At 45.3% G+C, this 57671-nt stretch carries 51 protein-coding genes (1 of these 51 running past the window's edge); 35 read left to right on the top strand and 16 right to left on the bottom strand.

The genetic code is table 11. The annotated features are described in order from the left end of the window. Nucleotides 1–1168, top strand: the 3' portion of a protein-coding gene (locus GC102_RS11975; RefSeq protein ID WP_171689738.1) for a hypothetical protein. The gene continues 62 nt to the left of window position 1, outside the view; 1168 of the gene's 1230 nt are visible here — the last part of the coding sequence; its start codon lies beyond the left edge, outside the window; it ends in the stop codon at nt 1166–1168. On the opposite strand, the gene GC102_RS11970 is transcribed toward GC102_RS11975, so the two are convergent. Continuing rightward, nucleotides 1126–1875 carry an alpha/beta fold hydrolase gene (locus GC102_RS11970; RefSeq protein ID WP_171689737.1) on the bottom strand — a complete coding sequence of 250 codons (750 nt, stop codon included), beginning with the start codon at nt 1873–1875 and terminating at the stop codon, nt 1126–1128. The two genes, GC102_RS11975 and GC102_RS11970, sit on opposite strands and share 43 nt — an antisense overlap. Nucleotides 1876–2002: 127 nt before the next feature. On the opposite strand from GC102_RS11970, the gene GC102_RS11965 reads away from it, so the two are divergent. After that, nucleotides 2003–2944, top strand: coding sequence for a helix-turn-helix transcriptional regulator (locus tag GC102_RS11965; RefSeq protein WP_171689736.1), 942 nt, complete (start codon nt 2003–2005; stop codon nt 2942–2944). An 8-nt stretch (nt 2945–2952) separates the two neighbouring features. Here GC102_RS11965 and GC102_RS40575 read toward each other — a convergent pair whose 3' ends face one another. Continuing rightward, nucleotides 2953–3285, bottom strand: a complete 333-nt coding sequence (locus GC102_RS40575) for a DUF5658 family protein (protein WP_376769364.1) — start codon at nt 3283–3285, stop codon at nt 2953–2955. A 127-nt stretch (nt 3286–3412) separates the two neighbouring features. On the opposite strand from GC102_RS40575, the gene GC102_RS11960 reads away from it, so the two are divergent. Beyond that, entirely contained in the window at nt 3413–4144 is a 732-nt protein-coding gene (locus GC102_RS11960; protein ID WP_246320874.1) for an MOSC domain-containing protein, read from the top strand. A gap of 93 nt (nt 4145–4237) precedes the next feature. Here the strand turns inward: GC102_RS11960 and modB are convergent, their stop codons facing one another. Beyond that, nucleotides 4238–4909: a molybdate ABC transporter permease subunit gene (gene modB, locus GC102_RS11955; RefSeq protein WP_171689753.1), complete on the bottom strand. Its 672-nt coding sequence runs from the start codon at nt 4907–4909 to the stop codon at nt 4238–4240. Nucleotides 4910–4911: 2 nt separating this feature from the next. Then, on the bottom strand, nt 4912–5772 hold the full coding sequence (gene modA / locus GC102_RS11950) for a molybdate ABC transporter substrate-binding protein (protein ID WP_246320873.1): 861 nt from the start codon (nt 5770–5772) through the stop codon (nt 4912–4914). Nucleotides 5773–5969: 197 nt separating this feature from the next. Between modA and GC102_RS11945 the strand changes: the two genes are divergently transcribed. Together GC102_RS11945 and GC102_RS11940 are read left to right on the top strand one after the other, a co-directional pair. Next, nucleotides 5970–6923 (top strand): substrate-binding domain-containing protein, encoded by a 954-nt coding sequence (locus GC102_RS11945; RefSeq protein WP_171689735.1) that lies wholly within the window; start codon nt 5970–5972, stop codon nt 6921–6923. A gap of 783 nt (nt 6924–7706) precedes the next feature. Further along, nucleotides 7707–8591: a prohibitin family protein gene (locus GC102_RS11940; protein WP_171689734.1), complete on the top strand. Its 885-nt coding sequence runs from the start codon at nt 7707–7709 to the stop codon at nt 8589–8591. A 377-nt stretch (nt 8592–8968) separates the two neighbouring features. Here the strand turns inward: GC102_RS11940 and GC102_RS11935 are convergent, their stop codons facing one another. Further along, nucleotides 8969–10525, bottom strand: coding sequence for an ABC-F family ATP-binding cassette domain-containing protein (locus GC102_RS11935; protein WP_029195725.1), 1557 nt, complete (start codon nt 10523–10525; stop codon nt 8969–8971). Between the two features lie 261 nt (nt 10526–10786). On the opposite strand from GC102_RS11935, the gene GC102_RS11930 reads away from it, so the two are divergent. Beyond that, nucleotides 10787–11197 carry an SRPBCC family protein gene (locus tag GC102_RS11930; RefSeq protein ID WP_171689733.1) on the top strand — a complete coding sequence of 137 codons (411 nt, stop codon included), beginning with the start codon at nt 10787–10789 and terminating at the stop codon, nt 11195–11197. Between the two features lie 137 nt (nt 11198–11334). On the opposite strand, the gene GC102_RS11925 is transcribed toward GC102_RS11930, so the two are convergent. Then, on the bottom strand, nt 11335–12084 hold the full coding sequence (locus GC102_RS11925) for a spermidine synthase (protein WP_171689732.1): 750 nt from the start codon (nt 12082–12084) through the stop codon (nt 11335–11337). Nucleotides 12085–12164: 80 nt separating this feature from the next. Here GC102_RS11925 and GC102_RS11920 point away from each other — a divergent pair, with 80 nt between their 5' ends. Both GC102_RS11920 and GC102_RS11915 read left to right on the top strand, forming a co-directional pair. Beyond that, complete coding sequence (locus tag GC102_RS11920) at nt 12165–13076, top strand: helix-turn-helix transcriptional regulator (RefSeq protein ID WP_171689731.1); 912 nt, start codon at nt 12165–12167, stop codon at nt 13074–13076. A 63-nt stretch (nt 13077–13139) separates the two neighbouring features. Continuing rightward, complete coding sequence (locus GC102_RS11915) at nt 13140–13523, top strand: GyrI-like domain-containing protein (protein WP_171689730.1); 384 nt, start codon at nt 13140–13142, stop codon at nt 13521–13523. A gap of 676 nt (nt 13524–14199) precedes the next feature. On the opposite strand, the gene GC102_RS11910 is transcribed toward GC102_RS11915, so the two are convergent. Further along, entirely contained in the window at nt 14200–15096 is an 897-nt protein-coding gene (locus tag GC102_RS11910; RefSeq protein WP_171689729.1) for an AraC family transcriptional regulator, read from the bottom strand. A 122-nt stretch (nt 15097–15218) separates the two neighbouring features. Here GC102_RS11910 and GC102_RS11905 point away from each other — a divergent pair, with 122 nt between their 5' ends. The 4 genes from GC102_RS11905 (at nt 15219) to GC102_RS11890 (ending at nt 18218) form a co-directional block, all read left to right on the top strand. Further along, entirely contained in the window at nt 15219–16295 is a 1077-nt protein-coding gene (locus GC102_RS11905) for a Gfo/Idh/MocA family protein (protein ID WP_171689728.1), read from the top strand. Between the two features lie 22 nt (nt 16296–16317). Continuing rightward, complete coding sequence (locus tag GC102_RS11900) at nt 16318–17154, top strand: sugar phosphate isomerase/epimerase family protein (RefSeq protein ID WP_171689727.1); 837 nt, start codon at nt 16318–16320, stop codon at nt 17152–17154. Between the two features lie 267 nt (nt 17155–17421). After that, on the top strand, nt 17422–17907 hold the full coding sequence (locus GC102_RS11895) for a hypothetical protein (protein WP_171689726.1): 486 nt from the start codon (nt 17422–17424) through the stop codon (nt 17905–17907). A gap of 26 nt (nt 17908–17933) precedes the next feature. Then, entirely contained in the window at nt 17934–18218 is a 285-nt protein-coding gene (locus GC102_RS11890) for a hypothetical protein (protein WP_171689725.1), read from the top strand. Between the two features lie 43 nt (nt 18219–18261). Here GC102_RS11890 and GC102_RS11885 read toward each other — a convergent pair whose 3' ends face one another. Continuing rightward, on the bottom strand, nt 18262–20583 hold the full coding sequence (locus GC102_RS11885) for an AraC family transcriptional regulator (protein ID WP_171689724.1): 2322 nt from the start codon (nt 20581–20583) through the stop codon (nt 18262–18264). Between the two features lie 154 nt (nt 20584–20737). On the opposite strand from GC102_RS11885, the gene GC102_RS11880 reads away from it, so the two are divergent. From GC102_RS11880 to GC102_RS11855, 6 genes are all read left to right on the top strand, one after another. Further along, nucleotides 20738–22261, top strand: coding sequence for an extracellular solute-binding protein (locus tag GC102_RS11880; RefSeq protein WP_171689723.1), 1524 nt, complete (start codon nt 20738–20740; stop codon nt 22259–22261). 11 nt (nt 22262–22272) lie between these two features. After that, nucleotides 22273–22539: a hypothetical protein gene (locus GC102_RS11875; protein WP_171689722.1), complete on the top strand. Its 267-nt coding sequence runs from the start codon at nt 22273–22275 to the stop codon at nt 22537–22539. 375 nt (nt 22540–22914) lie between these two features. Continuing rightward, a complete protein-coding gene (locus GC102_RS11870; protein WP_171689721.1) occupies nt 22915–24444 on the top strand; it encodes an extracellular solute-binding protein in 1530 nt (509 codons plus the stop codon). A 102-nt stretch (nt 24445–24546) separates the two neighbouring features. Further along, nucleotides 24547–25497, top strand: a complete 951-nt coding sequence (locus GC102_RS11865) for an ABC transporter permease (protein ID WP_171689720.1) — start codon at nt 24547–24549, stop codon at nt 25495–25497. A gap of 50 nt (nt 25498–25547) precedes the next feature. Further along, entirely contained in the window at nt 25548–26423 is an 876-nt protein-coding gene (locus GC102_RS11860; RefSeq protein ID WP_171689719.1) for a carbohydrate ABC transporter permease, read from the top strand. Nucleotides 26424–26477: 54 nt separating this feature from the next. After that, nucleotides 26478–27572 (top strand): glycoside hydrolase family 88/105 protein, encoded by a 1095-nt coding sequence (locus tag GC102_RS11855; protein ID WP_171689718.1) that lies wholly within the window; start codon nt 26478–26480, stop codon nt 27570–27572. 88 nt (nt 27573–27660) lie between these two features. Here GC102_RS11855 and GC102_RS11850 read toward each other — a convergent pair whose 3' ends face one another. Further along, nucleotides 27661–28785, bottom strand: a complete 1125-nt coding sequence (locus GC102_RS11850; protein WP_171689717.1) for a GerAB/ArcD/ProY family transporter — start codon at nt 28783–28785, stop codon at nt 27661–27663. 170 nt (nt 28786–28955) lie between these two features. Here GC102_RS11850 and GC102_RS11845 point away from each other — a divergent pair, with 170 nt between their 5' ends. The 11 genes from GC102_RS11845 (at nt 28956) to GC102_RS11795 (ending at nt 41047) form a co-directional block, all read left to right on the top strand. Beyond that, a complete protein-coding gene (locus GC102_RS11845; protein WP_171689716.1) occupies nt 28956–29192 on the top strand; it encodes a hypothetical protein in 237 nt (78 codons plus the stop codon). 18 nt (nt 29193–29210) lie between these two features. Continuing rightward, nucleotides 29211–30755 carry a spore germination protein gene (locus GC102_RS11840; protein WP_171689715.1) on the top strand — a complete coding sequence of 515 codons (1545 nt, stop codon included), beginning with the start codon at nt 29211–29213 and terminating at the stop codon, nt 30753–30755. A 26-nt stretch (nt 30756–30781) separates the two neighbouring features. Next, the gene (locus tag GC102_RS11835) at nt 30782–32002 is read left to right on the top strand and encodes a Ger(x)C family spore germination protein (RefSeq protein WP_171689714.1); all 1221 of its coding nucleotides are present in this window, start codon (nt 30782–30784) and stop codon (nt 32000–32002) included. Further along, nucleotides 32002–32184 carry a hypothetical protein gene (locus GC102_RS11830; protein WP_171689713.1) on the top strand — a complete coding sequence of 61 codons (183 nt, stop codon included), beginning with the start codon at nt 32002–32004 and terminating at the stop codon, nt 32182–32184. Before GC102_RS11835 ends, GC102_RS11830 begins: the two co-directional genes overlap by 1 nt. A 549-nt stretch (nt 32185–32733) precedes the next feature. After that, complete coding sequence (locus tag GC102_RS11825) at nt 32734–33438, top strand: alpha/beta fold hydrolase (protein WP_171689712.1); 705 nt, start codon at nt 32734–32736, stop codon at nt 33436–33438. A gap of 38 nt (nt 33439–33476) precedes the next feature. Continuing rightward, on the top strand, nt 33477–34187 hold the full coding sequence (locus GC102_RS11820) for a metallophosphoesterase family protein (protein ID WP_171689711.1): 711 nt from the start codon (nt 33477–33479) through the stop codon (nt 34185–34187). A 99-nt stretch (nt 34188–34286) separates the two neighbouring features. Beyond that, a complete protein-coding gene (locus tag GC102_RS11815; RefSeq protein WP_171689710.1) occupies nt 34287–35192 on the top strand; it encodes an AraC family transcriptional regulator in 906 nt (301 codons plus the stop codon). 445 nt (nt 35193–35637) lie between these two features. Then, nucleotides 35638–36615 (top strand): ABC transporter permease, encoded by a 978-nt coding sequence (locus GC102_RS11810; RefSeq protein WP_171689709.1) that lies wholly within the window; start codon nt 35638–35640, stop codon nt 36613–36615. 3 nt (nt 36616–36618) lie between these two features. Continuing rightward, nucleotides 36619–37515, top strand: a complete 897-nt coding sequence (locus GC102_RS11805) for a carbohydrate ABC transporter permease (protein ID WP_171646042.1) — start codon at nt 36619–36621, stop codon at nt 37513–37515. A 64-nt stretch (nt 37516–37579) separates the two neighbouring features. Next, nucleotides 37580–39178, top strand: a complete 1599-nt coding sequence (locus GC102_RS11800) for an extracellular solute-binding protein (protein WP_171689751.1) — start codon at nt 37580–37582, stop codon at nt 39176–39178. Nucleotides 39179–39283: 105 nt separating this feature from the next. After that, complete coding sequence (locus GC102_RS11795; protein ID WP_171689708.1) at nt 39284–41047, top strand: DUF8769 domain-containing protein; 1764 nt, start codon at nt 39284–39286, stop codon at nt 41045–41047. A gap of 25 nt (nt 41048–41072) precedes the next feature. Here GC102_RS11795 and GC102_RS11790 read toward each other — a convergent pair whose 3' ends face one another. Next, nucleotides 41073–42140, bottom strand: a complete 1068-nt coding sequence (locus tag GC102_RS11790) for a glycoside hydrolase family 88/105 protein (RefSeq protein ID WP_171689707.1) — start codon at nt 42138–42140, stop codon at nt 41073–41075. A gap of 131 nt (nt 42141–42271) precedes the next feature. Here GC102_RS11790 and GC102_RS11785 point away from each other — a divergent pair, with 131 nt between their 5' ends. From GC102_RS11785 to GC102_RS11770, 4 genes are all read left to right on the top strand, one after another. Beyond that, nucleotides 42272–43195 carry an AraC family transcriptional regulator gene (locus GC102_RS11785; protein ID WP_171689706.1) on the top strand — a complete coding sequence of 308 codons (924 nt, stop codon included), beginning with the start codon at nt 42272–42274 and terminating at the stop codon, nt 43193–43195. 329 nt (nt 43196–43524) lie between these two features. Continuing rightward, nucleotides 43525–48096 (top strand): Ig-like domain-containing protein, encoded by a 4572-nt coding sequence (locus tag GC102_RS11780; protein WP_171689705.1) that lies wholly within the window; start codon nt 43525–43527, stop codon nt 48094–48096. Beyond that, nucleotides 48093–50825 (top strand): discoidin domain-containing protein, encoded by a 2733-nt coding sequence (locus GC102_RS11775; RefSeq protein ID WP_171689704.1) that lies wholly within the window; start codon nt 48093–48095, stop codon nt 50823–50825. The genes GC102_RS11780 and GC102_RS11775 overlap by 4 nt, the downstream gene beginning before the upstream one ends. Before the next feature lie 84 nt (nt 50826–50909). Then, nucleotides 50910–53213 (top strand): helix-turn-helix domain-containing protein, encoded by a 2304-nt coding sequence (locus GC102_RS11770; RefSeq protein WP_171689703.1) that lies wholly within the window; start codon nt 50910–50912, stop codon nt 53211–53213. Between the two features lie 48 nt (nt 53214–53261). On the opposite strand, the gene GC102_RS11765 is transcribed toward GC102_RS11770, so the two are convergent. Together GC102_RS11765 and GC102_RS11760 are read right to left on the bottom strand one after the other, a co-directional pair. Further along, on the bottom strand, nt 53262–53618 hold the full coding sequence (locus GC102_RS11765) for a DoxX family protein (RefSeq protein ID WP_171689702.1): 357 nt from the start codon (nt 53616–53618) through the stop codon (nt 53262–53264). 1 nt (nt 53619) lies between these two features. Further along, nucleotides 53620–54387 carry a DODA-type extradiol aromatic ring-opening family dioxygenase gene (locus tag GC102_RS11760; RefSeq protein WP_171689701.1) on the bottom strand — a complete coding sequence of 256 codons (768 nt, stop codon included), beginning with the start codon at nt 54385–54387 and terminating at the stop codon, nt 53620–53622. Nucleotides 54388–54566: 179 nt separating this feature from the next. Here GC102_RS11760 and catR point away from each other — a divergent pair, with 179 nt between their 5' ends. Further along, nucleotides 54567–54887 (top strand): catDE operon transcriptional regulator CatR, encoded by a 321-nt coding sequence (gene catR, locus GC102_RS11755; RefSeq protein ID WP_171646033.1) that lies wholly within the window; start codon nt 54567–54569, stop codon nt 54885–54887. 102 nt (nt 54888–54989) lie between these two features. Here catR and GC102_RS11750 read toward each other — a convergent pair whose 3' ends face one another. Genes GC102_RS11750 through GC102_RS11740 form a run of 3 tightly spaced genes read right to left on the bottom strand, consistent with a single transcriptional unit; the run spans nt 54990 to nt 56207 of the window. Beyond that, the gene (locus GC102_RS11750; protein WP_171646032.1) at nt 54990–55370 is read right to left on the bottom strand and encodes an ArsR/SmtB family transcription factor; all 381 of its coding nucleotides are present in this window, start codon (nt 55368–55370) and stop codon (nt 54990–54992) included. A gap of 1 nt (nt 55371) precedes the next feature. Continuing rightward, a complete protein-coding gene (locus GC102_RS11745; protein WP_171689700.1) occupies nt 55372–55797 on the bottom strand; it encodes an SRPBCC family protein in 426 nt (141 codons plus the stop codon). 29 nt (nt 55798–55826) lie between these two features. Then, nucleotides 55827–56207 (bottom strand): hypothetical protein, encoded by a 381-nt coding sequence (locus GC102_RS11740; protein WP_171689699.1) that lies wholly within the window; start codon nt 56205–56207, stop codon nt 55827–55829. Nucleotides 56208–56443: 236 nt separating this feature from the next. On the opposite strand from GC102_RS11740, the gene GC102_RS11735 reads away from it, so the two are divergent. Further along, the gene (locus GC102_RS11735; RefSeq protein WP_171689698.1) at nt 56444–57445 is read left to right on the top strand and encodes a Gfo/Idh/MocA family protein; all 1002 of its coding nucleotides are present in this window, start codon (nt 56444–56446) and stop codon (nt 57443–57445) included. 44 nt (nt 57446–57489) lie between these two features. On the opposite strand, the gene GC102_RS39080 is transcribed toward GC102_RS11735, so the two are convergent. After that, on the bottom strand, nt 57490–57671 hold a 182-nt coding region (locus GC102_RS39080; RefSeq protein ID WP_216628032.1), incomplete at its 5' end, for a hypothetical protein.

Genomic DNA, 57671 nt, shown 5'->3' with positions numbered 1-57671 from the left:
CTCTCAGGCTGAACAGGAGCTTGCTGCACCAAGTGCTATGCCTTATGTAACCTTGTTGGACGAGTTTACTTTATATGCAAGCAAGGAAACAAGATCGGATGAGGCCATCGGCTCGCTTAGCGCCTTCCAGTCTGTCCACCTAGCTCCGATAGAGAGTAACATGCTGCTGGGCATCACTGGTATGGATAAAGTGCCGGTTATGACATGGCTTGGTGAAGCATGGATTAACTTGAAGGAAGGCGCGTACAAATACGGACAAATGGAACTTCAGGAGCAAACGCTGACTTTACTCGAACAGGAAACAGATCTGTATGACTCAGCGTCACCGATGAAGATGACCGCGTACAAACTCTCTCCGCAAACGGTTCAGGCAGTTGCCTCTATCTCTGTCTGCGACCCTTACACGCCATGCTACTCCAATGATAAGTGGTATTTAATCAAAACTTCATGGCTTGGCGACAAGTGGATTCGCCCGTATCATTATGCAGAAAAATACAAAGGTTCTCCGGTCGAAGAAATGATATCGATTGAACAGGAGACTGAGGTCTATATGCTGCCTTTCGAGAAACCGTTGTCTGACGAGCCGAAGCTGACCCCTCAGATCATAAAGCCTATTGAGAAGTATATGCAGCAAGCGCGAATGGTTCCTCCAAGCGTTTGGTATAAAGTCGATACATCGAAAGGACTAAGATGGATACACGCAAATGATTCCCATGGACTTGGGTTTGAGGGTGTTGAGAAGGTCGACCTTAAGCTGGACATTCCTGTCTCATTTCACTATTACAAATTACCATTCCCTTATAGTGGCGAGTTACCTGGGCCTCAGCTGCCACAAACCGTTCATGCGATTGGCAAAATAGAGGGTTGGTACTTTGTCGTAACAGACGGTTCTGGTAAATGGATCAACCTGGCCAAGGAAATCTCTTCCCGGTTGACCGGTGACTTCGATAACGATGCGAAGCTCGGGGTGAAGCTGAATGATGTTAGTCTTGAACTGACGGCAGCATCCATTGCACTGGACACACCGTATATGGAATCTTCATTGACTGCGCAGGAGCTCACCTTCACACCACAAACCGTCACCGCTTCACGCGAATGGAAGTCTCCAAACGGGGAGTTGTGGTATTACATCCATACTTGGCTGGGAGCCAAATGGGTGCGGCCATAGTTTTGCAGTATAAGCTTCAATCCATCCGGATCGCTAAGCATCGGTAAATGCCCGGTATCCAGACTTTGCACCGATTGTGGAGAAAGATTTGAGATCATTTTATTTTGTAAGGACAAACCGAATTCTTTATCCTTAGTTAGCTTCACATAAAGCTTCGGTACAGCCGGAACGGACACATCGATAGGGTCTGTATAAACACGAACGGACTCTGGAACGAATCCTTTTACAATATCCGATGTCTGCTCCAGTGTAAGGTCATTGCATAACCCAGCTCGGATCGCAGACTCGGGTGGTTTCGTACCCATTTTACGTAAAATGGTAGACATCAGGATCCTCTTGGGGAATGGAAGAACGGATAAAAATGACCCCCCATTCTTCGGAATTGCCGCTCCAACTGCAACTAAGCCTATCAAACGATCGGACAGTTCTGATGCAAGTCTAAGAGCGAGAACTCCCCCAAGTGAATGGGCAACAATAACAAACTTCGGAGTCTCCCATGCATCAATCTGTCTTTTCAAATGAGTCACATAATCCCCTAGAGTAAGCTCCTTCCTCGATTCAACAGAACCTTTCCGATAAGGAAAATCGATCTGTAAACAGGGATGATCAAGTCCCTCAATAACTTTGTCCCAGACGCCACTTTCCAAGCCTGCTCCATGAATAAATACGAAACCCGTCTTCTTTTGTGTAAGCTCTTGTTTATTCATCTTTCATTTCCTCCTCGGATCCTTGCTCATGATTGGATTCTAAGATGAGGATATCACATAAATAAGACAATAAATGTCTTATTTATGTGATAAAATGAATAAAAGATCTCGAGAGAGGGGGATGCGGTTGCAAAAGTCACAGCGACTAATCCAACTGATTATGATGGTTAACGCCAGAAAGTCCTTTACCGTTAAAGAGTTGGCTGATGAATTAGGGTTATCTACTCGAACGATTACGCGGGATTTACAGGAACTGAGTGAGCTCGGCGTTCCCATCTATTCCATCCAGGGGAGAGGGGGAGGCTATAAGCTGCTGCAGGAGAGATTGCTTCCCCCGATTAGCTTCTCCGAAGGCGAAGCGGTCGCTATGTTTTTCGCCTGCCAGTCTTTGAACTACTTTAGTTCTTTACCTTTTGGCGATGGGGCGGGCTCTGCGCTGCATAAGTTTTATCATTACTCCCCTGCGGACGTAAGGGAGCAGATAGATCGTTTAAAGAATAGGGTTGCGATCTACAGCCCGTATCGGCTAATGTCTCCGGAAATTCTTCAAACCCTTCTGCAGGCGATTATGATTCGCAGTGTGGTGACTATAGATTACAATTCTAGAAGCGGCGTGTTGAAACGGAACATCCAGCCCATCGGTCTGTATGCGAGTTCTGGTTATTGGTATTGTCCTGCCTATTGTTTTTTGCGTGAAGAAATTAGGCAGTTCAGGGCGGATCGGTTCCTCTCCGCTTCTCTGAACGAATCGATCCCTTGCCGAGGAGACATCGAACAAAAAACCTTGCTGGATAAGCCTGAAAAAGACCATCTCGAACAGAAAGTGCTCCTACTGGAATTGACTAAAAAAGGCGTGTGGTTGCTCGAGTCCAATACTCGGTTTACTTCTACTATACAACGCAATGAAGACGGTAGCGGGACTGCAGCTGTTCCAATTGCGGCTGAGGACGTACATTTCTATGTGGAACTTGTCTGGCAACTGGGGGAAGAAGCCAAAATACAGGGACCAATTGAAGCTATTGCGTACATTGAGCAAAAAATTGAATCCATGCGACGACTATATAGCTGATTGAATGATTAGCCTTTCGCAACATAAGTCAATCCATAAGACAACCAGATGAAATGGTATACATTCACGGCTCCGTAGATCAAGACGGTGAGGGTCAAACAGGGCTGGACCCAGACCCTTTTTCGAATATGGGGGTAGATAGCCATTAGGATCAAAGGAAGTATTAGTTTAACCAAATAATATCCACTAACATGCCACTCGTAAATACTTCGGATAAGTGGATTTAATTCCTCGATGAATGCCAGATGCAGGCCAATATCTGTGAATAAAGCGTCAGTACAACAAAAGATAAGTAACCAAATAAGTGTTTTACTGATAAAAAATTGACGAACGACATCCATAGGCGTCCTCACTTTCAAATGCAAGAATGAAGTGGAATTGATATGGTTATATACGGATGATACATAATGTAACTTTTGAAAAATAGGTCATTTGCAAATAAAAGTATAAAGACTAGGAGGATCTATTTTGACATTACATAGCGTAGGTGAAATTAGTGAAATAATGCGATTTCCTGTAAAGTCATTTGCTGGAGAGGCTTTACAGGCTAGCCATATTGTGAAAAGTGGTTTAGACGGCGATCGCTGTTTTGCCTTTATTGATGAAACAAAAGAAGGATGGGATAGTTTCATCACGGCTAGAGAGATCCCTAACATGCTTGCTTATAAGGCGAAAATCATAGGGGAGGATCATGAAGGTGAGCTGCCTGAGTTAGTAGTAACATCGCCAGATGGACGAATCTTTAACTGGAGTGAAGAATTATTAGATGAAATCCAAAGGTATTCCAAAAGAAAGATGTCTATGAAGTGCTATAAACCGCAGAACGCTGATCTGATGGCTGTCGATTCGGGGAGTATCTTAATCATTACGGACACTACTTTACGCAAGCTTGAAGAGATATGGGGAAAGAGATTGGATAGAAGACGCTTTAGAGCAAACCTAGTTGTGGCATTAGATGAAAACTCCAGTAATGAAGGTAATTGGATAGGTAAACGAATACGGATAGGCAGTTCTGAATTACAAATTGATAGTTATTGTGAGCGTTGCTCAATGACTATTATCGATCCAGATACACTCGAACGCGATGTTTCTTTATTGAAGAAAATTAATGAGGAGATGAATTTAAATTTCGGTGTTTATGCTTCTGTCATAAAGACGGGACCCATTCATGTTGGTGAGAAGGTATATTTAGTAGATTAACCTCGTGAATTAAGCAGGTCCGGAAAATATAAATGAAACTCCTATATGTTTTCCGGACATAAAAAGTAGAAGGATTTCATACATCCAACTTCTCTAATTCTTGGGCTTGTGGTTGGCGAAAAACATAAGTCCGAATGAGATAACGATAATGGCTCCTGCCCAGCACCATGCTAGGGTTTGATCACCAGATTCAACAGCAATGTATATGGCGGTAGGCAACGTTTGAGTTTTGTGAGGGATGTTGCCTGCTATCATAAGTGTTGCACCGAATTCCCCCAGCCCTCGAGCAAAGCCAAGAATGTAAGCTGTCGTAACAGAGCGCCATGCCAAAGGTAAGGTTATATAGCGTAGAACTTGCCACTCGTTTGCTCCCGTTGATCTCCCTGCATCCTCTAGATCTTTGTTGACCGAGGAAAATCCGGTCTTCATCGTTTGATAAACTAATGGAAAAGCCACCACGATCGAAGCGATAACGGCAGCTCCCCATGTAAAGATGATCGACTGATTGAAGAAGATTTCCATGAGGTACCCAATCCAACTTTTTTTACCCAGAAGGACCAGCAAGATAAAGCCAACGACTGTCGGAGGCAGTACCAGAGGCAGAAGAAACGTCGTTTCTAACAATGTCTTTCCGCGAAAGTTCCGCCGCGACATTCCCCAAGCTGCTAATCCACCAATCAACAGAACGAAAAGGCTGGATACGACGGCAACCTTTAATGAAAGGATTATCGGATAAGCAAATTCTGTCCAATTAATCTGTTTCATCATCATTTTGGAATAGAGAATCCGTATTTTACAAACACATCTTGTGCTTCTTTACTTTGAAGATAGGTGTAAAAGTCAGCGGTCTCTTTGCTATGTTTTGTTGCTTTTACAATACCGGCAGGATATTCAATTGGCGTGTACGTTTTTGGATCAACACTAAAAGCTGCTTTCACATTTTTTGAAGTCAATGCATCGGTCTTATAAACAAAACCGGCTTCGGCATTCCCGGACTCTACGTAGGTAAGTACCTGGCGTACATCCTTGCCCTGTACGATTTTGGCTTGAAGTGTGTCCCAAAGCTTAGAGTTAGTTAGTGCCTCTTTGGCATAGCTGCCAGCAGGGACGGTCTGCGGTTCTCCGACTGCTAAGTGTTTGATCGTTTCGTTTGTTAAATCATCTATTTTTTGTACATTCACTTTACCATCAGCTGGAACAACGAGAACTAATTCATTAATTAGCAAGCTTTTTTGCTGTGTTGGCTCTATCAACTGCTTGTCGACTAGTGTTTTCATATTTTTAGTGGCTGCCGAAAAGAATAAATCTACAGGAGCTCCTTGTTCGATTTGTTGTTGCAGAGCCCCGGAAGCTCCGAAGTTAAAATTAAGTTTAATTTGTTTGTTCTTGTTCTCGTAATTCGTTTGAATCTCATTGAAGGCATCGGTTAAGCTTGCGGCTGCGGAAATCGTTAATTCGACTTTCTCAGTGGGTACTGGTGTCGAATTAGGTGTTGCTGTTGCTTCAGCGGTTTGAGTTGGTGTTGTACTTGCAACGGATTGTCCCTTTTGACTCGAGCATCCTGTGATAATCATTGCCGATATGACGAAATATGATAAAACATAACTAAACATTCTTAATTTTAACATTATGTACCCTCCAAGTTTAAGTTTATATCTATTTGATTATAAATAAAATAGTATAATTATTGATCATTATATAAAACCATATTTAATTAGTAAACAACGGGATTGAAATACCCTATTTATCAGCTTATGATAGATGATAATGTATCAGCAGTTTTGATGTATGTACTTTATGAAAAACATGCTTTTGGAGGTTTACAATGACAGCTGACATTTCCTATACAACAGAAGAAATATCTAAGCTTTTGAAAATTTCCAAACTAACCGTCTATGATCTAATTAAAAAAGGTGATCTGCCCTCCTATCGTGTCGGTAAGCAAATGCGCGTTGACGCATCGGATCTCGAAGCATATAAAACACGTACGAAAGGAGGTATGGCCTCTACTCCCAAAAAGGATCTGGCCGAACCTCCTGCACAGCAGCAATTCCATGCTGCCTCATCTTCAAAACAATCTCTTGTTATAACTGGACAAGATGTTAGCTTGGACATTTTGGCCAAACATATCGAGAAACATGTATCCAATTACAGACCGCTACGTTCTTACGTGGGGAGTCTGGATAGCTTAATCTCGATGTATAAGGGTGAATCTGATATTGTCAGTACCCATTTGCTGGATGGTGACACAGGTGAATATAACATTCCCTATATCCGAAAATTGCTGACGGGTTCTTCCTATCTTGTTATGAATCTCGTTTCACGATCGGCTGGCTTATACGTTAAACTAGGAAATCCTAAACAGATCTACGGATGGGCTGATCTCAAGAAGCCTGGACTTCAATTGGTCAATCGTGAAAAAGGTTCCGGAGCACGTGTTCTTCTCGATGAGCAGCTCCGTCTTCATGGAATTCCACATCAACAGCTAAGCGGTTATGAGCAGGAGGAATCGAATCACATGGGTGTGGCTGGTAAAGTAGCCACGGGTGAAGCGGATTTCGGAGTAGGGATTGAAAAAGCAGCCTATATGGTTGGCGGCGTTGAGTTCATTCCGCTTATTCAAGAACGATATGACCTTGTCATGTTAAAGAAGCCGGAAAACTTAGAATGGATTGAGAGAGTTAAGCAAGTATTACAATCCGAATCCTTCCACAATGAGCTGCGTCCTATCCAAGGTTATGACTTATCGCAGACAGGACGCATTTTATTCGAGACTTAGCGTATCGGAACTATTGCATTTTAAAACATGCTCATTCACTTGTGGCTTAGTGAATTGGCATGTTTTTGGTTATCGCTTTGGAGTAAGAGGAGGAGGAACTCCGTCAAGACAATGACCTCATTGTATGTAGCTCCAAAGGAACGCCAACCACAGCTACAAAAGTTATTCATACTTGGAAACGAATGCAAGAAAAATACAAACCAGCAAGCGCACCAACAAGACATTCGTGAGAGTCCGAATCAAGCGGGGATCGTTGCCCTCATTTGGTTTTCTAGTTAAAAGTTACTGAGGAAAAGCAGAAAGAGTATGAAAAAAGAAAATATGAAAAATAGAAAGATTAAGCACCCACGCGGTGCTTTTTCTTTATCAAAACTTGATTAGACAAGCCTTGTCCTATGTTAGAAAATGTAGTGAGGAGAATGAAACATGTATCGTAATAGCTGTTTGGGCGACTGAGTAAGATAGCAAGGGTCGAAATAACACCCGAATTTTCAAAGAAGAAATCATGCTTTATTTTGAATAAGAGGAAATAGATCATTTCTTCAAGGTAGTAGACTTGCGGCTCAATTAACCAAAGAATTTTCGGAATTGATACGATTTTATGGAAATACTTTTTAGCACTCCACGCGGAGTGCTTATTATTGCTCAACGAATGTGTGTTCTGTTTCTGCAAGTGGCAATGTGGGTTTTGAATGATGTATTGAAGGTGAGTTAGATGAATAGATTTTGAAGTAAAGAGATTAGGTGCTAATAAACTAATTCACTATTCAGGAGAGTGTAACTATGGAAACCGGTATGAACGTAAGAAAAGGATCGACTTTAACCAAAGGGATCAAATATGGAGCTGGTGGAGTTGCAATATTACTATTTATTTTGACTTCGTTTAGTACAGTGGAAAACGGTCATGTTGGATTCAGAAAAACATTAGGTAGTGTTAGCTCAACAGTACTGGAGCCAGGTCCTCATTGGAAGTGGCCGTTCATCTCAAGCATTGTTGAAGTTAATACTCAAGTAGCTAAATCGGAAGCAGATGCAGCGGCATCTTCCAAAGACTTGCAACCTGTTCATAGTCATGTAGCTGTTAACTTTACAATTCCTAAAGGGGTAGCTTACAAGTTACTCCATGATGTTGGTTTAGATTTCGACGCCAAGGTAATCAATCCTCACGTGCAAGAGATATTTAAAGAGGTTACAGCTAAGTACAGCGCAGAGGAGCTAATCTCAAAGCGTGAACGTGTAGCTTTAGAGACAAATGAATTATTGAAGAAAGCTTTAGAGGCTTACAACATCCAAGTAGGGGATATCTCTATTGTTAACTTTACATTCTCTGATGCATTTAATCAGTCTATTGAGCAGAAACAAATTGCTGCTCAAAATGCAATGAAAGCTCAGAACGATCTAGATAAAGCTAAGATCGACGCTCAACAAAATGTAGTAAAAGCAGAAGCAGACGCTACAGCAGCGAAAGCTAAAGCGGATGCTGATCTATATGTAGCTCAACAAAAAGCAAAGGGTAACCTAGAGCTTGCTAAGTCAATTACTGCTGACTTGGTTGATTATAAATTCCTTGAGGCTTGGAAGGGCGATGTGCCTGATGCTTGGGGAAACGGTTCTTTGATTAACATGTTACCGAGCAAAACTCCAGTACCAACAGAAACTAAGAAGTAATTAAGTGCTTTATAATAATTTGGAATTGTATCTGACTTGCGATAATCCACGAATAAGTGCTCATCACCATCAGGTGATGGTCGGCGGTGGTTTCATTTATAAGTTGACCGGAAGAGAGTAACTCAATAAATTGATCTTGTTCTACCTCTAGATCGAGTGCTTTTAAAATATTAATTATCCTGCCGTCCTGATGGATGTGATCCCAAGTTCTTTCTGGAACACTTCATGACGAAAGTAGTGTATGCTTGTCCATGCGCTTAAATTTTTGGCGCAAGTTAGAATTTGTAATTGAGCTGAAATTTAATGCAACGCTATTGTACAATAATATAAAAAGCTTACCTAATCGCAAGCGATTAGGTAAGCTCCTCAGATACAATTTAAAACACTTTCGTCGTCCAAGATTCACAGTTCCATGTTTCTGTTACGACATCGCGATAAAAGTCCGGTTCATGGGAAATCAGCAGGATGCTGCCTTTGTACGCCTGGAGAGCACGCTTCAGTTCATCCTTCGCATCGACATCCAAGTGATTCGTCGGCTCATCGAGCACGAGTAAGTTCGTTTCACGGTTGATCAGCTTGCAAAGCCTAACCTTAGCTTTCTCACCACCGCTGAGTACCACAACTTTACTCTCGATATGCTTGGTTGTGAGCCCGCATTTGGCTAACGCCGCGCGTACTTCGAATTGTGAGAACGAGGGGAACTCATTCCACACTTCCTCAATACAGGTGTTGTTATTGGAATCTTTGATCTCCTGTTGGAAGTAACCAATTTGGAGGTTATCTCCCTTTTGTACAGATCCGGATAGTGACTTGATTTCACCTAAAATACTGCGCAGCAATGTCGTCTTACCGATTCCGTTCGCCCCAACAAGCGCGATCTTCTGACCTCGTTCCATGCGAAGGTTGAGGGGTCTGGATAAGGGATCCTCGTAACCGATAACGAGATCTGTCGCTTCAAAAATCAGCTTACCAGCCGTTCTCCCCTCCTTGAAATTAAACTGCGGCTTCGGTTTTTCTCTACCCAGCTCGATAACTTCCATCTTGTCCAGCTTCTTTTGCCGGGACATCGCCATATTCCGCGTCGCGACACTCGCTTTGTTACGAGCAACGAAGTCCTTCAATTCAGAAATTTCCTGCTGTTGACGCTTATAAGCGGATTCAAGCTGCGACTTTCTCATTTCGTGAACCTGCTGGAAATGCTCATAATCGCCAACATAGCGATTTAAGGCTTGATTTTCCATGTGATAAATCAGGTTAATAACGCTGTTGAGGAATGGAATGTCATGTGAGATGAGAATGAAGGCATTCTCATACTCTTGCAGGTAGCGTTTCAACCATTCGATATGCTGTTCATCCAGATAGTTCGTCGGCTCATCGAGGAGCAGAATATCCGGCTTTTCGAGCAGAAGCTTCGCAAGCAATACCTTCGTCCGCTGCCCACCGCTTAAATCATTGACGTCCTTATCTAGTCCAATATCCGTAAGGCCTAGTCCACGGGCCGTTTCTTCGATCTTGGCATCGATCATGTAGAAATCTTGATTCGTCAGTGTATCCTGAATCGTTCCAACATCTTCAAGCATTTGCTCAAGCTCTTCTGGCGTTACGTCGCCCATCTTGGCGTACATATCGTTCATTTCCTGTTCCATATCGAACAGATATTGAAAGGCTCCCTTTAAGATATCGCGGATCGAAAGGCCTTTGTTAAGTACAGCATGTTGATCCAGATAACCAACGCGCATACGCTTGGACCACTCGACCTTGCCGTCATCCGGCTGGAGCTTACCTGTAATGATGTTCATGAAGGTGGACTTCCCTTCACCGTTAGCGCCGATGAGTCCGATGTGCTCGCCCTTGAGTAGGCGGAAGGATACATCGTTGAAGATGGCGCGGTCTCCAAAGCCGTGACTTAGTCGTTCTACGTTTAATATGCTCATGAATGACACCTTTTCTTTTGAACTTTAATCTTATTTTATTATAAACGATAGGTAACGAACAACACCAAAAAAGACCATCCCAATTTCGAGCAGCTAGACGTCGCAATATTTGTTGTTATGGCTACATATTCCTTCATAGGTTACCTAGAATTGGGGAAAATAACATTGCCCTGTCTCTTCATTAGGATGAGGCATCGACATACCTTCACTTTCAAATTGCTTACATATTCTACAACTTCAAGATCAGGGAGAGAGAAGACAATGACGACAATATCTAGCAAATGTGCATCTACGATCCAACAAGAGGTGATATTCCCCGTGAGTCCGAGTCGCATCTACGAGGCATTGACCGATGCAACACTGTTTAGTGAGGTGATGGGAGGCTCTCCGACAGAAACATCGACAGAATCCAGCGGCACCTTTTCCTGCTTCGGAGGGATGGTCGTAGGGAAGAATATAGAGCTAAGGCCAAATAAGCGAATTATTCAAGCATGGCGCATCAAGGATTGGGAAGAGGGCGTATATTCCCTAGTGAAGTTCGAGCTGGAGGAACAAGGGGAGGGAACTCGCTTAACCTTGAGCCATACAGGATTTCCTGAGGACCAAAGTGAACATTTGTCTAAGGGTTGGCATATCAACTACTGGGAACCGCTAAAACAATTCTTCGCCTAACACAAAAAAAGCGTTATTCGTTCGCTTGAACGATAACGTTTTTTTTATGTCCACATAAGAAAATATAAGTTTTCGGTTCCCGAAAACCGCTTTCTTATTTGGTCGCTCAACCTTGAATTGCCTCGATAGAGGTTTTCTCACTTTGGGCTGCTATCCCTAATGACATAGCCTTGTCCTAGTTCAATCTCTGTGAAACCCGCCATGTGGCGTGCTTGAAATCCGATTGGTTTGTTTCTGCCCATGATAATGATATTTAGGATGTCGGCGGCACCCTCAGATGGCAGGGCAAACGATTTGATATAAGCATATTCCTCGCTAAGCGTCGTATGAATGGCGTTCAGGAGCTGATCATTCTCGCCTTTGCCCATCAGATTCATGATGATAGATCCTTGCGAATCGAGTTTTTCCCTCGTTATCCTGAAAAATTCCCTAGATGTTAAATGCAGAGGAGTCCCCTTCTCCGTGAAGGCATCTAAAATAATATAATCGTAAGTCAGCGGGTCTTCACACTCGAGAATCTGGCGTCCATCACCAACAATCACATTATCCTTGCTGTATCCAAAAAACCGCTTGCTTAACTCCACGACCTTATCATCGAGCTCCGCTACTTTAAATCGTTTCTCCGAATAATGCCCTGCAATCGTTCCAATTCCGTGCCCAATGATAAACACATCCTCGAATGATGGGGTGTTGTAATCCATTAAATGGATAATCGCCCTTGGATATTCGAATAGGATTCGTGCGGGATTATTCAAATCCATCGCACCTTGTATAGCCTTATTGGAAAACTCCAATACTCGGAAGTTTCCTTTTTCACCATACAATTCTGGCGTGTCATATACAGATATCTCGTGATTATTGCTGACTTCTTTAAACAGTAAATCCAAGTTATGCAGCTCCTTCTTATAAAAGAAAATGTATGAATTAATTAAGCAATATGGTAATTTGATCAAACAAGGAGGATGCCATGAAAACAGCGAGAATGTTCTCCATACTGATCTATTTATTGAAGAAAAAATTAGTTTCTGCTGACGAATTAGCCATCGAATTTGAAGTAAGTAAAAGAACGATCTATAGAGATATGGATGCTTTATCAGCAATCGGAATCCCTATTATTTCTTATCTAGGCAAGAATGGTGGTTTTACTTTAATTGATAACTATCAACTAGATAAATTTACATTTAACGAAGAAGAAAAGAAATTTTTATTAGAAGGTTTAACATTAAAAAGTGAGTTATATGATAACAATCAATTATCAGTTTTACAAAGAAAAATAGAGCTTTTGAAAGAAAATAAGGAAGAATTTCATTCTAATATTACAATAACATCATCTACATTACACCGAAAAACGATTGAAGAAGAAACCAAAGTAAAGATAAAGAAAATGCTCTCTATCATTGATGAGGGGCATAAAATGTGTATTCATTATGTGTCACAAACGGCGAATTTATCGAGTAGAATCATTCAACCTTTGAAATTAAATTTTATGAACGGGAGCTGGTATTTGGAAGCCTTCTGTGAATCCAAAAAAGCTTTAAGATTATTTAAATTGACTAGGATAAGAAATATGGAAGTCATATATGACAATACTAGAACTGCTTATACGGAGGCAAATGAGGACTTGACCGCTAAGTCAGTTAAAATAGAGAAGATTATATTACTGTTTTCAAAAAGTGAACTTGGTAAGTTATACGATTTTTTTACGGATGATGAAATATCGGTACTTGAAGATGGGAGCTTAAAGGTAGCCTTTCATTATGACACTACTAAAAATATACTGCCATTCCTCCTCATGTTTGGCAGACATGTAAAGATATTATCTCCAATATGGCTTGAAAATGAATATAGGAACGAAATTAAATTTATTTACGAAAGCTGACAGACAGTTGTCATACTATGAATGTTATATTTTCTATATTAAAACTAGTAGGAGGAAATATACATGCATGCAGCAGTTACTGAAAAGCTTATTTATGGCAAAAGAATAAGAACAAATAATCAAAATACAGACAAAATACTTAGTCTGTGGGAAGAGTTTCTTCGTTTAAATATAAAAGGTGATATATACGCTGTTTATCATAATTATTCAAGTGATTTTACAGGTGATTATGATTTGCATATTGGTTCTGAAGAGAAATTTATTGACGAAAGTAGTGTCATGATTCTAGCAGGAAACTACCATGTAGTAGAGGTAGATAATACCGATCCACAGGGAGTCTTTCATGCTTGGGTGGATATCTGGAAAAGTGATATTAGAAGAGCATATAAAACCGATTTTGAATACTATTCTAAAGATGGCAGTATAAAGATATTTCTATCCATTTAATCATGAATAGTAAAGAGATCCACAACCCATTGTTGTGGATCTCTTTCTATCTTTTTGACAACAAATTATCGATTACGTTGTAACAACAAAAATCCGCTAACACTTGACGTTTTTCTCTGGAACACGATTTTAAAACCAATGTCATGGTCTAGTAAGCAATTTAAAGCATTGATAAGCAATCCATTGGGTACTAACGTAAACCTACAAGGTTGAGCACTGCCAATAACACGAGCAGCAATAATTCTGCGTGCTGAACCAGGGACTAGAGGGTTTCTTGTCCAACTAATCAATACTAGATCAGGCTGTAAAACAGCTTTTGCACGAGCCATTCCGATCACCTCGCTTCTATATTAGATTCTCTATATAAAATGCAAAGTAGATTCATAATGTGCTAAACAAAAGGCGGAGTAATGAACACTGGCATGCATGCAAAAAAAGACCTCTCAGCTGCCGATTACGGCGTGTGAGGTCTGGGTTGAGTGCTGAGAAGGCTTTTTCCGACTTCTCAGTAGGTTTTCGCTGGCGGGTGGTTCGCCAGAGCGCCAAAAAAGACCTCTCAGCTGCCGATTACGGCGTGTGAGGTCTGGGTTGAGGGCTGAGAAGGCCGTTTCCGACTTCTCAGTAGGCTTTCGCAGGCGCGTGGTTACTTCCATATGAAAGATGCCGCTGGAGTCGTTTATCCTTGCGTCACGCGTCGACCATACTCGGCTTTGCGATAGTCCTTCGGCACGATGCCTTTGCTTTCTCGAAAAATGCGAGAAAATGTCTTGTACGAACCGTACCCGACCTCCAAGGCAATCTCCGTCACGCTCATGTCGGTGGATACAAGCAGGCTGCACGCATGGCGCAGTCGTAGATCGTGGAGGAAATGAACGAACGTTTGACCGGTCGTTTGTTTAATGACCTCGCTAATGCGGGATACACTCATCGTGAACCGTGACGCGAGCTCAGACAAGGCCAAATCCTCTTGATAGTTACGGTGGATGTAGTGAATGATAGGCCACACGGAAGGACTCGTTTTCGCTCCTGAAAGCGGCGAGATGTCCGTAGTTTCAGCCTGTCCAGCTTGTTTCCATCGATAACGATCGAACCGAACAAGAATTTCTTTCAGTCTCGCTTTAAGCAGCGTCTGCCTGTAGCGTTCGTTTGCGTTATACTCTTTGTACATATCTTCAATGAGAGCACTCATTTGCTGTTGATCTTGCCCATTCAACTGGATGTAGCCCGGCAGGGTATTCGTATCATTAAACAGGCCGGACAAGCCTTGATCGTTCCCTGGCTCCATTAGCAGGTCCATACTGAAAGAGCAGTTGAACAGGACAAGATGCTCCCCTGGATCTGTGAAAATTTCATGCACCTGATAGGGCAGTACGAACGTAAAAGTGCCTGGTGTCATCGGATGTTTCACATCATTTATGGTTTCTGCTCCCCGGCCATTGACGACATAAGAGAACTCTAGGTAATCATGGCGATGTGCCCGAAAGCCATGGTCGAGCGTATTCCTGCTGAGGTGGAAAGGGAAAGATGATTCCATATTGGGATACGTTTTTAGGTAATCGGGAAAGTACGTCATAGTGAGGCTGATCTCCTTCGAAAAAATGGGACGTTTTCCGAAATAACGGTACGACTTCTTGCTGCACTTATTTTACCATAAAAGGAGATCGAACAGGATGTGCATATGAGGAGGAACGAACAGTGGGAAGCGTTAACAAAATTAGAGTAGGTATTATTGGAGCGGGGAATATTGGCGGGGTTCACATTCGTGAATTTTCGAAGCTAGGCAATTTATGTGAAATTACGGCGATTACGGATACCTATCTGCCACTCGCGGAAGCACGCGCGCAGGAACACGGTATTGCTTACGTGCCAGCAACCCCTGAAGAACTTATACTAAGTGCGAATGTAGACGCTGTTATTATCGGCGTACCCAATATGCACCATGCTTCGCTTGCTGTACAAGCGATTGAAGCAGGCAAGCATGTGCTGATTGAGAAGCCAATGGGTATCAATGCGGAAGCGGCTAAACAAATTTACAAGGCTAGTCAAGCATCAGATAAAGTCGTCATGATCGGTCACCAAATGCGCTGGGAATCCGTACCGCTTCAGATCAAGGAGCAGGTCGATGCCGGTGAGCTCGGTAAAATTTATACAGCAAAAACAGGTTGGTTCCGCCGCAAGGGTATTCCCGGTTGGGGCACCTGGTTTACCAAAATGGAGGAGTCAGGCGGGGGCCCGCTGATTGATATTGGCGTTCATATGCTGGATCTTGCCCTCTACTTGATGGGGAATCCGAAGCCAGTATCGGTATCAGGCGCTACGTATGCCGAATTCGGGCCTCGCCGTAAAGGAATCGGAACATGGGGTACACCGAACTGGAACGGTACGTACGACGTTGAAGATTTGGCTACTGCTTTGATTCGCATGGAAGATGGCAGCACGCTGACGCTGGAAGTAAGCTGGGCCGTGCATATGGATACGGACAATACACCGTTCGTTCACCTGATGGGAACAGAAGGCGGAGCGAGCTATCGCGGAGCTAACGGTAAGCTGTTAACGGAGAAGTTTAACAAAGCGATCGAAACTGATTTGAAGAAACCGGATGACGATGAGGGTGAACGTCTGCGCCTCAGCCTTCATTTCCTAGATTGCATTCGCGAAGGCAAACAGCCGATTACATCGGCACTCTCCGGCTATACGAATAATTTAATTCTCGATGCCATTTACGAATCTTCACGAACTGGGAATGAAGTGAAGCTGAACTGGAACGAATAACATCACACTTGGAGGGATGAACATGCTTAGAGGATTAACAGGGGCTGGACTTGGCAAGCTTGAAAGCAACGAGCAATTCATAGAGTTAGCTGCAAAATATGGCTTCGAGGCCGTCGATATCGATGCGCTTGGTCTAGTAGAGAGTTACAGTGTAGCTGGGGCACGCGAGCTGCTTCATAAACATGGCCTTGTCATTGGTTCCATCGGTTTGCCGGTTGAATGGCGAGGGTCGGAAGAGACTTTCCGTGCAGACTTGCCGAAGCTGACACAAGCAGCAGCCGCTGCTGCTGCACTTGGATGTACGAGCTGCTGCACGTACGTGTTACCTTCAACAGATTTGGGCGCTGCGCATTTCATGGCGGTAGCTACACGCAGATTGCGTACTTGTGCTCAAATCCTAGGCGCCTACGGCATCCGTCTTGGACTAGAGTTTGTGGGTCCGCATCATCTGCGTACCCACTGGAAGCATCCGTTCATCTGGACACTGGATGAAACGTTGGATTGGATCGACGCCATTGGTGAGAGCAATGTAGGCTTATTGTTCGACGCGTACCACTGGTACACGAATGGGCTAACGGTGGCAGATATTGAGAAGCTTCGCGCCGAGCAGATCGTGCATGTCCACATCAACGACGCGCCAGACGTTCCCGTGGAAGAAGTGCTGGATAATGCACGTTTATACCCAGGTGAGGGTGTAATCGACTTGGCAGGCTTCCTGCAAGGGCTGCAGCGTATTGGTTATAAGGGGGCTATCTCTCAGGAAATATTGACGGCAACGCCGCCGACAGAATCCCCCGAGAGCTTAGTTCAACGTTCCAAAGCCGGCTTTGATAAAGTGTATGCGGCAGCTGGGATTTGATTTTGTAACATAGAAGGTAAAGGTTAAATAAGATGGGCTCGCCTTGAGTGAGGATGGCATAGACGTGATGAAAAAGCTTGCTAGCGCAAGTGTTCACGGCCACCTTCTAGGCGTGTCCTTTTTCGTTTTATACCTATAAAAAGCCATTCGACAAAGGTTCCTAAAATCCACCCCTATGGAATGACAACCTTTTCAGCCATTTTCTTATAGTATTTTCTTGTCCATAGACACAACACATCACGAATTTAAAGGAGATTCAAAGGGGAAATGGAACAAGAAGACTATATCGCAGAGGCAACCTTCCATGCTAACATTTCATACCTCATTCAAGCCCAAACGAAAAAGCAGGCCTTAGAACAGGTTGCATACGAATTAGACCAAACCAACATCCAGCTTAATGAAATTACGTTAGAAAATGAATTAGGGGACTCCCACGTTTTTACGGTTCAAGAAGTTGAACAAATGGATTGGTATGATGTAGATCATACAGAGTGCTGTAACCAATTTAGGGTGTTTGGTCGTATGCAGCTGCTTATTATTCTGCGGAAACAGAGTGACACTATGAAAGATGTGGAACAATCAACCTACCATTTGTCTCAGTCACTTGTATACGGTAAACCAGTTTTGGCGATATCAGAAGGCTATAAGCACATATTTTTAACTGTTTCACAACATAAAATGGCGTGGAAAACCAAGCTTCAGGAAACAGAAGCGGAAACAACAGAAACAGTGCTTTTGAGTAAACTTGCCTAACAATAAATGAAAGAGAGGATACGATCATGCAAATCAAAAAGAAAAACGACATTGGTGAGATTTTGGACAATTTTTCATCGTTTGCGAAATGGGACGCTTCAGGAGAGAAACTATACCTAGTATTTGCTGACAACAAACGCGGAGGACAATGGACTTTGATGAACTACTCGGATGATCGTTTCAGCGTTCATGGAGTTGGCCAAGACTATGTAGATGAGAAAGAATCGTTCTTTGAGGAACGTAACAGCGTGGTATCGTTTCTATGGGATAATCGTGCTGCACTCAAAGCAGCGGTCAAACCAACAACCTAGCTTTTGGTTGCTAGGATTAGAACAAGTAAAGAAGGCAAGGAACCTATGGATTAGGTGCCGAGCCTTCTTTCTTTTTGTCCCGAAACTGGCCGGGGGTTAATCCTTCTTGTTTGCGGAACGAACGGATGAAATTTTGCGAATTGTTATAGCGCAGCTTGGAAGAGATATCCTTGATCGGCATATCGGTTTCGGACAGCCATTTCTTAGCCATGTTGAACCGGTAGGTCGACAAGTAGTCACTGAACGAGCAGTTCGTTTCTTTGCGGAAAATACTGCTCAAATAATTCGCATTATAATGCAGCCGGGAGGCGCACTCCTCAAGCGTTAAGTCGGTATCGTAATAGTGCTGCACGAGATCAATTATCTTCTCGGAAATGTTGTGGTACTGGGCATCCTGCCGATCGCGATAAATGCGAATCAGCGGGTGAATGACCTCTGTCCAGAACCAGTCCTCGATTTCGGCTGTCATATGCAAATCCAGGAGCTCTTCGAAGAGGGACCCTTTGCTCGGATGAATCTGATTCAAGCTGATTCCGGATTCCTGCATCACCATGAGCAGGTTGTTGAGCAGCCGTGTCAGTGGAATTTGATATTCTTGCGGCGTTAGCGGAGCTGCGAATACCGCTTGCAGCAGCTGCTTCAGCAGCTCTTTGGACTTATCCTTTTCGGCAAGCTTGATCGCATCGATCAATTCGTTTTCGATAGGCTTCGGATAGTTCAAATTCAAGTAATGCTTGCCTGAGTTAATATTTTCATACTGAATGATGATGCCCTCACCCAGCTTGATGCGATGCTTCAAAGCCTCCAGACCTTCCCGATAGGCAATCGACATCTGCGAGAAAGCGTGAATCGGGAGACTCATCCCAATGCTGACGTGGAGATTCAGGAAGCTGTAGATATGCTGCTGCATCTGCTCGGTTAATGCATATACCGTATTGCGAAAGGCAGCTTCTTCGCTATCGACACTACCAATCAAGGTGACCACGGTTTGGTCAATAATGATGGGAGCGAGACGCTGCTGCGATGGAATCAGTTCCTCGATCATATTGTGCACAGCGAAGAGCAGCAGCTCCATATCCCGTTTTTCGTAACGCGTATTGTCGATAGAATCGATCTGCATCGTGATCACAGACATCGTTTTCCACTCTTCAATGTGCTTGTTATAGCCGAATTGCGCTAGCTTCTCCAACAGCTCGATCTGTTTGATGTGCCCTTGAAAAGCCTTGATTAAGAAAAATGTCCGTACCTGGCCGATATGCTGGTGGACCTCTCTTTCCAGTTGGGACTTCGATTGGAACAAGGTATGGACATGCTCGCTGATCATCTGGAACTCGTTGGCCTTCCGCTTCTGATTCACGGTCACAAGCCCTCCGATTTGGTTTAAAAGAAGCTGGATCGGCGAATACATTTTGCGCGAACCTAGCCAAGCTAGGACCATGGAGAGGAGCAGCATCAGGACGCATACATAGATCGTATAGGTCCCGATTTTACCGGATTCCTTCGTCAAGCTGTCGATGGAAGTCAAGGATAAATAGGTCCAGTTGTTGAGGTTTGAACGCAGGAAGCTGACGGAATAAGGCTTCTCGTTAATATCCGCTGAGAACTGGCCCATTGGCGCCTCTAATTGCTTCAAATCTGTAAGCCCAGCTTCGGTGATGGATTTGCCGATGAGGCTTGCATCCGGGTGCATGAGAATCCGATTCTGCTCATCAATAATCAGGATATCATCTAGATGCTCGGTATCATTTTGAATCAAATCCTGCAGGCTGCAGGCAGGAATGTTAGCCAGAGCCAAGCCATATTTCTCCAGACCGGTGGTGGGCAGCTTTTTAACTAGAGAAATACTGTACTCACAGGTAACGCTTCGCGCATTTTCTTCCGTAAAAAACCACTTGGAGGGATTAAGCGTCCAAACGCTGTTCTCTTGGGTGTTCATAAGGGTCATAAGCTTATCGTAGTAAGGGTAGCTGTCATAGCGGTATAAGCCCGAATTCTTAATCATCCAGTTTTCCCTGGCATTGATCAAGATGACATCTTCCAGCTTGGTATCAAAAGATTGCATATATCGAATTTCGCTGCGCAGGTCATCATACATCATGAAATCGTTTACAGTTAGCGGCATATCCATCGCCTTTTTGAGCACGGTAGAGTTGATGACCTGATTAAGTGTATGGTTGACAGTCGTTAATTTCTGCTCTACATTGGAGTTGATTTGGGTGATCAGCTGCATTTTACCTTCGTTGACATTCTTTTGAATTTCACTCGACGAGGTGACGAAGGCGAAAGCGCCAATGAAGATAACCGGCAGCGTGCTGAGCAGGAACCCGAATATGGTCATTTTGCTAAGAAAACTTAAAGAGCGCATCGCATCCAACACCTATCTATCTTGAGGATGATCATTCAGACTATCTATGTATTGTAGTCAAGACAGGCGTTAAGAGCAATAATCATCTGAGTGACGGATAATCATTTTCTCTGATTCTGACTATAAACACCGCTGTTATAAGGGAGGATCTCTCATGAGAACAAGTTTATATGGCAAGGGTTTCAAGGTTTTTGGTCTTCTTTTGATAGGGCTGCTGATGGTTGCTTTGATCAGTGCTTGTCAGAAAAGCAGCTCTCAAAAGACAGATGATGTGAACGGTGATCATCCCGTTATATCGATTATGGCACCGCTGCATTTTCCGCATCCACCCATCCCTGAATTGGTTCAGGAAATCGAAAATCGTACACAAACGAAGCTTGATCTGAACTGGGTTCCGGACGGTATATATACCGATAAAATGAACACCGCGCTCACCACAAACTCTTTGAAAAAAGCAACCTATGTGAAATATACGGACTATATGCTGATGAAAAATTCGATCCGTTCCGGCGCATTCTGGGATATCGGACCTTACTTGGAGGCGTACCCGAATCTGAAACAGTTGAACAAGGAAATTTTGGGACAGGCAGCAGTCGATGGCAAAATCTATGGCTTGTACACCGAGAGGCCCTCCTCTCGGCAGGGCATTATTATTCGTGAGGATTGGCTGAACAATCTGAAGCTTGCTAAGCCGACGAATCTGGATGAGCTGTATCAGGTATTGAAAGCTTTCACGTTCGGCGATCCCGATCTGAATGGGAAGGTAGATACCATCGGTTTGACGGACCGGAATGATTTGGTTTTCGGCGCGTTCAAAACGATCAGTTCTTATTTCGGTACTCCGAATAACTGGGGGACTGATGGCGCTGGGAAGCTAGTACCTGAGTTCGAAACCCAGGCCTACGTGGACACGATGAACTATATGAAGAAGCTGTATGACGAGAAGCTGATCAATGCCGATTTCGCAGTCACCAGTAAGGAAGTTCAGAGGGATAAACTCATTCGCGGCATTGCGGGCGTCTATATTGGCAGCATGCAGGATGTGCAGCGTCTTTCGGATGAAGCTCAGCTCATGAACCCGAAGGCGAAGCTCACGCTCGTGAACCATATCGAGGGCTCATTGGGTTTTCGGATTTGGTCGATTCCTAATTATAGTGCGCTCTACCTGTTCTCGAAAAAAGCGATTCGTACCGAAGCGGAATTGAAACAGGTGCTGCAATTTTTTGATCGTTCGATGGATAAAGATGTCGCGAACTTGATGAAGTATGGGCTGGAGGGACGTCATTACACAGCCAAAGGGGATCAAGTTCTGCTGACGGAAGAGACGTCCAAGATCCGTGTGAATGAAGTGAACGCGCTGTATGCCCTCATGATTGCCGATCTGAACAATCCGAAGGTCATGCGCGTCTTGGAGAGTGAGTCCTTGTCGCAGCTCGCGGACCGGCTGAGCTTGGACAACGAGAAAAACGTCGTCAAAGACCCGACCGTTGGTCTGGAGTCGAAGACTTACGACGAGCGAGGCGTCGAACTGTATAAAATTGTATCTGACGCAACGTACAATTACATCTTGGGGAAACTGGATAAAGCTGCCTTCCAGCAAGAGATTGAGCGCTGGAAGCGGAACGGCGGCAGCCAGATGATAAGAGAGTACAACGAGGCTTATGGTAAGCGAGGTTGAGGATGGGGAAGATGGGAAGATTGGAAAACCGCTGGCGCTGGTGCGCGGCGGTTTTTTTTGCGTTTGGTAAGCTGGTGGAGGAGATGTGCAGCCACGGTGGAGGCGCGGTCAAGGCTGAGACGATGTTTTTCATCGTTAAAGTTGCGTGTGAGCGCGCACGAGTAAGTGTAGCGATAAAAAACATCGCTACAGTAGCAGTAAGAGTGCCTAACTGGTTAAAGTGCGTGCTGGGACGATGTTTTTCATCGTTAAAGTTGCGTATGAGCGTGCATGAGTAAGTGTAGCGATGAAAAACATCGCTACAGTAGTAGTAAGAGTGCCTAACTGGTTAAAGTGCATGCTGGGACGATGATTTTCATCGTTAAAGTTGTGTATGAGCGTGCATGAGTAAGTGTAGCGATGAAAAACATCGCTACAGTAGTAGTAAGAGTGCCTAACTGGTTAAAGTGCGTGCTGGGACGATGTTTTTCATCGTTAAAGTTGCGTGTGAGTGCGCATGAGTGAGCCGATAATCATCTCCCCGACCGATAATCATCATCTCACATCCCATGCCAAACTGAGCCTACATGAGTAAATGATTATTTCGGCACCTCCCTACGCTCGTGTAGTGTGGAATTTGTAGCACACAACAATTTCGCGGAGGTCTAACCAATATGAAGAGAAAATTAGTCTCGATTCCACTTAGCGTTCTGCTCGTTTCCAGCTTTGCGCTGGCAGCTTGCTCAGACGGGGGGAAGTCAACTCCTGCAGCTACGACTGGTGTGGTGGAGTCGCCTAAAGCAACGGCAGACAACAAACCGACGGCGATCACGATTATGGCACCGCTGAACACAGCGCAAACGCCACCCGATACGATTATTAAAGAACTCGAAAAGTTAACGAACACGAAGTTAACGTATCAATTTTTCCCGGCGGATACGTACGAGGAGAAGCTGAATACAACGTTTGCTACAGGTGCACTGCCGCAAGTCACTTACCTGAAGAACCAGGCGACATTTATTCAAATGAAATCGGCTATTCGTGACGGACAATTTTGGGAAATTGGTCCTTTGCTGAAGGACTTCCCGAACCTGAGTAAATTGAAATCCACGACCAATGATAATACAAAAGTGGATGGCAAGTTTTACACGCTTTATCGCGGTGTAGATATTGCCCGTCAAGGCCTTATCTATCGGAAAGATTGGGCGGATAAGCTGGGATTGAAGCCACCTGCAACAACGGAAGATTTGGTTGCCATGATGAAGGCGTTCACTGAAAACGATCCTGACGGCAACGGCAAAAAGGATACCATCGGCTTAACGGATCGTAACGATCTGATCTATGGCTCCTTCAAAACGGTGGCTACTTGGTTAGGTGTACCGAACAATTGGGGCCTTAAAGATGGCAAGCTGCAGCCTGAGTTCATGTTCCCCGAGTATGTAGCGACAATGGATTACTACAAGAAGCTGCGTGATGGTGGACTTATCAACAAGGATTTCGCGGCTACAAGTAAAACGGATCAACAAAAGCTGTTCACGAATGGTACTGCGGGTATGTATATCGGTGCCATGACAGATGTTTCATCACTCAATAAAGATCTGATCAAAAACGTGCCTACAGCAGTAGTGGATGTGCACAGTATGGTCGCTGGGCCAAGCGGTAATTTCGCAGCATGGGCTCTTCCTGGCTATGCGAACGTCGTTCTGTTCCCGAAATCCGCTACGAAAACAGAAGCTGAGCTAAAGAAAGTCTTGGCCTTCTTTGACAAAATGATGACACCTGAAGTTGCCAATGTTGCAAACTGGGGCATTAAAGATGCTAACTACAGCGTAATCGACAACAAAGCGAAGAAGCTGGATGAAGAAAAATGGACACGCGAAGTCAAGCCTTTCACGGATGCAGCTATTGGTGATGAAGATACTTCCGGCAGATACTTGGGTATTCCTACGATTCCTGCTCAAGGTAAGGCAGATGAACTCAAGATTGCCAACCTGAAGTTTGCTGTGCAGGATCCGGTAGCGGCTCTGGATTCGAAAACGAACCAGGAAAAAGGCGTTCAACTTCAAGATGTGATCAAAGATGCAACGAACAAATACATCTACGGCACGATTGATAAGGCTGGTTTTGATAAGGCTATTGAAGATTGGAAGAGTCGTGGAGGCAGCAAAATTATCGAGGAATACAACGCTGTTTATAAAAAATAATGAGATAGTCGCAAATCATGCAGGTTGAAGGCGGGGAAGGCTGCTGTGTCATCAGTAGCAGTCTTCTCGTTTTGAATGAATCGCCGGAAAGGAAGAAGTCGTATGCAGGAAGTGAATATAGCACAACGTGTGGTGGCTAGGAAACAAAGCAGTGAGCTGGGTAGACGACTATGGAAAAACAAATGGATCTATGTCATGCTGCTGCCGGGAGTCTTATACTTTCTCGTCTTCAAATATATTCCCATGTATGGATTGATCATTTCATTTCAGAATTATAAACCGTTCAAGGGGATTAGCGGGAGTGAATGGGTCGGTTTAGAGCATTTTCGGAGGTTGTTTACAGAGCCCGATTTCTTGATTATTTTAAGCAATACGTTAATTTTATTTGTCATGAATCTCTTGTTTTATTTCCCTATTCCGATTCTTCTGGCGCTCATGCTGAATGAGGTCAAAGGGGATCTTTTCCAAAAAGTATTTCAAACGATCGTCTATCTGCCACACTTTATGTCCTGGGTTATTATCGTCTCGATCAGTTTCGTTATGCTGACGATGGACGGTGGAATTATCAACGATATTATTGAGTTCTTTGGATTTGAAAAGATCAATTTCTTGTTAGCTCCGGAATGGTTTAGACCGATCTATATTCTTCAAGTGATTTGGAGAGAAGCGGGTTGGGGGACGATTATTTATCTAGCAGCGATTGCTTCTATCGATCCTGGGTTGTATGAGGCTGCGCGTATGGATGGTGCAGGACGGATTAGACAAATGTGGCATATTACATTGCCCGCTATTCGAAGTGTTATCATAGTTTTGTTAATTTTGAAAATTGGTGCGGTTCTCGAACTCGGTTTTGAACATGTCTACTTGCTACTCAACTCCATGAACCGAAATGTTGCGGAGATCATTGATACTTTTGTATATACAGCAGGGTTAAAACAAGGGCAGTTCAGTTACAGTGCTGCTATCGGATTGTTCAAATCGTTTATTGGACTTGTGCTGGTTATGTTAGTTAACCGAATTGCCAAGAAGATGGGCGAAGAGGGCGTTTATTAAAGCTTACGAAGTAAGTTTTGCTAAAGCAAAACTCTTAGGAGGTGTACATCATGGTTGAAGATACTACGCTAGCCGGCAGAATGTTTGGCATCATCAATTATTTGTTACTAACGATCATTGGTCTCATTACGCTTATTCCCTTTGTACACGTTGTAGCGGGTTCGTTTACGACCAGCGCGGAAATGGCTGCCAAGAAATTTGTCATCATTCCGACTGACTGGAGCATAGAAGCTTATCGATTCATTTTCTCGACGAATACAATTTTTAAAGCCATGGGCGTTTCGATTGGTACCACGCTTGCGGGAACGATCATTAGTATGTTCATCACAGCCCTGATGGCCTACGGTTTGTCCCGTAAAGACGTGGATGGCAGAAAAGTCATTATGTTCCTTGTTGTGTTTACAATGTTGTTTCACGGCGGATTAGTTCCGACCTTCCTGGTTGTGAAGGAATTGGGGATGATCGATAGCTATGCGTCATTGATTCTTCCTTCTGCGATAAGTGCCTTTAATTTAATTATTTTGAAAAATTTCTTTCAAAACATCCCAGAGGGACTCGAAGAGTCTGCCAAGATCGATGGCTGCAGTGACTTTGGCATTTTGTTCCGAATTGTTCTGCCATTATCGATGCCGGCTATCGCAACCATCTCGTTATTTTACGCTGTGACGTATTGGAACACTTACCTCAGCGCGATTCTTTATCTGAATGAAAGTGCGAAGTGGCCGATTCAGGTCCTCCTCAGACAAATTGTCGTGCTCGCTAGTGGGATGGATGTCAGTGCTGATTTGGATAGCGTCACACCGCCTCCTGCACAATCGATTAAGATGGCTGTTATCGTCGTTGCAACTCTACCGATCTTGTGTGTGTATCCGTTCTTGCAAAAGCACTTTGCTAAAGGGGCTATGATCGGCTCCATTAAGGGATAAGGAAGGGATTTCAATTAATCCGAAAATCTATTTTGACATAGAGAGGGAATTATTATGACTCAACATTTTGTTAAATCACCGATCGAATGGGCACGAGCTGCCTGCGATTCAATTATGAGCACATACACGCCTATGGAGCTGCCGCCTGCTGAGCGCTGGCATTACCACCAAGGTGTTTTCTTATGCGGAATGGAAATGCTGGGGGAAGCTGAACAAGATGATCGCTATGACACCTACATTCAGGCGTATGTGGATGGTCTGATCGACGAAAACGGCAATTTATATTTCGCGCGGGATGAGCTTGATGCCGTTCAAGCGGGGCTTTTGTTGTTCCGCTTGGAAGAACGGACAGGACACAGCAAATACCGAATCGCTGCGGATAAGCTGAGAAACTTGCTGAACACGCTGAATCTCACTTCGGAGGGCGGTTACTGGCATAAAGATAAATATGCCTACAATATGTGGTTGGACGGTTTGTATATGGCGGGTGTCTTCGCATTGAAATATGCGAATGCTTACGGAGATGGTGCATTGCGCTCCACAGTACTGCATCAAGAGAAGCTGATGCGCAAATATATGAAAGACGAAGAGACAGGACTGTTGTACCATGCCTGGGACGAAAGCCGGAAGATGCCATGGGCGAATGCCGAGACCGGCTGTTCACCAGAATTTTGGGGTCGCTCACTCGGCTGGTATGGCCTAGCGGTTACACAATTCCTTGATGAGCTCCCAGCGGACGAACCAGGGCGCGAAGAGTTAGTTAACTCGCTGCGTGATTTCGTTCATGCGTTGATTCGATATCAGGATGCGGAAAGCGGACTTTGGTATCAAATCGTTGATAAGGGTGATCAGCCGGATAACTGGCTGGAGACATCATGTACCAATCTGTTCGTATACACGATTGCCAAAGCAATTAAGCACGGGGTTGTCGGCCAAGAATGTGTGGACGCAGCTGTGAAGGGATATGAAGGACTGATCCGAACACTGAAGTTCGACGAGCGGGAGCGGGTGATATTGCCACTCATCTGTATCGGGACATCGGCCGGCGATTATGAGAACTATGTGACTCGTCCGACTAGTGAGAACGACCTGCATGGCGTGGGCACATTCGTGATGGCGTGTGTAGAAATGGAATCACTCATGAAGTAAGAACCCTAAGGGCTAAATCGAGTTTTGTGCTAAAAAGGCTGGACACATATTCGTGTTCAGCCTTATTTTTAATAAATTTTGCAAATCGTTATTGGCTTTGTCGCAATTTAGGATCTCTGTACGATATTGACTTTTGGTGAAAGTAAGCTGCTACCAGTAGCAAACTGGGTATTACAAATTGTAAAGGAAGTTGAACATAGGTCATGTTAAATTTAAAACCTATAGCTAGGTGCTCGGCATATGTTTTTGTCATGACATGACCAAGAGGGGCTATAATCGCTGCAATCGGAATAAGAACGGAATGGTAACTCTTCAAATGAAATAAATGGGCTGTTCCAACCGCCGCACCATAGATGTAAACACCAACTTTGAAAAACCCCCCTGCTACCATTAGCAGAATAACCACTGCATCGATCCGCTCAAGAAAATCCGCCACCGAGGCCATTCGTATCGTCGACAAAAGAGGATAATTTAACATGCCGTACAACTGAGGTCCAAGAACGGAGATCATGCCTACGATATTAAGGGATAATAAAACTCCTACTGTCAAAACTGCAGTCATCCCCACCTTTTTAAGCTTCGCATTATCTTTTAACGTTGGCCAAATCATCGTGAATACGACTAACTCCCCAAAAGGAAGGCTGGTAAGGGCTGGGAATGACTCTTTCCATACGGTTTTTATTCCTGTACCAAGTACAGGTGTGAGCTGTTTCAAGTCTACAACTCCTGAAGCATAAACGATGATCCATGTGCTAATGGATATTAACAGAACACCGGGAACCACCATTTCTGCCATCCGTCCAAATACTTCAATACCACCGCGGAGCGTATAAATAATGACGGCTACAAAACTTGCAAGAATAAAAATTTCTGGAGTTCCAACTAAAATTGTAGAAAGCATAAGATCGGAGAAATCTCGACTGATCCTCGCAGCTTGAGATGTGAAATAAATAATATAAGTGATACTTAATGGATATCCAATGTACCTACCTGAAATTTTTTGAATGATTTGGATCAAGGAATCATTAGGGTAATACCCAGATAATTTGGTGAAGACGGACATTAAAATAAGCCCCAACACCATGCCTATTAATACGGCGAGCCAAGCATCTTGTTTAGCTTCCGCTCCTAACGCAAAAATGACTGCACTTCCTATTTCAAAAGCTAACATCATAAGAAAGAGTTGTTTGATACCTATTTTCTCTTGATTCATTTCTCCCTCACCTTTTACCAAGTCATCCTATTTGTTTGAATTAGATATCATTATTAGCGTTCGCTTTCTTTTTAAACGAAAGTGTTAGGAATTAGGTATTATTTACCTTCGTTTGTCGAAAGATAATAGTTGGAAATTGCAATTAGAACAATTCGCTTGTTAGAGGAGAAATGATGAAGAATATTCGTAATTTATTTTTTTCCTCCGTGCTCATCGTTTTTATTGGATGGTGTATGTATTTCTACTTACAGGAAATTTCGTCGAAATTGTTAGTCCATCCACAGTTATACACTTTCACTATTTTGGAAATGTTGTTGGCCGCAATGGGAGCTTTCTACATGGTCATTATGGTCGTGATGTCGATCGGTCATCTTTTCGTAATGGTGGTGAAAAAAATAAAGGCTTAATAGTGAGGGAGATTTAGCATGGGAAAAGGAAACCTCATGGAACCATTGAAAAGTGATCCGCTTAGCACGAATCTTTTACAGAATGTAGAGCAATTGAAAACGATATTTGATCGTTCTTCTGATATTGTGTTTAGGGATTTTCAATTGGGTGAGACGCAACAAGGGACGCTTCTTTTTTTAGACGGCCTTGTCAACATGAAATTGATTGATGATGATGTCATAAAACCTCTATTGGAATATGGGAAAAATAATTGGACACAACCTATATGTCGTTATGAGGAAATGGAAAATTTGCTTCGGAATCAAGTGATTTCTGCTGCACAGATAAGCAGTGGGGCCAATTTTCAAGATGTGATAGATCATGTGCTGTCCGGAGATACCGCATTGATTCTTGACGGTGCAGAACGGGCCTTATTCGTCAGTGCAAGAGAGTGGGAGTCCCGAGCGGTTGAAGAACCAGCGACAGAAGCGGTGATCCGTGGTCCTAGGGACGGATTTACGGAAAACCTGCGGACCAATACCAGTCTCATTCGCAGGAGATTGAAAACCCCCCAGCTCAAAATGGAAGCGATGAAAGTAGGACGGTTATCAAAAACAGAACTCGTCATTACTTACTTGGATCATATTGCGGATGATTCTCTGGTGGCGGAAGTTCGTGAAAGAATTGGCAGGATTGACATCGATGCGATTCTCGAAAGCGGATATATCGAGGAGTTAATTGAAGACACTCCGAGTTCCATTTTCCCACAGGTGCAGAGTACGGAAAGACCGGATAAAGTCGTTGGCAATTTATTGGAAGGGAAAGTAGCCATTATCATCGATAATACGCCTTTCGCCTTGTATGTTCCGGTTACCTTTTATGAAATGCTGCAGGCGAGTGAAGATTATTATGGGCGTTTTATGATTTCGACGGCGATCCGTTGGATACGCTTTTTGTTTTTGGTGATTGCCTTGTTTTTGCCATCTCTGTATATAGCTTTATTAACATTTCATCAGGAATTGGTTCCGTCAACCCTGTTATACAGTGTGGCTTCCTCCCGTGAAACGGTCCCGTTTCCGGCTATTATCGAAGCATTGCTAATGGAAATAGCTTTTGAGGGATTGCGCGAAGCTGGTGTGCGCTTGCCTAGGCCGGTAGGACAGTCGGTGAGTATTGTCGGAGCCTTGGTGATTGGTCAGGCCGCCGTTCAGGCGGGCATTGTTTCCGCCCCCATGGTTATTGTCGTATCCATCACCGGTATCGCTTCTTTTATCATTCCCAGCTTTAGCCAGGCGGTCGCGATCAGAATGCTGCGTTTTCCCATGATGTTTTTAGCGGGATCACTAGGATTGTATGGCATACTATTAGGCGTGTTGTTTATTATGAGCCATATGTGCCGCCTTCGTTCATTCGGAATGCCCTATTTGTCACCTCTGGCCCCTTTACATTTTGGTGACTTTAAAGATGTGCTTGTACGGGCGCCTTGGTGGAGTATGACGAATCGTCCGGAAGAGGGCGCAAAAAGAAACCCGCAGCGAATGAAAAGGTCCATGCGTTCCGGTCAGCCGAACCGCAAGGAGTAGGATTTTCTACGGAAGGGTAATGTTGGATGAGAGTACGAATTTTATTGGTTTTAATCCTTCTGATGATGCCGGTTCTCTCGGGCTGCTGGAGCCGGATTGAGGTCAATGACCTTGCATTTGTAACCGCGGCAGGAATCGATAAGATGGAGGATGGCAAAATCCGGTTAGCGCTGCAGGTAGCTATTCCGCGAATGTTAGGCGCCGCAGGCCAAGGGGGCTTTGGTGGGGAGAAAGGCATAGGAACCAAAGCTGTATGGGTCGTTTCAGAAAAGGGGGAAACGATTTTGGATGCCTATCGGAGGCTCCAAGAGAAGCTGCCGCGCCGAATTTTCTTTTCCCATAGCGGTATTATTATTATTGGCGAACAATTGGCTCGAGACGGTGTTTCACCGATACTCGATTTTTTTATTAGACAGCGGGAAGCGCGAATGCGCAGTTATATATTATTCACCAAAGGAGAAGCTGTAAAGATTCTCAAGTTTGTCCCCAAACTCGAAAAAGTACCGTCTGAAATCATGAGAGAGGAAGTCAAACAGCATATTGGATTAAGGATAAACCTGAAGGATTTTGCCCATATGCTAGTGACAGATGGTGTTGAACCGGTTGCGGCCGAAATGGAACTCGTGTCTTCGAACTTAACGAATGCAGAGGATTCCAAGGGGCTATCTCCGTCAAATCTAGAAACTAACCTGTCGCTCAAAGGATCAGCGATATTCAAAAAAGATAAATTAATCGGTTGGATGAATGACATGGAGACAAGGGGGATCCTTTGGCTTCGCAAGGAAATGAAAATGGGTGTTGTCACGGTAAATATTCCGAAGGAAAATGGGAAAATAAGTGTATTAATATTAAACGCTGAGACCCAAATTACTCCGATTTTTAAGGATGGAGAATTAAGCATGGAAGTGAAAGTAAGAGCTGAGAACGAACTTTATGAGAATAACTCCAAATTGGATGTAGGTGATCCTAAAGTGATTCATTTAGTGGAAAATGCACTGGAAGCGGATCTCATACAAAGAATCCAACTGGTACTCGATATGGCACAAAATAAATTCAAATCAGATATTTTCGGATTTGGAATTGCTGTAGAACGAAGATATCCAAAAGAATGGAAGAATAAGTTTAAAGAACAATGGGAGGAGGAATTTCCAAATCTGAAAGTCAATATCAAGGCTGATGTGACAGTAAACCGTACAGGTTTAACGAATAAACCTTTGATTTTGAAAGAAAAGGAGACCGAAAAATAATGAAAATCATCGTGATTGTAGTTCTTTTTGTACTTCTTGCTTCTCGAGATGCGCTCGGATTGATTAGGGACAAAAAGTATCGTAAAGATCTGGTTGTATACAGTTTTTTGATGATGGTAGGGATGACGATGAGTTTTCTTGCTGTTTTCCATGTTTACCTTCCGATCTGGCAGCATGGTTAAAAGGATTATCGTACATCAATAGTAACAGGAAGTGGAATGAGGGGGCTGTCCCAAAAGGGTTATAAACCTTGAGGGATATCTAAAGATGGTTACACGTATCCAAAAGGACTTCTGCCAATAAGGGGAGGTCCTTTTTGGTATCGGTGTTGTTCTTAAGGGAACGACAAGCCGCTAAAGTGGATGAAATGAGCTAAACATTGAATTAGCGGAACGAGAGGGCCTTATCGGATGAGATTTGAGCTATCTGAAGCTAAAAACAACGGAATAGCGTCTATACGTTCCACTTTTGCATGAATTAAAGCATATTTCACGTAAATAGCGTCTATACGTTCCCTTTAGTTGAAGCGTACCATTGATATTTGGATGTATGTATCCATGAAGAAGCTGTCTCTCTAATTTATTTATCATTTTCGGGACAGCCTCCTTCATGTTTCTAACTTAAGATCAACGATAATTAAGGAATCCCGAATAAACCAAACTATGGTAGAATAAAACCTAAATAATAGAAATACACATAGATTCAGAGTTTGCTAGGGAGCTGATTTGTCGATGGTCAAGCCGTATTTTGCGCTGAATCAAGAAGTCCGCATTCATTATCTAGTCTCTTCAAGCGACACGGGGAACACTCCGTTAGTTTATATACCTGGCATGCTGGGGTCTGCAGAGGAGTTCTTTTTTTCAGCCTTTAACGATAGAGAATGTACAGCCATCAGCCTCAGGGGGCGCGGGAAAAGTGATTCACCGAAGACCGGATATACGTTTAATGATCATGTCGCCGATATGGAGGCCGTGATTTCTCAGAGGCAGGCAGATTCAGATAGCTTCGTTTTGATGGCTTTTTCCAGAGGAGCTGCTTATGCGATGGGATTTGCTATTCAGAGATCCGATCTGCTGAAGGGATTAATCATATGTGATTTTCCTGCGCAGTACCCCGCATTTAGCACAGAATGGCTGCAGCGATGTTTAGCTAATCCTCACACCAATTCCGACGTGGTACAAGCTATATTTGACGAAACGGAAGAGGTTGATCTGTGGGATCAGCTCAAGGCAATCGAGTGCCCTGTTTTAGTTATCCGCGGTGGAAAAGATGGCTCTTTCTTAACTGAAGCAGATGCAATGCGCTATCAAAATCATCTCAAACACGTGGAGATCGTCGTCTTCGAGAATTCCAGCCATGCTCTTTGGGAACCGGACGAGGCCCGTTTTCGACATACGATTCAACATTTTCTAGAACAAATAGATGCACACAAATAAACGGATTTGCCGGAGCGCGCCATCAGGGGGTACAGGATATGAAAAGAACGTTAGCCGTAAGCGATATACATGGCTGTGTGTATGAATTCAAGCAATTACTCGATAAAGTAAATTTTAATGCCGAAGAAGACCAGCTCGTGCTGCTTGGTGATTACGTGGATCGAGGGCCGCAAAGTCGGGAAACCGTGGAATTCGTTATGCATTTGGTGCGAGAAAAGGGAGCGATTGCGCTCAAAGGGAATCATGACCAGCGGTTCGTGGATGTTCTGGGGGACGTAGATTCACTTACGGAAATGAAGTTTTTTGAACATGGAGGTATCCAAACGTTTAAAAGCTTCTGTGGTACCGAGGAGCTTGATTTGAAGCAATCGAAAGAACGAATCCGAGCAAAGTTCAGCGATCATATTTCATTTCTAAACAATCTTCCGTATTATCACGAGGACGAGACTCACATTTATGTTCATGCTGGGCTTAATCCTACATTTTCGGATTGGAAAACCCAGCCAGAAAGGGACTTTATGTGGATTCGAGCTCCTTTTGTCCAGCAGCGAACCGTCGTTAAAAAAACAGTCGTTTTTGGGCACACGCCGGCAAAGGATATACATGGGAAAGCAGATGTTTGGTTTGATCGTGATAAAATCGGCATCGATGGCGGCTGCGCATACGGTTTGCAAATCAATTGCTTGGAAATCAAGGGCAGAAATCAGTACAAGACCTATTCGGTTGCTTCCAAAGGAAGTTGGAGATAATCGATGGGATAGCATCGGACTAGCCTTTTAGCAAGAAAGATCAAGAACCGTTATTTTAAATAGCTTACACTGTGTTTAGAATGCTGGAGGGGGCAACCGATGGACACCGATTACTTTGTGCAGATTCAGAAGACTTTGGATTATATTGAAAATCACCTATCCGAGCCTTTATCTGTTGCTTGTTTAGCCCAAGTCGCTTGTTTCTCTGACTTCCATTTTCATAGAGTCTTTCAAACCATGGTGGGAGAAGCTGTGATGGAGTATGTTCGGAAAAGAAGATTAGCGAGCGCGGCCTATCAGATCGCACATACGGAGAAGAAGTTAGTCGATATTGCCCTCGACAATGGGTTCCAGTCCCACGAGAATTTCACTCGAGCATTTAAAAAAGTTTTTGAACGTACGCCGCTAGCTTACCGTAAACAAGGTATATTGACACCAGTTTATGCGAAAGCGAATGTGCTGCAAAGAAAATTCAACCCCTACTTAGGAGGAATTCGAATGGAATATCAACTGAAGACGAAGCCTGCTTTTAAACTGATTGGCTATGAACTGAAAACGTCCTGCAAAGAGGGAAGAAACCATCGTGAAATCCCCGCATTCTGGGGCTCGTATCTACAAGAGGGCAAGGGGAATCGCATTCCCAATCGTGTACATGCAGATTCACAAGTTGAGCTGGGGATTTGTACGGATTTCAACATGGAGACTGGGGATTTAAGTTACATTATCGGGATGGAAGCGACAGATTTTGAGGGTGTGCCTGCAGATCTGGTGTGCAGAGAATTTCCGGAGGCAAGGTATGTGGTGTTTACGACACCTAAGGTCACTCAAGATCAATTCGTTGCATCCATTCAGAGCACGTGGAAGTCCATTTTCGAAGAATGGTTTCCTCATTCCGGCTATGAACATGCAGGTGGCGCGGAGTTCGAACTGTACGATGAACGCTGTAACCCATCCAAAAATGAGCTCATCCAAATGGACATTTATATTCCGATTAAGGAAAAATAGAGCTGCATGCTTGTAACAAATGGGAATCATTTGTAACCAAAATGAAATCTGGTTTTCATCTGGCTTTAAGGTTCGGAGCCTATACTGAAATTCGACCCCCTTTTTAAATATATATACTTGAAGACCCGCAGCCCGTTGCTGTGGGTCTCTTTTTTTGCGTCTGGGCTTGGGGAGCGGGCTTATGTGGCCACTACCTCCCATCATTGTACTCAAATAAGCTCGCTTTCACCGCCAAGGGACGGAAACCTAGGTAAACCGCCCGCGCTACCGTATTCCTTAGTTGCTGTCACCTTAGGAAAATGAACCTAGTTTAAGTAAGGTGACAGGGTAATTGTTAAGAAAAGACAGCAGAGCAAAACGTGTCTATTTGCAAGTAAGCGGTGGCAGGATACGATGATATCGCCGGCACAACAGCAGGCTCACATTTGGAAAGGGTGAACACAACATGGAGGAAAGAGTGACCGGCTTACATAAGAAGCTAAGCCAGCGGAAGCCAATTCCAACCAAGCCGATTCCGTCCACATTCCGAGGCCGCTTGATACGGGATCGACATTTGTATCTGATGCTTCTGCCTGTGATCGGATTTTATCTATTATTTAAATATGCTCCGATGGCCGGCGAGATTATTGCCTTCAAGGACTACCGATTCGCCGACGGCATCTTCGGCAGTAAGTGGGTAGGGCCTAAGCACTTCATAAGCTTGTTTCAAAGCATCGATTTCTGGAGAGTGCTAAGAAATACGCTGCTGCTCAATGTGTACAGCCTTGTTTTTGGATTTCCGGTACCCATACTGCTCGCGCTTCTGCTTAATGAAGTACGCAAGGAATGGTACAAACGGACCGTTCAGAATCTGCTTTACTTACCCCATTTCATCTCATGGGTTGTCCTTGGGGGTATCTTCATTGCTATGCTTTCACCAAGCACGGGTGTTGTTAATTTGGTGCTGACGAAGGTGTTTGGTATTGAGCCTATTTATTTCATGGCTAGCTCCAGCTGGTGGCCTGTTGCTTACACCTTATCAGGCATATGGCGGGAAGCGGGCTGGGGCACGATTCTTTATCTAGCTGCAATGGCTTCTATTGACCCACAGCTGTATGAGGCGGCCAAGATGGACGGCGCATCCAAGCTGCGTCAGATTTGGCATATTACATTGCCCGGCATTCGCAGCACAATCGCTATATTGCTCGTTCTCCGCATGGGGCACATGATGGATGTGGGGCTTGAGCAGACACTGGTCCTCCAGAATATGTCCGTCCTGGATGTTGCGGATGTAATTAGTACATACGTGTACCGTGTCGGTTTGCAGAATATGAACTACAGCTATACGACGGCCTTAGGGTTGTTCCAATCCGCAGTTGGCCTGATACTGGTCGTAGGCGTAAACAGATTGACTCGAGCGTTCGGAGAACGGGGGTTATGGTAAGCGATGCAAAGTTTATATAAAAAGCAATCCCTTTTATCCCGTCTTGGTACGTCAGCTAATTATGCGATACTCGGCTTTCTTTCGTTAATTGCCTTATACCCGTTCTGGTATGAGGTTGTATCATCCTTCAGCAGCAGCAGGGCTATTACAGCGGGTGAGGTGACATTGTGGCCGGTCGAATTCAACGCGGAGGCCTATAAGCGTCTTTTCCAGGATGGGCAGCTCTTTGTAGCGATGTGGAATACGGTGCTAGTAACCATAGTCGGTACAGCGCTCAATATGACACTTACTTTACTGGCGGCGTATCCGCTTTCCAGACGAAGACTGATGGGGCGTAATGGGCTGCTCATTTTCATCACCTTCACCATGCTGTTCGTTTCGGGCGTAATCCCGAATTTTATACTAGTTAAATCCTTAGGCCTTATGGATACCTATTGGGCGTTGTGGCTTCCCTCATTAATCAGTACGTACAACATGTTTGTGATGAAAACGTTCATGGAAGGCTTGCCGGAGGAAGTGGAGGAATCAGCATCTATTGACGGCGCAGGGGACTGGCGAATTCTGCTTCAAATCATTTTACCGTTATGCAAACCGATCATAGCTGCCATTTCACTCTTTTATGCCGTAGGTTGGTGGAATTCATACTTCAATGTATTGCTGTACGTTACCAAAACAACCAAGCAAACCTTAACGCTTAAGCTCTATCAAATGATCCTGCAGGTGGATCAGAATTTACTGGATCATGCATCCGGTAGCGAGGGTGTTGCGGAGATGACGCTTACTCCCGAAGGGATTAAAGCAGCAGCGATTGTCATTGCAGTCACGCCTATTCTAATCGTGTACCCGTTCTTGCAGAAGCATTTTGTCAAAGGCGTCTTGATTGGATCGGTCAAAGGCTGATATCTCGGGGCAAATAGTCCTTGATATATACCACACAATATTTAGGGGGATGGAACCATTGAAAATGACTAAACATGCGTGGAAACCAGTTCTTGCAGCAAGTATGTCTTTAGCAGTACTAGCCGCTTGCAGTACTAATACGACTACAGAGGGTGGCAGTTCAGCAAAGCCTCAAGGAAGTGCAGCTGCTACAGCAACAGCGGCCGGTCCGAAGAAAGAGATCAGCATTTCCGCTTTTGATCGTGGAACAGTAGCCGCTGAGGAAGGCAGCTACGAGAGCAACCGTTGGACAAAGTTTATGAATGAAAATTCGCCGGCAAAGGTAACCTGGGTGCCAGTACCTCGTGCGCAGGCTCAACAAAAGCTGAGTACCCTGGTGGCTTCCGGGAGCGCACCTGATCTCATTTGGGAGTATGACCGCAACTATATTGCGCAACTGGCAAACCAAGGTGCTATACAACCGGTAGACGGTTTCATCGAGAAATATAGCACGACTATGAAAAAATATCTGCAAGAGCATCCTGAGCTTAAATCAGCATCAACGATTAACGGCAAAACGTATGCGGTCACCAGCAGTCGAAGTATAGAGGGAATTGCCAACCATGGGATGTGGATTCGTCAGGATTGGTTGGATAAACTGGGCTTGAAGGCGCCAACGACAACGGAAGAATTGATCGAGGTGGCCAAGAAGTTTAAGGAAGCAGATCCAGACGGTAATGGTAAAGCGGATACAGTTCCTATTGTGTTTAATGGTAACGGTGTGCAAATCATCAGAGCTCTCTTTTTCGTGAATGAGAATCAATGGTATTTGGAGGAGGGCAAGCTCAAGTTTGGCAGAACGTTGGATCGTTATAAGGATTCTGTCGCCTATCAGAAATCATTGTTCGATCAAGGCTTGTTGGATAAAGAATATATCACGGATAGCAACTTCCAGCGCGCACGTCAAATGTTGACTACTGGCAAGGCAGGTATTTATTTTGCTAGTTGGGATATTCAGAACGAATTCATGGATCTCAAGAAGAACGTACCGGATGCCAAGATGGTTCCATTGGAACCAGTAGCTAGCAAATATGGAAAAAACGGCTTGTATCAGGAGCTTCCGGCGAATATTCTGGTAGCCTTTAACAGTAAAATGAAAGAGGATAAAATCGAATCAGCCGTTAAATTCCTCGATTGGATGATGGAGAAAGGCGATATGTCGATGAAGTTCGGCGAGGAAAACGTCCATCACAAGCTAGTGGATGGCGTGATTCCGCAAAAAATCGACGCTGATAAATTCCGTAAGGAAGTTGGCTATGCTGCTGAGTATGCGATTGTAACTGATTTCAGCCTGAAAGCCGAGTGGTTCCCGGCCATGGCTGCTCAGGATGCACTTTCCCAGGAATATGCCAAATTGAAAACACAGTCGCTAGGTGTGGCACTCAAAAACAAATACCGCAGAGACATAGCCTTTAGCCCGGATATTCCGGAAGTAAGCCAACTGATCGCCACGTTCCATCCGATTGCTACGCAAATCGAGGTGAAAGCCGTAACTGGAGGCAGTGCATCAACCCCAGAGGCTGCTATGGAAGAGTCGCGTAAAGAGTGGAAACGTCTTGGTGGAGATAATGTTGAGAAGCTTGCACAAGAGTGGTATGAGAAGAATAAAGAGTTCTTGAAATAATCAGTGCACGCCCAATATGTATAACTGAATCTGTGGGAAGGCGGCTTGCTTGCGTAGGCTGACCTTCCCGTCGTTCTATAAACCCAATTGGAAGGATTGTTCAGCATGAGCGTAAATGAGACTATTCTTGATCATAAAGCACTTTTGATAAAGGCAATCACAGCCAAAGAAAGCGAGTACGATTCTCGGGTTTGTATGCTTCGTCGTCCTTTTCATAGCCCGGGGTATCATACCAGGCTAACGGTGAAGGATCACCCGACGACTCATCCGACTTATCAATCGCTGCTCTATGCGGTTGGTTTGCTAAATACAGAAATGAAGGAATATGAACAGAGGGCCTATGATATCATTGGCCGCCTGTTATCTTTGCAGGACCGCAATCCGCTAAGTGATACCTATGGGATATGGCCTTGGTTTTATGAAGAGCCGCTTACACAGATGGCTCCTCCTGATTGGAATTGGGCAGACTTTTGCGGCAAGGAGCTGCTTCTTGCGGTACTGCGTCACGGTCATAAGATGCCTGAAGCGCTGAAAGATCAGATCCGAGAATCGGTAAGCTTTGCATGCGACGCGATCATCAAACGGAATGTAGGACCGCACTATACGAATATTGCGATTATGGGGGCATTTGTGACCTTAATCGCTGGTGAGGTGTATGATCGGAAGGATTATGCTGATTATGGGCTGGAAAGGCTAGAGAAGCTGCAGCAATATACAGCCAATCTAGGGACCTTCCAAGAATTCAACAGTCCTACCTATTCTGTCATTGCCATTGTGGAGCTGTCCAAAATTCGCGAGTATTCTCTCAATTCTCGTGCGAAGGACATAACCGCCGAATTGTTAGACATGGTCTGGCGAATGGTGGTGGAGCATTATCATCCGGTCTCCCAGCAATGGGCTGGTCCGCACAGCCGCAGCTACAGTACGTTACTGACGAATAAGGCCAAATCCTTCCTGCAAGTGGCAACAGATAATAAGCTGGTTTTCTTTGCCTCTGACGATTTGGATTATGATGCGGAATGGTTTGGCAGTGGAATCCAATGTCCGAAACCATATATTGAGCAATTTGCCCGAGTAGAGGTGCGTGATCTTAGGCAGCCTTATTATCGCAATGAGGAGACCGGATTCGTAAAATGGGCGGAGACTTACATCACGCCGCAGTATGCGATCGGAGTGTTTAGGAAAGAGATCATGTGGAATCAAACAAGAGGGATGGTCGCTTATTTCGATAATAGCGGTCAGCCGACCTATCTGCAAATGCGCTGCTTACATGATGGGTACGATTATTGCTCGGCAGTTCTCAGTGTTGCAGCGAGCTGCAACCATCTGCTGTTAGGCGTAAACTTTCTGACGAACGGCGGGGATACACACCCGAATTTGGATCGTATTCAAGGCCGTATAGAGGCAACTGATTTCCGGATTCGCATGGAATTTGGTGGTTGCTTGGAGCGTATGAGTATAGAGCAGGAAGGTGCTGTAGCACAAGTGCAGATCAATGGACTGCCTCTACGCTTCGAAAGCTTATATGCTGCCTTTGAGGGTACTGGAGAGAACCAACTACGCTGCAGTGACAAAAGCGTATCCTCCGCTACCGCCGGTTGGAACTGGGAATGGAGCAAACAGGGAGACACCTATGGACTGGATCTGGTTATTTACACAGGTGAGCGGCAAACCATAGACTTCCAAGCTATGGACAAAGCTGCGTTTTTATTCTCGTTAGCTATAGGTGACTCAGTAAAGGAATTGCCTCTGATTGTCATTGAAGAAGAAGCTGACCAAGTGATTGCAAGGCATGCTGACAATCGTGCGGACGGTTCGCAGCAACAGCTGTCTATCTCCTTGAAGCCGAATGACAAGCACCCGAACTAAGGAAGTAAAAAAAGGAGCTCGCCAATTAAATGGCGGTCTCCTTCCTTTTTTCAAGCATTTCTGAGAGCAGCATTAGCACTAGCCCCTGTCCATAAAGCGTTGGATAACACGGAATTGTGTTATAAGCTTCAATCGTTGGCATAACAGGTGTTCCACCCGACACACCGGTTACTTCCCCGCTAGGCAGAACTTTTGATAGAATAGATTCAGCAGCACGATAGGCTGCCTCTTTGCTGGATGGGTCGAGCAAACCGCGTTTCACGGCTAGTAAAATACCACAAGCGATACCGGCGCTGCCTGAAGTCTCCGGATAGTAATCAGGTTGATCCATGACAGTAGCCCATAGGCCATCTGCTTGTTGATAACGGATGAGTCCTTTCATCATAGCACGGTAGCGCTCTAAAGTTTCTTCGGGCACCTGGGCGAGGCCTTCGATTTCTTGCAGGATCATTGGCGTTGCGACTGCGATCCATGCGTTAGCTCTCGTCCAGCGCGCAGCGGACATATGATCCTGAGCGATGCAGTTCCAACCGTGGAACAGTACACCCGATCTGTCGTCCTGAAGCAGTCGCAAGTGGAGGTCAAGCTGGTTGACAGCTTCCTGGGCATAGGCGGTTTCACCGGTAAGGCGGGCAAGACGCGCTAGGAACAGATCAGCCATGAAGATCGTGTCAGCCCATACCTGCTCAGGGAAGCTGGCATTTTCAGTGACGGTATGCTCAAACGCGCCTTCCCTTGTACGGGGAGCTTCAGTTAGCATCCATTTCCCGATGCGCTCGGCAGTTTCCAGAAAGACGGGGTCCTTCGTGTGATCGTAAAGAGCAGGAAATATGGCGAAGGGAGCCATGGAGTTAATAACCTTCAGATGCTCCGATTTATGGAGGTTTTGGCGTGCCCATGAGGTCAGATGATTAAGGATCTCCGGTTTTTGCGTACTTTCAAAATAGGCTAGTATCGATATAACACCGACACCGGGCACCCAGTCCCAGTGATGAATATCCAAGCCCCAATTTCCCGAATGATCAGATATCATGTAACCATAAATTTGGCTCGCGGTTTGTTCGAGATGAGCAGATGCAAGTGTAGTTGGCATTGTCGTATTCCTCCTTGAAAGAGTAGTGGCATACGTTCACTATACTATGCAGGATAACCGTTAGGCTTGGCGTATGCTCTTATTGACTTGGGGTATTGTCTACGAAATAGAACTGAAGGAAGTGAAAAGCTGTGAGCGGGGTGAAATCGGAAAACTTAGAACTGGTGGAGCAGCCTGATGCCATTGGAGAGGCAATAGACGAGTGGACGAATCTGACACTCTCTGCCTTTCCCGTTCATTGTTTGTATCGAACAACGAGCTTGTACCAGCGCAGCTTCCATTCACACAGCGGATTTGAATTGTATTTATGTATACAAGGCAGCGGCACATACATTGCCGGTGAACGGATTCATACATTAGGTACGGGAAGCTTCACGGTTGTAAGGCCTATGGCCATGCATAGATCTCGCCCGGATATGGACGTTCCTTTTCATCGCTATGTTCTTGCCGTGGAGAAAAGCTATCTGGAAGGTTTGTACGAGCGAGATATGCAGATAGCTGCATGGATCGAGCAGTGGCTTCCAGGGCCTGGAAGCGACTCCCTTCATGTCCAATTAAATGCCCGCCAATTGTTGGGCTTGCAGGAAACGCTTAGTCAACTGGAGCGGGAAATCAGGGAACAACAGCCGGGATATCCCCTTGCTGTGAAAGGGCTCATGCTGCATATGTTTACTCAGTTAGGTCGTTATCAGACGGATATAAGCATTGTTCAGTCGGGATCGGGAGAACGGAAGAGGGTCGTCGAAAGCATACTGAGCTATATGATGGAGCATTATCAGGAGTCCTTGCGAATAGAGGATTTGTGCGGACAGTTTCACCTTTCGCGATCGTATCTTTGTAGAATTTTCAAACAGGATACAGGGGTCTCCGTCAATGAGTTTCTAATTGCCTATCGCATTAACAAAGCAAAGGAGTACTTACAAGGGAGCGATCTGCCCATTACGGAAGTTGCAGCTTCTGTAGGGTTTCAGGATATTTCCCACTTTTGCCATACGTTCAAGCGTTTGACGGAGTTGACACCAAGTGGTTATCGAAACCTGCACCATTCCATTTAATTCGTACATCAACCGGCATGCTAGGGCAAGAGAGTTCTCTTGTCTGGGCATGTTTTTTTTATTTGGGGAAGTGACCTATTGGCGGATCAAGTTACATCTTTTAAGACAGTATTATTGAGGCCGTTAAATTGCACTCTTACATCGTTGGATCGAAAGAAATGCCACGTCCGACAAAAACTGTCTATTGTGATTTCAACTGCATTTGATAAGGTTAGTCTCATCATACGATGGAACCCAAGATTTGGGTGGAGGTGAGAGGAAGTGTGACGAGCGTTGCATGCAAGCGATTATCTAATCAGGCTATTCATTAGGGAGAAGGGAGTTCTGTGATGCTTAAAAAAGTATGTCCCATCATCTTCGCAATGTTATTGTTTATTCAATCCATAGGTATGGCATCGACTGATGCACCTATCGCGCATGCGGCCGAGTCGGATGTACCAAAGCTGCTAAGTGCTAATACATTAGGCCAGTTGTTTCCGGAAAATACACCGGTCATTGATACCGGAGCCATATATGATTGGCAGCAGGAAGGAATATATGCTACGAATGGCGGGCTTTTAGCTGCAGATCCTGGCGAAGCGGCCAAAATGACGGACGGCTCTGTAAGCGTTGTCACATCAACCTACAGTCAATCAGGAGCAGCTTACGGAACGCTGGTCTATGACCTGCAGACCGTATACAGGGTATCCGCTTTGCAGGTTTGGTCCGAATTCTCGGCTGCAAGCGGCTTGAAGCAGGTCGAGATTTATGCAAGCATCGACGGTGTCAATTACAACCGCGTTGCAGCTACCGAAAGTACATACGGCGATGACGCAGGTATCGTTCCTGTGACCAGCAACATCAAACCTGTCCCTTATGCCAGATATGTAAAGGTCATCCTGCACAAAAATCCGGCTAAGCTCATGATGAGCATAGGGGAAGTGGCGATATGGGGTGACGCTGCGGAAGCGCCGGCGATTCTAAGCAATAACCAGTTTAAAGCTGGCGGTTACTATGCCACAGGGATGCCAAAGCTGGATACAAAGGCAACCTATAAATGGAGCACCGAACAGCCTTTTGTGACTCAAGCTGGTTTAATGACGAGCGATAATGAAGCCGGCGCGAAGAATGATGGCAGCGTCAGCGGCTTGCCTGATCTAATCGACGGTTCGAGTACGGAGGAAACGGCTGATACGATAGCCAGTATGGCCGCAGGCTCCCAAGGAAAATACGGAACGGTAACTTTTACGTTAAATGATATGTATCAGATCGGGAATATCGATGTGTGGTCCAAAGCGGAGAGCGGTAATTTCATGGATGGCTATGAGGTTCTGTTGAGCGTCGATAACGTCAACTATTTCTCAAGCGGATACACCGCCAATCCTAACAGCCGATATGCAAATGGCATGGTTAACACGCCTTCCTACGGCATTCCCGGCAAGCATGCGAAATATGTAAGAATTGTCATGCACAATGCTAACGACTCTGACCGGTTGATTGCGGGGGAAATCGCTATCTGGGGCTGGAAGCTGTACGATGTGACGCTTGCCAAGAAGGACAACCCAGATCAGGTCGAATTCACGACCTATGTGAAAAATTACAACACGCTATATCTGGATTGGTCTGCGTATAATGCCGTAGTCAACAAGGTCAACAAATACAGCATCTACATTCGGAAGAGCGACTTTACGACAACAAACGGGCTATCCGCTCATGTGACGGCCGACAACGGATCTGTCGAACAGAAGGGGAAATTTCTGCTTGTTTCTTCTTTAGAGCCAGAGACGACTTATTACATTGCAGTAACTCCGACGAGCACCGTCTCGGGTGAACGAAAGGTTGTCAGTACGGTCAAAATAACGACACCTAGCGTTCTCGGAGGGGAGAAGGTCGGGGACATCTTCGCTATTAACGATACGCCTTATGGCGGAGGCAACTATGTACAGCACGGGAGTAAAGAGGATGAAAACATCATCCGCAAGCTTATTCTGACGAGAGGTATCGAAGGGATTAACTTCAACCGTTGGTGGATTCATGATTCCTGGGTCAAAGCTTTCTCCAATAAATACGGGATCGGGTTCCATACTTTTTACCACGGACCTCAAGATGTCCCGATGGAAAACAAACAAGGAACCTGGTCCTTCTCCACGGTTAATGAGCCTGACTTAAAGGGCACAAATCCTTCTGCACTGGCCTTGCAATTTAAGCAAAACCACGAGAGCCTGAAGGCGGTGGATAGCCGAAATTTACTAGTCGAGCCTGCTCTTGGCGGAACTGAACCAGCAAGTATGACTTGGCTTGAGAACTTATATAAATCAGATGGGCAAAATGGGGCATTAGTGAAAACCTATTTTGACGTGCTTGATGTACACCCCTATGTGAAAAACCATGAAGGCAGCTTGCCTGGACTCATTCCAGGCGCGCCGGAAATGCTGATTAAGAAAATTGAAGACATCCAAGCGCTGAAAACCAAATATGGAGATCAGGCGAAGCCGATTATCTTCACGGAGCTAGGATGGAGCACCTATACCGGAAGCAGTTATCTTCGTCCGGTGAACTCAATCACACAGCGCAACTATTTGGCTAGAGCTTATATGCATGCGATTGCCGGCGGGATAAAGAGAATGCATTGGTACGATTTCCAGGATGACGGACTCGATGCGACTAATCTGGAGCATAATCTGGGACTCATCGACTGGAACGGCATTCCGAAGCCAAGCTATTATGCTTACTATACGATGTCTAAGGTACTGAAAGACGCCAAATACGTAAGAGCTCAGCCTAATGTTGAACACCCATATTATGGGTATGAATACTGGCATGAAGGCAAGAACCAATATATTACGTCGCTCTGGGCGGCGGATGAATCTACCAAAACAGCGACCTTCAAAACGAAGGACGCCGGGCTTACTGTTGTGGGTATTGACGGAAGCTATACCTATTTGCCGGTCAGCGATGGAAGCGCAAGCTTAACGATTAATGGCGCACCTGTGTTTATTTACTCCAGCACGGGCGTGGAGATTTCATCCATTGATGATTCTTTTGTGTTAAAGACTCCTTCGGTGGATATAAGACGTGGAGAGGTTATCCATGCCGCGATCAACCGATTCGGGATGGGTGCGGAGCTGGACGGAAGGTTGGAGCTAATCGGTCCATCCGCTGAATGGAAGCTGGAAGGCGACGTGAACTTTACAGCGGGAACGACTGCCATTCCGATTGCTATTCCCGTTCCGCTTAACGCGGAAGAGAAGGTCCAGGAGCTTACGCTCCAAGTGATCTCGGGAAATTCGCTGATCTCGTCTGTGAAATTAAAGGCCAATGTGCTGGAAACAATCAAAGTCCGCATGGTGCCTGAGATTGCTGTGCCCGGGAAATTGGATCAATGGAATGCGGCAATTTATGTGGAGAATGCGACTGAGGACAAAGAGCTTAACGGCACTATAAGCGTTACCGAGGCTGTCTATTTGGTCTTGGGACAAAGCGGCCAGATTGCTTTTAATGGGCTCTTACCCGGGGGAATTAAGAAAATAACGATTCCGATCACCGAGCTTCCTGAGAAAGCGAGAGCCAAGTTAAAGTTCACGGTGGAGCTGGATAGCGGATTTACGAAGATCGTGGAGAGACCGTTTAACTTTATTGCAGCTGTGAATGACCAAACGGCACCGATCATAGATGGCAAGTTGATAGAGGCAAGCTGGCACAATGGCATGCCAATCGTCATCAACCGAGCGGATCAAAATAAGAACATCGCCAATTGGGGTGGTGAGCAGGATTTAAGCGGCAAAGGCTATCTGAAGTGGGACCGCAATCATCTCTACTTCGGTATGGAAGTTCAAGATAATATCCATGTTCAAAAAGGAACTGGCGGCGACATGTGGCAGGGGGATAGCATACAGTTCTCTATTGATACGGGAAGAGTTAACGGCATTGGCAGCGCGGAAAACAACGAGTTCGGTATCGCGCTAGGAGAACAAGGCCCGATGGTCTGGAGATGGTTGTCAGCTAACGGTAAACCGACAGGGGAGATGACGACTGTACAAGCGGTGGTTAATCGCAGCGACATCGCCACCACCTATGAGCTCGCGATTCCATGGTCGGAGCTGCTGCCTGAAGGCCAATCGCCACAGGACAAAGACATCTTCGGGTTTTCCATGCTGATTAATGAGAATGACGGCACTACTCGACGCGGTTGGCTTGAATATATGAGCGGGATTGGTTCCAGCAAAAATACGCAGTTGTTTGAAGATTTGATTTTCACCGAAATCGCTGCGCCCGAAGTGCGGGTAACAGGGGTTACGCTGGACCAAATGACTGCATCATTGAATCTGGGAGAAACGACCGTCCTGAACGCGACTCTCCTTCCTGGAGACTCAACAAACAAACAAGTTCGCTTTACATCAAGTGATCCAGCGGTGGCGAGCGTTGTGCAAGGGGTCTATGGTCTGCAAGCGACCGTAACTGGTGTGTCAGCAGGTACGGCAACGATTACCGTTACGACAGACGATGGTGGCTATACGGCGAAAAGTACGGTGACAATCAAGGCACCTGTAACAGACGGTGAGGTGCAGGTAACAGGGGTTATAATGAACCGCTCGACCGTAACTTTGAAAGAGGGTCAAGCGATATCCCTGAACGCAAAGGTCCAACCAAGCAATTCAAGCAACAGGAAGGTCCGCTTCACATCGAGCAATCCGGCCGTTGTAAGTGTTACGCAAGAGGTCAACAAGCTGCATGCAACCGTTACTGGAGTATCAGCAGGTACGGCAACGATTACCGTGACGACAGACGATGGCAGTTATACGGCGAGCAGTGTAGTAACCGTCAAGTCAAGTTCAAAAGGTGATGACATGCCTTCTGAAGCGGCAGCCGACGAAGCTGTTTCGATCCTGTACGCTACATTCCAGAGAGGAGCTTTGCCATGAGATTTATGAAAAAGAGCTGTGCTCTTGTCGTTGCATTTGCCTTTCTGCTCGGCTTGGTTTCCGTTGTTACCCCTTTGGAAAATGTTGCTCAGGCGGCAAACGGCGAGAAGGTGCTAAGCGGAAATGCGATCGGAGGGACACTCTTCCCTGAGGGTACAGCGGCTATTGCTACGGGAGCGTCCTATACCTGGTTGACAGAAGGGATCCATGCGACGGATCCGGCTCTGATCACTTCGGATGACACCGGTGCACCAGATATGACCGATGGCAGTAACGGCCCTGACGACAACACGAGCAGCACAACGGGGAGCGCGGAAGGCTCTGCCGCATACGGAACGCTCATATACGACTTGAAATCCGTCTATAAGGTATCATCGGTGAAGGTATGGACGGACACGGACAATAACAGTCAGATGAGGAATTTCGAGGTGTATGCCAGCTTCGACGGAGTGACTTACAATCGGGTCGGGGCTGCGGACAATGCGAATCCACCAGACTCAGGTTTTGCCCTCGTTACGCTTGCCGTCAAGCCTGCCGTTTATGCCCAATATATCAAAGTCATTATGCACAAGGATCCGGCCAAGCAAGTCATGAGGCTAGGTGAAGTGGCCGTATATGGCGATACTCTGGAGCCGATGGCTATTTTGAGCAATAACTATTTAAGGTCTTCCGGCTATTTTTATAATACGTCCCTTCCCAAGATTGCGACTGGCGCATCCTACGAGTGGTTGACTGATTACCCGTTCGTTACAGATGGAGATTTAATCAAATACGATAACGATAGCTCCAAGAATGACACCGCAGGGGGAGCACCGGACTTAATCGACGGTTCCAGCAAAGAATCCGATGCGGCATCTACGACCAACTCGATCTGGGGTTCGAAAGGGAAGTTCGGCACGGTTGTTTTCAACTTGAACGATGTGTATCAAATCGGAAAAATCGATGTATGGACATTGGCGTCAGGCGGCAACAAGTTCATGGACGGGTATGAGGTTCTCGTTAGTACTGACGGCGTTAACTATACGTCTCTCGGTTATACGCCTAATGCGAGCAGCCGCACAGCGAATGTGATCGTGAATACGCCGGGCTACGGTGTTCCGGGCAAGCATGCGAAATACGTCAAAATTATTATGCATAATGCGAATAATTCGGAGATCTTAACGGTCGGAGAAGTGGCGATCTGGGGCTGGAAGCTGTACGACCCTGCGCTTCCGAAGAAGTCGACGCCGGATCAAGTTGAGTTTACTGCGGAGCTCAAAAATTACAGCACTCTATATCTGGATTGGTCCAGCTATAACAGCGTCGTCAATAATGTAACCAAATACGGCGTATATATCGAGACATCTCCTTTTGGGAGTACGGCAGGGTTGACGCCGAAGTTCGTGGCGGAGGCCAAGTCTCTCGAACAGGTAGGCAAATACTTATCGTATTTCGCCCTGAAGCCGGAGACGGCCTATTATGTAGCGGTAACTCCCTTCCATTCGACCGGTGGAGAGAGGAAAGATGTTGAGACGTTGAAAATTACCACGCCATCTGTTCTTGGCGGAGAGAAGGTCGGAGATATATTTGCCATCAACGATGCTCCTTACGGTGGAGGAAACTATGTGCACCATGGCGAGACGGAAGATGTGTTCTTGATGAACAAATTGCGACTGCTAAGGGATCTTGGGGGAATCAACAAAAATAGATGGTGGGATCACAGCGGCGCGATGAAAACGCTGTACGGCAAAAGCGGACTAAATTTCCACTACTTTTATCATGGTCCGGGCTTTGTTCAGTCCGATAATAATGGGGGCGCCTATACGTTCTCAACGTATAATGAACCTGATCTTGCCAAAAGAGATCCGGCTGCTGCAGCGGCCGCCCTCAAGGCAAATCATGACAGCTTGAAAGCGGTCAGCAGCAAGAGCTTGCTTGTAGAGCCTGCTCTCGCCGGCCTTGATCGATTAAAAGCGGATGAGGGCTTGAATTGGCTGGATGCTTTGTATAATTCCGATGGACAGAATGGCGCCTTGGTGAAAACGTATTTCGATGTCATGGATGTCCATCCTTACGTCAAATATGAGTATCCTGCTGTTCCAGGGCTGGAACAAGGCGCACCTGAAAAGCTACTCCAATCGTTCCAAGAATTGAAAACCGTCATGGCGAGCCATGGTGATGGAGAAAAGCCGATCGTAGTTACCGAGCTAGGTTGGAGCACCTATACAGGCGGAAGCTACTTGAAAACGGTGGATCGATCCACCCAAAGAAATTATTTGGCCAGAGCATACATGCACGCCATCGCAAACGGAATCCGAACGATGCACTGGTATGATTTTGCCGATGACGGTACGGAGACCAACAATTTGGAGCATAACCTCGGTCTGATCGACTGGAACGGTAAACCGAAGGAGAGCTACTATGGTTACTACACGTTGATTAGGGTGCTTAAGGATTCGAAGTATTTGGGCACTGTATCGAATATAGCCAATCCCTATTATGGTTATCAATTCTGGGATGAGAATAAGAACAAGTACATCACATCTTTATGGGATGCGAGCTGGAAAACGACAAGCAGTTCTTCCCGAACGGCTCAAATTGCGACATCTGATCCAGGTGTAACGATTGTTGGAATTGATGGGAGCTACAAATATATGGCTGCTGTATCAGGAGTTGTAAGCGTGCCTTTGACCGGAGCACCTGTGTTTGTCTACTCCCTCGCCGGCGTAACTGTAAATGCCATCAACTGATAGGAAGACCAGATTTTCCCTCCCTGACAGCCGTGTTAATGGTACAATAGAAAACAAAACAATGCGCCAAAGCGGAGGTCCATCATGAGAACCAGTATATCCGGAAAAGCAATGATGATTTATGGTATCGTATTCCTCTTCATCATCGCCATGACCTTCTGGTTGTCCTATACAGGCACTGTGGGCAGGCTGCAGAAAGACTTACAGGATGCTAATCTTGCACTGCTGAAGCAGGTTGATTCCAAGATCGAGGCTGCCTTTCGCCAGACGGAGAAGGATCTGCTCTCCATGGCCGAAGGGCTGGAATTTGTTTATTTTATGAATAACAGCTACAGTGATGACGGTCACAGATATAGCATTTACTATACATTGACAAACAGATTGAGGGAATTTATTTCAAATAATCCGAGTTATTCCTCAGTCTTTGCGTATTCACATATCAGTGGCGACTTAATGACAGAGGAAACCTATTTAAAGCAAGCTTCGTCAGAGTTCAATTGGTTGGCCCAGTACCTGGATATGCCTGAATATTTTAAGTGGCTATCGACTCAGAAGGTATGGGATGGTCATGAGACCCAAGATGTGATTACCTTGGTCCGCAGCTTTCCTAGCCTCAGCAGTCCTGGCTTCAGGAAGGGTCTAATGGCTATTAGCATCAAAGAGGCTCAGTTGTCTCAGATGATTAAAGCGATCTACGAGGATGGGCATGCTGGTCAATTTTTCATTCTGGATGCGGAAGGGAATGTCGTCACTCATGACGATAAGAACCAGCTTTACCGCAATATGAAGTCGCTGCCGTATATACAGACGATATTAAGGGATCCAGACAGCGGTTCCTTCAACGTGAAGCTGGACGGGATTCAGGAGTCAGTTTTTTACCGGACGAGCGGATATACAGGCTGGAAATTTGTCAGCATTATGCCGGAGTCCACGGTATTTGAGCCGATTAAGGTTACACGCAACCTGCTGCTCACTTTTGCCGTCGTGATGTTCTTTTTAGCATTGGCTGCATTATTTTATGTGAATCGCTGGACCTTTAAGCCGCTGGATCGCTTGGCAGGTAAGTTGTCCGGCGTGAACAAGCGTAGAGGGCAGGGCGCAGAGAGTATAGGACTCAGAAACCTGGAGCATATATTCGATGAAATGGTTACGGACCGCGAGCAATTGGAACAGCATGTCAGGGATTCGAAGCCTATGCTCAAGTGGAAGATTATGATGGATGTATTGAACGGCAATCGTTCTGATTTCCATGCGATGTATCATCATTTAGAATTTTTGGGGATTCACATGTATTCGGAACGCTTTATCGTTTGTACGGCAGAGATTGGCAAGGAAGGTGAACAGCTTGCTCCGCGGGACGAAACGTTGTACACCTATATGTTCTGTAATGTCGCGGAGGAGCTAATTCGAACCGAGCATGCAGGCTTGGCCATCGATCTGGGGGGCGGACGGGCGGCTGTTCTTCTCAGCTTCGCAGAAGGTGATGCAGAGCAAAATCATTTGAGAACATTAGTCATACTTGAACTCATCCTTGATATCATGAAGAGGCAGTTTGGCTTAACGGTAACGATCGGAGTCGGCAAATGCCGCATGGAGATGAAGGAGATACCGAGCTCCTTCGATGAATCGCAGAAGGCGCTTCATTATAAGATGATCTTCGGTAAACATTCGGTCATATCGGTAGACGATTTGCAGCCGCCGGACCGACAGGATTATTACAAACTTAGCCGAATGATCGATCCGGTGATGGAAGCCATGAGGCAAACAGATCGCGTCAAGATGCTCACGTACTTATCGGATACATTCCGTGAAGCGGTTGTGAGCAATCTTCCGCCGGAGCTGATCAGGCAGCTGTGCTACGACCTTGTGATGAAATCTTTGCAAACCGTCAAAGCCATTGGGATTGAGCCGGAAATATCAATGGGTCCCCTAAGCAGCTTTTATGACCGGATCGGGAAATGCGAGAACTGGAAGGATGCGGAGCGGCTAGTCGGAGATACTCTCGAGGGCTTGGCTTCACAAATTGAGGAAAAGCGCAATCAACGTGGGAAAAATGAGACGATCGAGCGAATGCTGGACTATATCCGAGAGCATTATCAGGAGTATGATCTGTCCTTAGACCGGTTGGCAGAAATGTTTCATCTTACTCCGCCATACATCAGCAAACTGTTTAAGGATCACACGGAAAGCAATTTTATTGATTACATGATCGAGATTCGCATTAAAGCGGCAATGGAGCTTTTGAAAGATAAGTCCATTAAAGTTAATGACGTTTCGGGAGCAGTCGGATATGCAAATACGAGAAGCTTCCTGCGTACCTTCAAAAAATATACAGGCTTAACGCCAACGGAGTATCGGGAACACATGTCGAAGCCTATTCCGTCGTAAGTGCAAATAACGGGTATCACCTGCCGTCAGGCTGGGATACCCGTTTGTTTATGCGCGTTTGGAACGCCTTAGTACAACAATTAATGCCAGGATGAGAAAGATAAGCGGTAATGCCGCGGTGCTCATACCTTGACCTGATCGGACATGAGTTAACATAGCGCCAGCCATTATAATTACAATTATGCCAGCGGAGTAGAAAGCGATGCGCGGCTTCCAGAAGCCGATAACTAGCCCGATTCCAGCTAATAATTCAATAACTCCAACGACATACATGGCGTCTAAACCATACCCATAGGTTACTGTAAAAGCTTCCACCTGCATGGGATTTGTGGATAATTTCATAAAGCCAAACATTAGAAAAGCGACTGCCAGCACACATTGAAATATGCGAGTCGTCCATTTCATATTAAAAAGAGACCGAAAGATAGCTGAGCGAGCCGACTTCATAGCTGCGATGAATTACTTGAACGGGACGTTCTGGGTCGCCGCTGCCCATTGTAATAAAGAGCGGAATGAAATGCTCTGGTCTTGGCACAGCCATACGAGCATTCGGAGCTAAAGCAGCGTAGTCGAACAGCGCCTCCAGGTTCTGCGTTTGCATGTTCTGGATGAGCCAAGCGTCGAAATCAACAGCCCAAGCCTCTGGCTCTTTGGCATCCCAATTAAGAGCTCGCAAGTTATGCACAGTAGCACCGCTTCCGATAATCAGAATATCCTCCTGATCGAGGCCGCGCAGTGCTTCGCCAATGCGATACTGCTCCGCAGGCGGCAAGTACGGATTGACGGACACTTGAATGACTGGGCATTCTGGTGTTGGAAACATCCGTAAAAGTGGAACCCAAGAGCCGTGGTCAAGCCCGCGCTGTGAATCCAAATTCACAGGGATGCCCTTCGCCTTGAAACGGTCAGCGATCATTTGAGCCAGCTCCACATCCCCTTTGGCTGGATATTTGATTTGAAACAGTTCATCTGGGAAGCCGCGGAAATCGTAGATAGTGTCATAGACGTCATTGGTGGACGAAATGGTGAGAACCTCTGTTTCCCAATGAGCCGTAAAAACAACAATAGCTTTCGGAGAAAGCTTCTTGCCATAGTCGAGCAGGAATTGCGTGCAAGCTGTATCTTGAATAGCCATCATGGGAGATCCGTGTCCAACAAATATGGGTGAAATCATGATAAAAACACTCCTTTATAAATTACTATTCTTTATGTTACTTAAATTCACTTAGTTACTTTATGTAACTGATATTACGTCAAAATGTTGGTTTCGTCAAGTAACTAAATTACTTTTTGTAACCTTGTATATCCGTGTCAACTTACTCTATAATAAATAGACATATAGAGGTGATAAACATGGAACGCAACCTATTGTGTCCTCGTTTCGAAAAAGCTGTAGAAATCCTCAGCAAGCGCTGGACATCGCTTATCGTTTTTCAATTACTATCAGGCCCGCAGCGGTTCATAAATATCGATCAGGCACTTCCGAATTTGAGCGGCAAGGTATTGTCGGAGCGACTGAAGGAGCTTGAGCATGAAGGCATCGTTAAGAGGGTAGTATTCCCAGAAAGTCCCGTTCGTATCGAATATTCACTTACGGACAAGGGACTGGCATTGGCTCCGATTTTCGGTGAGATTGCCAAGTGGTCGCAAGAGTGGCTGCCTGTTCAGGAGTAATTAAAAAAGGCCATCTATCCTGTGAAAGCAGCAGGGGAGATGACCTTTTTTGTTGAAGAAAAAAGCCGAGGGTTCAAAGAACCGACGGCTAGTAGTGTTTGGTTATTCGTGTTTCGTGGGATCGACCAATTCCAAAGCGGATAAAGCATTTCCGCCTTCCTCATCGTCCGATTCAACGAACCGTTTGAGCACATTTAACTTGTTTTCCCAATAGCGTTCATAATAGGATAGCCAACGCTTCAACTCCATAAGCGGTTCCGCCTCCAGCCTGTATCGGGTCTCGCGGCCGACTTTGCGTTCTTTCACCAACCCGGCATCAGCCAAAATGCGAAGATGCTTGGATACCGCGGTGCGGCTCATCGGGAAATGGCCGGAGATAACCGTAACGGGCATCTCTTGCTCGCCGAGCAGCTTCAACACCTGACGGCGGGTCGGATCGGCGATCGCTTGAAAGACGTCATGCTTCTGCGAGGGGACTGCCATCTTAAGCCTCGACGTGAGCAGCCAGTTTCTTCGCCAGACCAACCCAGCCCATCGACATCGTCTCGCGAACAACCGCGTGAGGTTGACCGAATTCCGTAACTTTTTCTGCATCCCAACCGGAGTGGATGAGAGTGAATTCCGTTTTGCCTTCTAAATCGGTTAGTTCGAAAGTCAGGGACCAATCCTTGCCCCATTCGAAAGACAAACGGTTCGGCGGGTCGAGCTCGGTTACTTTACAAGGGGATTTGCCGAAAGGTCCTGCTTCTAAGTGAAATTCATAGCCTACCTCTGGCTTGAAATCATTTGGCATGAGCCAAGCCGCGATGCCATCAGAAGTCGCTACAGCATTCCAAACCTTTTGAATCGGTGCGTTAAAAACTAGTGTTTGCTTGATATCCGGCAATGTGCCTTGAGTCTGATTTTCCATAAATAAGAAGCCTCCAATAATTAAATTTTTTAGGATTTCGTTTTTACTTTACTCTTATGACGCAATCGCAGGGCTGACCATTTATCGTCCACCGCGACATTGCTTACAAGACGATAGTCTGTTTTCTCATCCATCAACTTCCACAGAATGTCACGGTTAATGTCGGTTTTCACCTTCGAACTCTGCTTCGGATAGGTTATCCAGAACACAGCTTCATCGTTCAAATAGGCTATCGCTTTAGGTGCCCATTCAACCACCTCTGCGGCATTGTTAACAAAAAGTTGAACGAAATCGTAGGTCCCATTCGGCTCCTCATTATCCTCAATGCCAAGCTTGTAGCCTTCAGGTGCCTGAAGAACGAGAGCTCGTCCTTGCTTGTAGCGCAGCTTCTTCAGCAATTCGTCCTGCATCGTAAGTCATTCCTTCCCGTATGTCCTTTTCGTATTGTGTCCAAAAGATCAGGTTTTCCGAAGGCATTACAATACGAAACCAAATGGTTACACAAAGGATTATACGAAACCTTTTGGTTTCATGTCAAGGGGTTTGTTAGGTAACATTTCTGCCTTGAAGTTTCTGTACTCTTTTTCAACAACTCTGAAATCATGGTATAGTTATGAAAAACAAGAGTGGAATAAAGGAGAACGAAATGATACGTTTTGCTGTTATTGGAACCAATTGGATTACGGAAGAATTCATTCATGCTGCCCGCGAGACGGGGGAGTTCGACTTAACTGCCGTATACTCGCGTACGGAGGAGAAAGCTGCGGAATTCGCTCAGAAATTTGAGGTTTCTCATATCTATACAAGCTTAGAAACGTTTGCGCAAAGTAAGGAATTCGATGCGGTTTATATTGCGAGTCCAAACTCGCTTCACGCTGAATACGCGATACTCTGTATGAATCATGGCAAGCATGTTATCTGCGAAAAGCCTGCGGCATCCAATACCGCTGAGCTCTCAGCGATGATAAAGGCTGCACAAACGAATAAAGTGGTGTTCATGGAAGCTCTCAAGTCCACGCTGCTTCCTAATTTCAAGGCGATTCAAGACAATTTACATAAGCTGGGGAAAATTCGGCGTTATTTTGCGAGCTATTGCCAATATTCCTCTAGGTATGATGCTTATAAGCAGGGAACGGTACTGAATGCGTTCAATCCCATTTTTTCCAATGGCTCGCTTATGGACCTAGGCGTCTATTGTATTTATCCGTTAGCGGTACTTTTTGGTGCTCCTGAACGTGTACAAGCAAGCGGAGTACTGCTGGAGTCGGGTGTAGATGGCGAGGGAAGTCTGCTGCTGAGCTACAAAGAGATGGATGCGGTTATCATGCACTCCAAAATTTCCAGCTCCTATCTACCTTCAGAAATTCATGGCGAGAATGCGACGATGGTCATCGATAAAATCAACACGCCTGAAAAAGTTGAAATCCGTTACCGAGATGGCTCTGTGGAAAACCTGACGCGGGAGCAAGCTGTAAGAAACATGCGCTATGAAGCGGAAGAATTTATTCGGCTTATCAAATGCGGAACATTGGAGTCCACGACGAACTCACATGCGAATTCCAGCATAGCTATGGCCATTATGGATGAGGCTAGAAAGCAGATGGGGCTTGTTTTTCCTGCTGACCGTAAATCGGATCATTTCGAATAAGCAAAGGTGGTGAGCCTTTCGTACAAATGAGTCAAAGTATGCCGTCACATCATTCTGCCAATAGCGTGAGAAGAATAACGGTTTACGGCGTCCTTTTGGGCAAGAGTGGCTATCAAGGTTGAGAAGGCTCGATTCTGGCGAGCGAAGTAAAGTGTGCTATATGCGAGCGAAGTTGTACTTTGTACAACATTATGCAAGATAATCAGCGTTATCACGGAAATTGTTG

Origin of the sequence: Paenibacillus germinis (assembly GCF_013141785.1) — a bacterium.
GTDB lineage: Bacteria > Bacillota > Bacilli > Paenibacillales > NBRC-103111 > Paenibacillus_E > Paenibacillus_E phytorum.
This window is presented reverse-complemented; position numbering and strand designations above follow the sequence as displayed.

Excerpts from the sequence above, each read along its gene's own strand:
- GC102_RS11835 (WP_171689714.1), top strand. The coding sequence starts at position 30,782 with ATGAGAGTACGAATTTTATTGGTTTTAATCCTTCTGATGATGCCGGTT.
- modB (WP_171689753.1), bottom strand. The coding sequence starts at position 4,909 with ATGAAACAGATTAATTGGACAGAATTTGCTTATCCGATAATCCTTTCA.
- GC102_RS11760 (WP_171689701.1), bottom strand. The coding sequence starts at position 54,387 with ATGATTTCACCCATATTTGTTGGACACGGATCTCCCATGATGGCTATT.
- GC102_RS11900 (WP_171689727.1), top strand. The coding sequence starts at position 16,318 with ATGCTTAGAGGATTAACAGGGGCTGGACTTGGCAAGCTTGAAAGCAAC.
- GC102_RS40575 (WP_376769364.1), bottom strand. The coding sequence starts at position 3,285 with ATGGATGTCGTTCGTCAATTTTTTATCAGTAAAACACTTATTTGGTTA.
- GC102_RS11735 (WP_171689698.1), top strand. The coding sequence starts at position 56,444 with ATGATACGTTTTGCTGTTATTGGAACCAATTGGATTACGGAAGAATTC.
- catR (WP_171646033.1), top strand. The coding sequence starts at position 54,567 with ATGGAACGCAACCTATTGTGTCCTCGTTTCGAAAAAGCTGTAGAAATC.
- GC102_RS11740 (WP_171689699.1), bottom strand. The coding sequence starts at position 56,207 with ATGCAGGACGAATTGCTGAAGAAGCTGCGCTACAAGCAAGGACGAGCT.
- GC102_RS11800 (WP_171689751.1), top strand. The coding sequence starts at position 37,580 with ATGACTAAACATGCGTGGAAACCAGTTCTTGCAGCAAGTATGTCTTTA.
- GC102_RS11935 (WP_029195725.1), bottom strand. The coding sequence starts at position 10,525 with ATGAGCATATTAAACGTAGAACGACTAAGTCACGGCTTTGGAGACCGC.
- GC102_RS11865 (WP_171689720.1), top strand. The coding sequence starts at position 24,547 with ATGCAGGAAGTGAATATAGCACAACGTGTGGTGGCTAGGAAACAAAGC.
- GC102_RS11860 (WP_171689719.1), top strand. The coding sequence starts at position 25,548 with ATGGTTGAAGATACTACGCTAGCCGGCAGAATGTTTGGCATCATCAAT.
- GC102_RS11745 (WP_171689700.1), bottom strand. The coding sequence starts at position 55,797 with ATGGAAAATCAGACTCAAGGCACATTGCCGGATATCAAGCAAACACTA.
- GC102_RS11910 (WP_171689729.1), bottom strand. The coding sequence starts at position 15,096 with ATGACGTACTTTCCCGATTACCTAAAAACGTATCCCAATATGGAATCA.
- GC102_RS11930 (WP_171689733.1), top strand. The coding sequence starts at position 10,787 with ATGACGACAATATCTAGCAAATGTGCATCTACGATCCAACAAGAGGTG.
- GC102_RS11770 (WP_171689703.1), top strand. The coding sequence starts at position 50,910 with ATGAGAACCAGTATATCCGGAAAAGCAATGATGATTTATGGTATCGTA.
- GC102_RS11815 (WP_171689710.1), top strand. The coding sequence starts at position 34,287 with ATGGACACCGATTACTTTGTGCAGATTCAGAAGACTTTGGATTATATT.
- GC102_RS11890 (WP_171689725.1), top strand. The coding sequence starts at position 17,934 with ATGCAAATCAAAAAGAAAAACGACATTGGTGAGATTTTGGACAATTTT.
- modA (WP_246320873.1), bottom strand. The coding sequence starts at position 5,772 with ATGTTAAAATTAAGAATGTTTAGTTATGTTTTATCATATTTCGTCATA.
- GC102_RS11830 (WP_171689713.1), top strand. The coding sequence starts at position 32,002 with ATGAAAATCATCGTGATTGTAGTTCTTTTTGTACTTCTTGCTTCTCGA.
- GC102_RS11970 (WP_171689737.1), bottom strand. The coding sequence starts at position 1,875 with ATGAATAAACAAGAGCTTACACAAAAGAAGACGGGTTTCGTATTTATT.
- GC102_RS11810 (WP_171689709.1), top strand. The coding sequence starts at position 35,638 with ATGGAGGAAAGAGTGACCGGCTTACATAAGAAGCTAAGCCAGCGGAAG.
- GC102_RS11790 (WP_171689707.1), bottom strand. The coding sequence starts at position 42,140 with ATGCCAACTACACTTGCATCTGCTCATCTCGAACAAACCGCGAGCCAA.
- GC102_RS11820 (WP_171689711.1), top strand. The coding sequence starts at position 33,477 with ATGAAAAGAACGTTAGCCGTAAGCGATATACATGGCTGTGTGTATGAA.
- GC102_RS11895 (WP_171689726.1), top strand. The coding sequence starts at position 17,422 with ATGGAACAAGAAGACTATATCGCAGAGGCAACCTTCCATGCTAACATT.
- GC102_RS11875 (WP_171689722.1), top strand. The coding sequence starts at position 22,273 with ATGGGAAGATTGGAAAACCGCTGGCGCTGGTGCGCGGCGGTTTTTTTT.
- GC102_RS11945 (WP_171689735.1), top strand. The coding sequence starts at position 5,970 with ATGACAGCTGACATTTCCTATACAACAGAAGAAATATCTAAGCTTTTG.
- GC102_RS11940 (WP_171689734.1), top strand. The coding sequence starts at position 7,707 with ATGGAAACCGGTATGAACGTAAGAAAAGGATCGACTTTAACCAAAGGG.
- GC102_RS11840 (WP_171689715.1), top strand. The coding sequence starts at position 29,211 with ATGGGAAAAGGAAACCTCATGGAACCATTGAAAAGTGATCCGCTTAGC.
- GC102_RS11780 (WP_171689705.1), top strand. The coding sequence starts at position 43,525 with ATGCTTAAAAAAGTATGTCCCATCATCTTCGCAATGTTATTGTTTATT.
- GC102_RS11845 (WP_171689716.1), top strand. The coding sequence starts at position 28,956 with ATGATGAAGAATATTCGTAATTTATTTTTTTCCTCCGTGCTCATCGTT.
- GC102_RS11825 (WP_171689712.1), top strand. The coding sequence starts at position 32,734 with ATGGTCAAGCCGTATTTTGCGCTGAATCAAGAAGTCCGCATTCATTAT.
- GC102_RS11885 (WP_171689724.1), bottom strand. The coding sequence starts at position 20,583 with ATGCGCTCTTTAAGTTTTCTTAGCAAAATGACCATATTCGGGTTCCTG.
- GC102_RS11765 (WP_171689702.1), bottom strand. The coding sequence starts at position 53,618 with ATGAAATGGACGACTCGCATATTTCAATGTGTGCTGGCAGTCGCTTTT.
- GC102_RS11870 (WP_171689721.1), top strand. The coding sequence starts at position 22,915 with ATGAAGAGAAAATTAGTCTCGATTCCACTTAGCGTTCTGCTCGTTTCC.
- GC102_RS11850 (WP_171689717.1), bottom strand. The coding sequence starts at position 28,785 with ATGAATCAAGAGAAAATAGGTATCAAACAACTCTTTCTTATGATGTTA.
- GC102_RS11805 (WP_171646042.1), top strand. The coding sequence starts at position 36,619 with ATGCAAAGTTTATATAAAAAGCAATCCCTTTTATCCCGTCTTGGTACG.
- GC102_RS11880 (WP_171689723.1), top strand. The coding sequence starts at position 20,738 with ATGAGAACAAGTTTATATGGCAAGGGTTTCAAGGTTTTTGGTCTTCTT.
- GC102_RS11775 (WP_171689704.1), top strand. The coding sequence starts at position 48,093 with ATGAGATTTATGAAAAAGAGCTGTGCTCTTGTCGTTGCATTTGCCTTT.
- GC102_RS11795 (WP_171689708.1), top strand. The coding sequence starts at position 39,284 with ATGAGCGTAAATGAGACTATTCTTGATCATAAAGCACTTTTGATAAAG.
- GC102_RS11855 (WP_171689718.1), top strand. The coding sequence starts at position 26,478 with ATGACTCAACATTTTGTTAAATCACCGATCGAATGGGCACGAGCTGCC.
- GC102_RS11750 (WP_171646032.1), bottom strand. The coding sequence starts at position 55,370 with ATGGCAGTCCCCTCGCAGAAGCATGACGTCTTTCAAGCGATCGCCGAT.
- GC102_RS11915 (WP_171689730.1), top strand. The coding sequence starts at position 13,140 with ATGCATGCAGCAGTTACTGAAAAGCTTATTTATGGCAAAAGAATAAGA.
- GC102_RS11920 (WP_171689731.1), top strand. The coding sequence starts at position 12,165 with ATGAAAACAGCGAGAATGTTCTCCATACTGATCTATTTATTGAAGAAA.